Source organism: Streptomyces sp. HNM0645, from assembly GCF_030056615.1.
Taxonomy (GTDB): domain Bacteria; phylum Actinomycetota; class Actinomycetes; order Streptomycetales; family Streptomycetaceae; genus Streptomyces; species Streptomyces marianii.
This window is the reverse complement of record NZ_JASHLT010000037.1, coordinates 1-56,955: the sequence shown is the minus strand read 5'-3', so window position 1 is coordinate 56,955 and position 56,955 is coordinate 1. Positions and strand designations below refer to the sequence as shown.

The 56,955-nt window shown below is 72.3% G+C and carries 50 protein-coding genes and 1 pseudogene; 24 read left to right on the top strand and 27 right to left on the bottom strand.

Annotated features, from left to right (window positions below):
* Positions 1-265 precede the first annotated feature (265 nt).
* Entirely contained in the window at positions 266-1,093 is an 828-nt protein-coding gene (locus QMZ92_RS24185; RefSeq protein WP_283299573.1) for a bestrophin-like domain, read from the bottom strand.
* Between the two features lie 513 nt (positions 1,094-1,606).
* Between QMZ92_RS24185 and QMZ92_RS24180 the strand changes: the two genes are divergently transcribed.
* The 6 genes from QMZ92_RS24180 (at position 1,607) to QMZ92_RS24155 (ending at position 5,215) form a co-directional block, all read left to right on the top strand.
* Complete coding sequence (locus QMZ92_RS24180; protein WP_283299572.1) at positions 1,607-1,867, top strand: peptide deformylase; 261 nt, start codon at positions 1,607-1,609, stop codon at positions 1,865-1,867.
* A gap of 322 nt (positions 1,868-2,189) precedes the next feature.
* Positions 2,190-2,759 (top strand): DUF5994 family protein, encoded by a 570-nt coding sequence (locus tag QMZ92_RS24175; protein WP_283299571.1) that lies wholly within the window; start codon positions 2,190-2,192, stop codon positions 2,757-2,759.
* A gap of 4 nt (positions 2,760-2,763) precedes the next feature.
* Positions 2,764-3,003 carry a hypothetical protein gene (locus tag QMZ92_RS24170; protein WP_283299570.1) on the top strand — a complete coding sequence of 80 codons (240 nt, stop codon included), beginning with the start codon at positions 2,764-2,766 and terminating at the stop codon, positions 3,001-3,003.
* Positions 3,004-3,087: 84 nt separating this feature from the next.
* Positions 3,088-3,351 (top strand): hypothetical protein, encoded by a 264-nt coding sequence (locus QMZ92_RS24165; RefSeq protein ID WP_283299588.1) that lies wholly within the window; start codon positions 3,088-3,090, stop codon positions 3,349-3,351.
* 43 nt (positions 3,352-3,394) lie between these two features.
* The gene (locus QMZ92_RS24160; protein ID WP_283299569.1) at positions 3,395-3,676 is read left to right on the top strand and encodes a hypothetical protein; all 282 of its coding nucleotides are present in this window, start codon (positions 3,395-3,397) and stop codon (positions 3,674-3,676) included.
* A gap of 297 nt (positions 3,677-3,973) precedes the next feature.
* On the top strand, positions 3,974-5,215 hold the full coding sequence (locus tag QMZ92_RS24155) for a PP2C family protein-serine/threonine phosphatase (protein ID WP_283299568.1): 1,242 nt from the start codon (positions 3,974-3,976) through the stop codon (positions 5,213-5,215).
* 296 nt (positions 5,216-5,511) lie between these two features.
* Here the strand turns inward: QMZ92_RS24155 and glnA are convergent, their stop codons facing one another.
* A complete protein-coding gene (gene glnA / locus QMZ92_RS24150; protein ID WP_283299567.1) occupies positions 5,512-6,921 on the bottom strand; it encodes a type I glutamate--ammonia ligase in 1,410 nt (469 codons plus the stop codon).
* Positions 6,922-7,221: 300 nt separating this feature from the next.
* On the opposite strand from glnA, the gene QMZ92_RS24145 reads away from it, so the two are divergent.
* On the top strand, positions 7,222-7,689 hold the full coding sequence (locus QMZ92_RS24145) for an RDD family protein (protein WP_283299566.1): 468 nt from the start codon (positions 7,222-7,224) through the stop codon (positions 7,687-7,689).
* Between the two features lie 326 nt (positions 7,690-8,015).
* Here the strand turns inward: QMZ92_RS24145 and QMZ92_RS24140 are convergent, their stop codons facing one another.
* The 4 genes from QMZ92_RS24140 to lipB all read right to left on the bottom strand — a co-directional run bounded on the left by QMZ92_RS24140 (position 8,016) and on the right by lipB (position 11,114).
* A complete protein-coding gene (locus QMZ92_RS24140) occupies positions 8,016-8,714 on the bottom strand; it encodes a DUF4191 domain-containing protein (RefSeq protein ID WP_138055749.1) in 699 nt (232 codons plus the stop codon).
* 19 nt (positions 8,715-8,733) lie between these two features.
* Complete coding sequence (locus QMZ92_RS24135) at positions 8,734-8,937, bottom strand: SCO2195 family GlnR-regulated protein (protein ID WP_017949918.1); 204 nt, start codon at positions 8,935-8,937, stop codon at positions 8,734-8,736.
* 233 nt (positions 8,938-9,170) lie between these two features.
* Positions 9,171-10,163, bottom strand: coding sequence for a lipoyl synthase (gene lipA, locus QMZ92_RS24130; RefSeq protein ID WP_283299565.1), 993 nt, complete (start codon positions 10,161-10,163; stop codon positions 9,171-9,173).
* A 102-nt stretch (positions 10,164-10,265) separates the two neighbouring features.
* Positions 10,266-11,114 (bottom strand): lipoyl(octanoyl) transferase LipB, encoded by an 849-nt coding sequence (gene lipB / locus QMZ92_RS24125; protein WP_283299564.1) that lies wholly within the window; start codon positions 11,112-11,114, stop codon positions 10,266-10,268.
* 242 nt (positions 11,115-11,356) lie between these two features.
* On the opposite strand from lipB, the gene QMZ92_RS24120 reads away from it, so the two are divergent.
* Positions 11,357-12,808 carry an NsdA family TPR-like regulatory protein gene (locus QMZ92_RS24120; protein WP_283299563.1) on the top strand — a complete coding sequence of 484 codons (1,452 nt, stop codon included), beginning with the start codon at positions 11,357-11,359 and terminating at the stop codon, positions 12,806-12,808.
* 157 nt (positions 12,809-12,965) lie between these two features.
* Here the strand turns inward: QMZ92_RS24120 and QMZ92_RS24115 are convergent, their stop codons facing one another.
* Together QMZ92_RS24115 and QMZ92_RS24110 are read right to left on the bottom strand one after the other, a co-directional pair.
* Positions 12,966-14,300 carry an FAD-dependent oxidoreductase gene (locus tag QMZ92_RS24115; protein ID WP_283299562.1) on the bottom strand — a complete coding sequence of 445 codons (1,335 nt, stop codon included), beginning with the start codon at positions 14,298-14,300 and terminating at the stop codon, positions 12,966-12,968.
* A 364-nt stretch (positions 14,301-14,664) separates the two neighbouring features.
* Positions 14,665-15,564, bottom strand: coding sequence for a TIGR01777 family oxidoreductase (locus tag QMZ92_RS24110; RefSeq protein WP_283299561.1), 900 nt, complete (start codon positions 15,562-15,564; stop codon positions 14,665-14,667).
* A 34-nt stretch (positions 15,565-15,598) separates the two neighbouring features.
* On the opposite strand from QMZ92_RS24110, the gene QMZ92_RS24105 reads away from it, so the two are divergent.
* Positions 15,599-16,126 carry a GNAT family N-acetyltransferase gene (locus QMZ92_RS24105; protein WP_283299560.1) on the top strand — a complete coding sequence of 176 codons (528 nt, stop codon included), beginning with the start codon at positions 15,599-15,601 and terminating at the stop codon, positions 16,124-16,126.
* On the opposite strand, the gene QMZ92_RS24100 is transcribed toward QMZ92_RS24105, so the two are convergent.
* Entirely contained in the window at positions 16,116-16,793 is a 678-nt protein-coding gene (locus QMZ92_RS24100; protein WP_283299559.1) for a TetR/AcrR family transcriptional regulator, read from the bottom strand. The genes QMZ92_RS24105 and QMZ92_RS24100 overlap by 11 nt on opposite strands.
* A 144-nt stretch (positions 16,794-16,937) precedes the next feature.
* Positions 16,938-17,456 (bottom strand): DUF4240 domain-containing protein, encoded by a 519-nt coding sequence (locus QMZ92_RS24095; RefSeq protein WP_283299587.1) that lies wholly within the window; start codon positions 17,454-17,456, stop codon positions 16,938-16,940.
* A gap of 204 nt (positions 17,457-17,660) precedes the next feature.
* Between QMZ92_RS24095 and QMZ92_RS24090 the strand changes: the two genes are divergently transcribed.
* Positions 17,661-18,581, top strand: a complete 921-nt coding sequence (locus tag QMZ92_RS24090; RefSeq protein WP_283299558.1) for an SDR family oxidoreductase — start codon at positions 17,661-17,663, stop codon at positions 18,579-18,581.
* On the opposite strand, the gene QMZ92_RS24085 is transcribed toward QMZ92_RS24090, so the two are convergent.
* The 6 genes from QMZ92_RS24085 to QMZ92_RS24060 all read right to left on the bottom strand — a co-directional run bounded on the left by QMZ92_RS24085 (position 18,572) and on the right by QMZ92_RS24060 (position 28,606).
* Entirely contained in the window at positions 18,572-19,558 is a 987-nt protein-coding gene (locus QMZ92_RS24085) for a helix-turn-helix transcriptional regulator (RefSeq protein WP_283299557.1), read from the bottom strand. The two genes, QMZ92_RS24090 and QMZ92_RS24085, sit on opposite strands and share 10 nt — an antisense overlap.
* 126 nt (positions 19,559-19,684) lie before the next feature.
* Positions 19,685-22,369 carry a pyruvate dehydrogenase (acetyl-transferring), homodimeric type gene (aceE, locus tag QMZ92_RS24080; RefSeq protein WP_283299556.1) on the bottom strand — a complete coding sequence of 895 codons (2,685 nt, stop codon included), beginning with the start codon at positions 22,367-22,369 and terminating at the stop codon, positions 19,685-19,687.
* Between the two features lie 403 nt (positions 22,370-22,772).
* Positions 22,773-23,396 (bottom strand): GntR family transcriptional regulator, encoded by a 624-nt coding sequence (locus QMZ92_RS24075; protein ID WP_093660153.1) that lies wholly within the window; start codon positions 23,394-23,396, stop codon positions 22,773-22,775.
* 109 nt (positions 23,397-23,505) lie between these two features.
* Positions 23,506-25,281 (bottom strand): 2-oxoglutarate dehydrogenase, E2 component, dihydrolipoamide succinyltransferase, encoded by a 1,776-nt coding sequence (gene sucB / locus QMZ92_RS24070; RefSeq protein ID WP_283299555.1) that lies wholly within the window; start codon positions 25,279-25,281, stop codon positions 23,506-23,508.
* Positions 25,282-25,377: 96 nt separating this feature from the next.
* Complete coding sequence (gene lpdA, locus QMZ92_RS24065) at positions 25,378-26,766, bottom strand: dihydrolipoyl dehydrogenase (RefSeq protein WP_138055761.1); 1,389 nt, start codon at positions 26,764-26,766, stop codon at positions 25,378-25,380.
* Between the two features lie 331 nt (positions 26,767-27,097).
* Entirely contained in the window at positions 27,098-28,606 is a 1,509-nt protein-coding gene (locus tag QMZ92_RS24060) for a leucyl aminopeptidase (RefSeq protein ID WP_283299554.1), read from the bottom strand.
* Between the two features lie 301 nt (positions 28,607-28,907).
* Between QMZ92_RS24060 and QMZ92_RS24055 the strand changes: the two genes are divergently transcribed.
* The 4 genes from QMZ92_RS24055 to QMZ92_RS24040 all read left to right on the top strand — a co-directional run bounded on the left by QMZ92_RS24055 (position 28,908) and on the right by QMZ92_RS24040 (position 35,034).
* On the top strand, positions 28,908-31,058 hold the full coding sequence (locus tag QMZ92_RS24055; protein WP_283299553.1) for a hypothetical protein: 2,151 nt from the start codon (positions 28,908-28,910) through the stop codon (positions 31,056-31,058).
* A 178-nt stretch (positions 31,059-31,236) separates the two neighbouring features.
* Complete coding sequence (pelF, locus tag QMZ92_RS24050) at positions 31,237-32,811, top strand: GT4 family glycosyltransferase PelF (RefSeq protein WP_283299552.1); 1,575 nt, start codon at positions 31,237-31,239, stop codon at positions 32,809-32,811.
* Positions 32,808-34,217 carry a hypothetical protein gene (locus QMZ92_RS24045; protein WP_283299551.1) on the top strand — a complete coding sequence of 470 codons (1,410 nt, stop codon included), beginning with the start codon at positions 32,808-32,810 and terminating at the stop codon, positions 34,215-34,217. Before pelF ends, QMZ92_RS24045 begins: the two co-directional genes overlap by 4 nt.
* Positions 34,218-34,230: 13 nt before the next feature.
* Entirely contained in the window at positions 34,231-35,034 is an 804-nt protein-coding gene (locus QMZ92_RS24040; RefSeq protein ID WP_283299550.1) for an endo alpha-1,4 polygalactosaminidase, read from the top strand.
* A 118-nt stretch (positions 35,035-35,152) separates the two neighbouring features.
* On the opposite strand, the gene QMZ92_RS24035 is transcribed toward QMZ92_RS24040, so the two are convergent.
* Positions 35,153-35,950, bottom strand: coding sequence for an adenosylcobinamide-GDP ribazoletransferase (locus tag QMZ92_RS24035; RefSeq protein WP_283299549.1), 798 nt, complete (start codon positions 35,948-35,950; stop codon positions 35,153-35,155).
* A gap of 68 nt (positions 35,951-36,018) precedes the next feature.
* On the opposite strand from QMZ92_RS24035, the gene QMZ92_RS36090 reads away from it, so the two are divergent.
* Positions 36,019-36,807, top strand: coding sequence for a hypothetical protein (locus tag QMZ92_RS36090; RefSeq protein ID WP_349307754.1), 789 nt, complete (start codon positions 36,019-36,021; stop codon positions 36,805-36,807).
* Here the strand turns inward: QMZ92_RS36090 and QMZ92_RS24030 are convergent.
* The 3 genes and pseudogenes from QMZ92_RS24030 to QMZ92_RS24020 form a co-directional block, all read right to left on the bottom strand.
* A pseudogene (locus tag QMZ92_RS24030) lies at positions 36,729-37,445 on the bottom strand (hypothetical protein); the annotation flags it as partial. The gene QMZ92_RS36090 and the pseudogene QMZ92_RS24030 overlap by 79 nt on opposite strands.
* Before the next feature lie 456 nt (positions 37,446-37,901).
* Complete coding sequence (gene cobT, locus QMZ92_RS24025; RefSeq protein ID WP_283299547.1) at positions 37,902-39,032, bottom strand: nicotinate-nucleotide--dimethylbenzimidazole phosphoribosyltransferase; 1,131 nt, start codon at positions 39,030-39,032, stop codon at positions 37,902-37,904.
* 349 nt (positions 39,033-39,381) lie between these two features.
* Positions 39,382-40,581, bottom strand: a complete 1,200-nt coding sequence (locus QMZ92_RS24020; protein ID WP_283299546.1) for a bifunctional adenosylcobinamide kinase/adenosylcobinamide-phosphate guanylyltransferase — start codon at positions 40,579-40,581, stop codon at positions 39,382-39,384.
* 116 nt (positions 40,582-40,697) lie between these two features.
* On the opposite strand from QMZ92_RS24020, the gene QMZ92_RS24015 reads away from it, so the two are divergent.
* Entirely contained in the window at positions 40,698-40,904 is a 207-nt protein-coding gene (locus tag QMZ92_RS24015; RefSeq protein ID WP_138055769.1) for a hypothetical protein, read from the top strand.
* Between the two features lie 203 nt (positions 40,905-41,107).
* Here QMZ92_RS24015 and QMZ92_RS24010 read toward each other — a convergent pair whose 3' ends face one another.
* Together QMZ92_RS24010 and QMZ92_RS24005 are read right to left on the bottom strand one after the other, a co-directional pair.
* Positions 41,108-42,964 (bottom strand): ABC transporter ATP-binding protein, encoded by a 1,857-nt coding sequence (locus tag QMZ92_RS24010; RefSeq protein WP_283299545.1) that lies wholly within the window; start codon positions 42,962-42,964, stop codon positions 41,108-41,110.
* A 256-nt stretch (positions 42,965-43,220) separates the two neighbouring features.
* The gene (locus QMZ92_RS24005) at positions 43,221-43,931 is read right to left on the bottom strand and encodes a class I SAM-dependent methyltransferase (protein WP_283299544.1); all 711 of its coding nucleotides are present in this window, start codon (positions 43,929-43,931) and stop codon (positions 43,221-43,223) included.
* Positions 43,932-44,004: 73 nt separating this feature from the next.
* On the opposite strand from QMZ92_RS24005, the gene QMZ92_RS24000 reads away from it, so the two are divergent.
* Positions 44,005-44,148 carry a hypothetical protein gene (locus tag QMZ92_RS24000; protein ID WP_283299543.1) on the top strand — a complete coding sequence of 48 codons (144 nt, stop codon included), beginning with the start codon at positions 44,005-44,007 and terminating at the stop codon, positions 44,146-44,148.
* Here the strand turns inward: QMZ92_RS24000 and QMZ92_RS23995 are convergent.
* Entirely contained in the window at positions 44,126-44,722 is a 597-nt protein-coding gene (locus QMZ92_RS23995; protein ID WP_283299542.1) for a DUF3043 domain-containing protein, read from the bottom strand. The two genes, QMZ92_RS24000 and QMZ92_RS23995, sit on opposite strands and share 23 nt — an antisense overlap.
* A gap of 286 nt (positions 44,723-45,008) precedes the next feature.
* On the opposite strand from QMZ92_RS23995, the gene QMZ92_RS23990 reads away from it, so the two are divergent.
* The 4 genes from QMZ92_RS23990 (at position 45,009) to QMZ92_RS23975 (ending at position 48,381) form a co-directional block, all read left to right on the top strand.
* Entirely contained in the window at positions 45,009-45,803 is a 795-nt protein-coding gene (locus tag QMZ92_RS23990; RefSeq protein ID WP_283299540.1) for a PspA/IM30 family protein, read from the top strand.
* A gap of 12 nt (positions 45,804-45,815) precedes the next feature.
* Complete coding sequence (gene pspAA, locus QMZ92_RS23985; RefSeq protein ID WP_138055773.1) at positions 45,816-46,094, top strand: PspA-associated protein PspAA; 279 nt, start codon at positions 45,816-45,818, stop codon at positions 46,092-46,094.
* Between the two features lie 335 nt (positions 46,095-46,429).
* Entirely contained in the window at positions 46,430-47,698 is a 1,269-nt protein-coding gene (locus QMZ92_RS23980) for a sensor histidine kinase (protein ID WP_283299539.1), read from the top strand.
* Positions 47,695-48,381, top strand: coding sequence for a response regulator (locus tag QMZ92_RS23975; RefSeq protein ID WP_283299538.1), 687 nt, complete (start codon positions 47,695-47,697; stop codon positions 48,379-48,381). The genes QMZ92_RS23980 and QMZ92_RS23975 overlap by 4 nt, the downstream gene beginning before the upstream one ends.
* Positions 48,382-49,009: 628 nt before the next feature.
* On the opposite strand, the gene nadA is transcribed toward QMZ92_RS23975, so the two are convergent.
* Complete coding sequence (gene nadA / locus QMZ92_RS23970; RefSeq protein WP_502962124.1) at positions 49,010-50,230, bottom strand: quinolinate synthase NadA; 1,221 nt, start codon at positions 50,228-50,230, stop codon at positions 49,010-49,012.
* Between the two features lie 298 nt (positions 50,231-50,528).
* On the opposite strand from nadA, the gene erpA reads away from it, so the two are divergent.
* The gene (gene erpA / locus QMZ92_RS23965; protein WP_093660113.1) at positions 50,529-50,885 is read left to right on the top strand and encodes an iron-sulfur cluster insertion protein ErpA; all 357 of its coding nucleotides are present in this window, start codon (positions 50,529-50,531) and stop codon (positions 50,883-50,885) included.
* Between the two features lie 88 nt (positions 50,886-50,973).
* On the opposite strand, the gene QMZ92_RS23960 is transcribed toward erpA, so the two are convergent.
* Together QMZ92_RS23960 and QMZ92_RS23955 are read right to left on the bottom strand one after the other, a co-directional pair.
* Positions 50,974-52,458: a hypothetical protein gene (locus tag QMZ92_RS23960; protein WP_283299535.1), complete on the bottom strand. Its 1,485-nt coding sequence runs from the start codon at positions 52,456-52,458 to the stop codon at positions 50,974-50,976.
* 111 nt (positions 52,459-52,569) lie between these two features.
* A complete protein-coding gene (locus tag QMZ92_RS23955; RefSeq protein ID WP_283299534.1) occupies positions 52,570-52,800 on the bottom strand; it encodes a hypothetical protein in 231 nt (76 codons plus the stop codon).
* Positions 52,801-52,930: 130 nt separating this feature from the next.
* Between QMZ92_RS23955 and QMZ92_RS23950 the strand changes: the two genes are divergently transcribed.
* On the top strand, positions 52,931-53,905 hold the full coding sequence (locus tag QMZ92_RS23950; protein WP_283299533.1) for a carbohydrate kinase family protein: 975 nt from the start codon (positions 52,931-52,933) through the stop codon (positions 53,903-53,905).
* 240 nt (positions 53,906-54,145) lie between these two features.
* On the opposite strand, the gene QMZ92_RS23945 is transcribed toward QMZ92_RS23950, so the two are convergent.
* The gene (locus QMZ92_RS23945) at positions 54,146-55,513 is read right to left on the bottom strand and encodes a cysteine desulfurase/sulfurtransferase TusA family protein (RefSeq protein WP_283299532.1); all 1,368 of its coding nucleotides are present in this window, start codon (positions 55,511-55,513) and stop codon (positions 54,146-54,148) included.
* 282 nt (positions 55,514-55,795) lie between these two features.
* On the opposite strand from QMZ92_RS23945, the gene ctaC reads away from it, so the two are divergent.
* Positions 55,796-56,800: an aa3-type cytochrome oxidase subunit II gene (gene ctaC / locus QMZ92_RS23940; protein WP_502962123.1), complete on the top strand. Its 1,005-nt coding sequence runs from the start codon at positions 55,796-55,798 to the stop codon at positions 56,798-56,800.
* Positions 56,801-56,955 lie beyond the last annotated feature (155 nt).

The following is a 56,955-nucleotide window of genomic DNA, read 5'->3' as shown; positions in this document are numbered from 1 at the left end:
CGACTCCACCAACCGGCCCATCAACCTGGGGAAAGCCACCTCCACCGACCGGGGGAAGGCGGACAGGTGCGAGCCAAGATGAATTCGGGAACACACTCGCCTGATGTCGATCTACCCGATGAATGCTGCCCAAGAGTTCCTTGCACGGTCGAGAGCTGTCCGGATTCATCCGGTGAGGGCGTCATCGGCACGCCCTCGCGGCGCGACGGTCGCGTGTCCGAGATCATGGGGACATTTCAGGGCGCGTGAATCGGACGGACCTGCTTCATACAATGCCCTTGGGTCTGACGGACTGCGGTTCGGCGAGAGGCTCGAACGAAATTCGAAGATCCTCGTATTGGGTGGGTTCAATTTTGAGTTCGCCCCTGAAGGGGTCGTCCATTGCCGCGATCACGAAAATCATCAGAGCTAGAGTCGTGCTCGCCATGAGTGAAATCAGAGTATGCATTCTCATCGACTTCACGGGCAGTAGGAAAATCGACCCCAGAGTTGAGATCGCCCCAACGTAGACAATGACCCACAGCACTGCGGGAATTGTTTGGTTCACCTCTCCGAGGCGCCCGCGCCGCGCATCCAGGAAGTCTCCGTAAGCTGAAAGCGTTTCTTGGTAGATCGCGTTCTGCCTGTTTGTGGTGGGCTCGAATTTGTATAGCTTGTTGAGGAAGTCGGTGACCTCTTGGCGGCATAGGCGTGTCGGGTTGGCACCCTGACTCTGCGCCGGCCACTCCTTTTCCAGCACGCAGTCTAGGTAGGCTTTGATGTCATCTTGCATTCTTCCTCTGTCCGGCTCCGGGAAGGCCTCGATGAGCCTGTAGGAGTGGGAGATTTCGTTTGCCTCTGTCTGGGTCGACGAGGACGCTGTCGAAAAATCTTGATAGGTTGCGACGATGATCAAGGCGACCAGGAGTCCGTAGAACACGATGATGGCATTGGAGAAGACTTGACAGATATCCCCCCACTTTGGCTCCCTGTCGATGGTTTCCGTGAGGTACTTTCGCACCGCCAGCGTTCCCGCCATTGCGATTGCGCCGAAAACCAGGATGAAGATGAGCGCCGAAGGCCAAAGAGGTACATCGTAGAAGATGCTAATCATTTTTCCTCGAATGGAAACGGGGGTGCAATTTGACCTGAATATACTTGCTCGGCCCGGATCCGCCACGTGACGGTCGGGTGATGGCGGCGAAATGTGAGGAGGTGCCTTTACCGGTCCCACGAAGCAAGACACCGCTGAATCCGGCTGCGCGCGCCGGATTCCCCGACGGCCGCGGCCATATGATTCCGCAGCGTCCACACGGCAATATCCGGCTTCCGGGCGATCTCGGACACCGCCGTTCTTCCCGCGGCAAGCGCCAGGACCCGAGGTTCACCGCGGGTGAACCGCGTCTTCTCCGAACGGTGAAACGCGGCGGCAAGGGGCGGCCCCGCTGACCTGGGATGAGTTCGATCTCACGGCTACCTGCCAGGGCGAGACGACGGCGATCGCCAAGGGCATGGGCATCGCAGCCCCGCAGATCGGCATCGCCCGCGCCGCCGCCGTCGTCCAGCCACCTGGCGACGCCCCGCCATCATCCTGCTCAACCCGCGGATCACCTCCCGCTCCGACGAGGTGGACGAGCAGTATGAGGGCTGCCTGAGCTTCTTCGACGTCCGCGGCCTCGTTCCCCGCCCCCTGCAGATCAACGTCGAGACCACCGCTCTGACTGGTGAGACCGTGATCACCGTGTACGACCGCGGCCTTGCCCGCCTCATCCACCACGAAGTCGACCACCTCGACGGGTTGCTGTACACCGCCCGGATGCGGACCGAGGTTGCGCCGATTCCTGTGGAGGAGTACCGGCAGACCGGCCGTGCGTGGGAGTACGAGTAGGCCACTACGCGGCGGCCGTTCGCGAGGCTAGTTCAGGCGGTGGTTCCTCTGGCTTCCGTGCTCTCTTGCATACGGGACTATGGGGCACCGCAGACGGCCCTTGTGCGAAATCGTCGCCCCTGTCGTGGAACGTCGGCCACCGGTTACCGGACACGGCGTTTCCCTGCGCGCCGGCGGCAAATGGCTCACGCGCGGGTCACCGGACCGTGCCCGGAGTACAGTGGAGACACCGGGAATATTTCGCATACCGGCTCCCACGCCGATGTCGTTCTCGGCGAGCAACAACACCGGGACATCGAAGCCCCGGGGACAGGTCCGCGCCATGACCGCGACCATCGACCGTTTGACCTTCAGTGAGCGCGTGACCTCAACACCGGCTCGCCTGTCTCTGACCCCGATGGGGTCGGCTCCGGGGCTTCTGGACGGTGCCTGGTGGCCTCGCTCTCGCGATCTTTCCCGTGAACTGCCCGACCTCGTCGACGTGCTGGACGCGTGCTGGGGCCGGATCACGCGTGTCACGGTGAACCCGACCCACTGGTCCGTGATCCCTCGCAAGGTGGCCGTGGCCGGGCACAAGGTGCACGTGGGCTGGTTCGCCAACGAGCAGGACCCGCACAAGCTGATCCTCCTCTCCTACACCTCAGGTCGCTGGGATCTGCTGGTGATCCCGCCGGAGACCGATGCGGCTGCCGCCGCCCGACTGATGGCCGCCGCAGCCACCCCAGGCGGGCTCGCCACCGCCAGCGCCCTGATGGCGAAAGAGGACGCCTCCCGAGAGGTGCAGGAGTCGCTCGACCAGGAAGAGGCATGGGAGACCGAAGGCGGGCACACCTCAGCGGCGGCCGAGAACCCGAACCCGCCCGGTTCCGTGCGCTCCGCCCGAGGGATGTGAGGTCATGGAGATCGCCATCACCGTGTCCGTGATCATCGTCATGATCATCGCAGGAGCGCTGTGGATCCATCTGCTCAATGGCCAGCACGACGAGCGGATCGCAGCATTCCACTACGGCGACACCTTGCCGGGGATCGGCCGACGGAACCGGAAGGGCCGACGGCCGACAGAGCATGCCGGATCGCCCGTCGTCACCCCCACCAGCCACCGCGAACACCGCGACGCGGCAGCGGATGACGCATGACCTTCTCCTGACCGGGGGCGGTGGGTGTGGCGGGACAACGCCCGCCCCGCCCACCGGCACGTCATCCTGATGAACGAGGTCATCATGAAGCCACCGGAGCCACCACCCTCGGGCAGGCATGCGGAGGTGCGTATCGTCGCAGCGTCCCCCGAGGCCGCCCGTCGGGTCGCAGAGGCACCCCGTCGCTGCTTCGCCGCCACCGAACAGCGCAGCTACCCCGCCGGCAGCGACGGCGGAACCCGCCTCCACCTCACCGTGGACACCACGCACACGGCACAGCCGGCGCGGTCCTGGCCGGCAGCCAGTCGGTCCTCCGAGCAGGACCGCACACAGACGGGCGAAATCTGAGGCAAGGACCCTCGATGGTGCCCGGCACGAGTCGGCGGCAATCATGGCAACACTCCACGAGCGGAAGAACTACCGCGAAGCGATCATGAAGACCCTGTACGAGACCACGGAAGGCAATCGCCTCCTCGGCGTCACCGGGGCGAAGCTGCGCGACGATCTCCGGATGCCTGAGCAGGACCTGGCCGCAGCGTGCGCGTATCTGGCGGGCGAGGGGCTCATCACAGTCGACTGGGCACAGGGAAATACACCCGCAATGGTCACGCTGACGCATCAGGGAATCCGGCGCTTGGAGGCTGAAGAGGCTGAAGAGGAGGAGCGCGGCTGACACGACGCTGAGCCCTTCCCGATCAAGGAACGCATTGCCCAAAAAGCTTCTTATGCCGGAAAAGCGGCGCAGGCATAGCATGGTCAGTGGACCGGTGCACGCTCACGTGCAACCGGCCCGGAAGGGCGGCCCCGGTGTGTATACGCCGGGGCCGTTGTGCACGGTCGGCGCGACGGTAGTGATCGAGCGGGTCCTGGCGCGTATGGCAGTCGAGCAAGGCACCGACCCACACGTTGGAGACAGCCGGCTCGGCAGGCGAAGGCGAAAACCAGGTTGGTGACGTGAAAGGGCACGGCTATGGCGGAGGGTGATCGGCAGCCCGGCAAGGACGCTGTGGACCGGTCGGAGGGGTTCGGTGAGCGGCTGCTGGGGGTGCTGCTGGACCGGGCACACGAGATGCCGCCGCAGTTGATCGCCCCGCTGATCGCGGAAGAGGTAGCCAGGGTCGGTGGCCGGGATATCTCGATCCTCCTGCAGGACTATGCACAGCTGCTACTGGTGCCGCTGCAGGGCAGGGGTCTGAGCGTCAGTGAGCCCGAGCCGATCGGTGGCTCCCATGCCGGCACGGCTTTCCTGAACGCGACTCCTGTCGAGGTACCGCAGGCCGACGCCGTCCGGATGTATCTGCCGTTGCTGGACGGCAGCGACCAGGTGGGAGTCCTGGCCCTCACCCTGGAGACCGTCGACGACGACGACCGGCGCCTGCTGCGCAGGCTCGCGGGACTGATCGCCGACATGCTGGTCACCAAGCACAGCTACACCGACCAGTTCTTCCTGACCCGGCGCCGCGAACCCATGAGCGTGGCCGCGGAGATCCAGTGGTCTCTGCTCCCACCGCTGGCGATGTCCGTCCCCCAGGTCGCGGTGGCCGGAATCCTGGAACCCGCCTACAACGTCGCCGGCGACAGCTTCGACTACGCACTCAACGACGACATCCTGCATGTGGCCGTGGTCGATGCGATGGGCCATGGCCTCAACGCTGCCACGATGGCCACCGTCGTCATCGGGGCCTACCGGCACTCCAGACGTGCCGGCATCGGCCTGCCCGAGATCTACGCGTTCATGGACCGGGCCATCGCCGAGCAATTCGGGCCCGAACACTTCGTCACCGCGCAGATGATGCGCCTGAACATCGCAACGGGCCACCTGCAGTGGGTCAACGCGGGACACCCCGCACCACTGCTGATCCGCGACCACAAGGTCCTACGGCACCTGGAGGGCCCGACCACCTTCCCGGTCGGCTTCGGCGGTGAGGAGCCACAGGTCAGCGAGCAGGTACTCCAACGCGGCGACCGGGTGCTGTGTTTCACCGACGGCCTGATCGAGGAGCACAAAGCCGGCGAAGAGGAGTTCGGCGAGGAACAGCTCATCCACTGGGTCAACCGCATCGGGCAGACCGAGGAGGGAGTGCGGGCGGTGGTGCGCTCCCTCTCCCACGCCCTGAAGGAGGAACGGGGCGGAAGCACCAGCGACGACGCGACCCTCTTCCTGATCGAGTGGCGCGGGGGCGCCGCCGACCACCTCGCCGCCCTGGACTGAGCCGATAGCCGCCCCATCGTTGACGGAGCTGAAGCGCGCAGGCCCGCGGCTCCGAATCTGGCTGCCCAGATGGGGACAGCGCGGCTGAGTCATCGCCACGAAGGCCGCCACCTCCTCCTTGGAGATGGCGGCCTTGCTGCCGCATCTGACGGTAGATCAGGTATCCGCGTGACCGGTGCACACCCGGTGCACCAGACCCTGGAGAACAGCCGGGAACAGCGCGAAGTGCTGATCAGTGTTCCCCACAGGTCACAGCACGCCTCCGGACCTCAGGCCCAGGTGAGCCGCCCTGCACTTTAGATGTCGAAGTACAGCTCGAACTCGTGCGGGTGCGGACGCAGCTGGATCGGGGCGATCTCGTTCGTGCGCTTGTAGTCGATCCAGGTCTCGATCAGGTCGGCCGTGAAGACGCCGCCGGCCTGGAGGTACTCGTTGTCCGCTTCGAGGGCGTCGAGGACCGCCGGGAGCGAGGTCGGGACCTGCGGGACGCCCGCGTGCTCCTCGGGGGCGAGTTCGTAGAGGTCCTTGTCGATCGGCTCGGCCGGCTCGATCTTGTTCTTGATGCCGTCCAGACCCGCCAGCATCAGGGCGGAGAAGGCCAGGTACGGGTTCGAGGACGGGTCCGGGGCGCGGAACTCGACGCGCTTGGCCTTCGGGTTGGAGCCCGTGATCGGGATACGCATCGCGGCCGAACGGTTGCGCTGCGAGTACACCAGGTTGACCGGGGCCTCGAAGCCCGGGACCAGGCGGTGGTACGAGTTCACCGTCGGGTTGGTGAAGGCCAGCAGCGACGGGGCGTGCTTGAGGATGCCGCCGATGTAGTAGCGGGCGGTGTCCGAGAGGCCCGCGTAACCCTGCTCGTCGTAGAAGAGCGGCACGCCGCCCTGCCACAGGGACTGGTGGACGTGCATGCCGGAGCCGTTGTCGCCGAAGATCGGCTTGGGCATGAAGGTCGCGGTCTTGCCGTTGCGCCAGGCGACGTTCTTCACGATGTACTTGAAGAGCATCAGGTCGTCGGCCGCGGCGAGCAGCGTGTTGAACTTGTAGTTGATCTCGGCCTGGCCGGCGGTGCCGACCTCGTGGTGCTGGCGCTCGACCTGGAGGCCGACGTTCTCCAGCTCCAGGGAGATCTCGGCGCGCAGGTCGGCGAAGTGGTCGACCGGCGGGGCCGGGAAGTAGCCGCCCTTGTAGCGGACCTTGTAGCCGCGGTTGTCCTCGATCGCGCCGGTGTTCCAGGCGCCGGCCTCGGAGTCGATGTGGTAGAAGCCCTCGTTCGCCGAAGTGGCGAAGCGCACCGAGTCGAAGACGTAGAACTCGGCCTCGGGGCCGAAGTACGCGGTGTCCGCGATGCCGGTGGAGGCGAGGTACGCCTCGGCCTTCTTGGCGATGTTCCGCGGGTCACGGCTGTACTGCTCGCCCGTGATCGGGTCGTGGATGAAGAAGTTGATGTTGAGGGTCTTGTCGCGGCGGAACGGGTCCAGACGCGCCGTGGAGAGGTCCGCGCGCAGAGCCATGTCGGACTCGTGGATCGCCTGGAAGCCGCGGATCGACGAGCCGTCGAAGGCGAGCTCCTCGGACGGGTCGAACGCCGTGGCCGGAATCGTGAAGTGCTGCATCACGCCGGGAAGGTCGCAGAACCGGACGTCGATCATCTTCACGTCGTTGTCCGCGATGTACTTCTTGGCGTCGTCGGCGTTCTGGAACATCCAACTCCTCCTACTCCCGTCCCGGGGAGGGGCGGGGTTGTGACTCGGTCGTGCGGCCAGTGCGGTGGCACACGCAGGACACGACCCTAGGCAGCCGGGATTTCTCCAGCATGACTCATTTGTTTCGCGGAAGTTAACCGGGCGACCGGAGTCCAGAGCCGCGACACGCCTCGCGGGCCCCTCGGGCTGCCCTCGCCCGGCCCCGTCCGAGCCGGGGCCGCGGCCCGGGAAGGCGCTGCCCCAGGGGCTTCGGGGCACCCGGGAGGCGGTGATCGAGAGCGTGCACAGTACCGTGGACGGGTGGACAACAGGCAAGCAATCGGATCGTGGCTCTCCGGGCCCCGCGCGGCGGCCGAGGACATGGGCGCCGACTTCGGCCACCGGGGCGAACGGCTCGGGCTGCCGGCGGAGGGACCGGGTTCGGTCGCCCCGCTCGGGCGGCGCTTCGGCGCGCTGTTCATCGACTGGGGCCTGTGCGTGCTCATCGCATACGGCCTCGTCACCGGCCGCGACTGGTCCGCGACGGGCAACCCTGCGCTGGTGGTCTTCCTCGTGCTCACCGTGCTGACGGTGGGCACCGTCGGCAGCACTCCCGGCAAGCGCCTCCTCGGGCTGCGGGTCGTCGGCGAGAACGGCGGACGGCTCGGCGTCGGCAGGGTCCTGGTCCGCAGCGTGCTGCTCTGCCTGGCCGTCCCGGCGCTCATCTGGGACCGCGACGGTCGCGGCCTCCACGACCGGCTCGCCCGCTCGGTTCAGGTACGCATCTGACGCGCCTCCCGGGCGGGAACCCCGGACGCCGGGACGGTGGGTGCGGCCGTGCGCCCGAGAGCCGCGAGGCGAAGCCGCAAGCCCGTGGACCCGTGGACCGGACGGCCCCTCACCCCGGCGTGCTGCCCGCGCACCCCGCCGCCGGGCGCACGTCCCGTGCCGTGCCCGTCCGTACACCCCGGCCCCGACCGTAGGCGCGCACCGCGCTCCCGTGCCCGTCCCACCGCACAGGAAGGAAGAGGGCGCCCCGGTCGGACCGGGGCGCCCTCTTTGTCCGTGTCGAGCGGTCGTGCCCGTCCGACGGCGAGGCCGGGGACGGGACGGCGTCAGCGCATCTTTCCGCCTCGCGGCATCCGCATGCCCTTCGGCATCGGGCCCTTCGGCAAGGGCATGTTGCTCATCAGGTCGCCCATCGCGCGCAGACGGTCGTTCGTCTGCGTCACCTGCGGGCCGGTCAGTACACGGGGGAGCTTCGTCATCGTGGTGCGCAGCTTCTTCAGCGGCACCTGGCCCTCTTCGTTGCCGACGATGATGTCGTGTACCGGGGCGTCCACCGCGACCCGGGCCATCCGCTTCTTCTCGGCCGCCAGCAGGGTCTTGACCCGGTTCGGGTTGCCCTCGGCCACCAGCACGATGCCGGCGCGGCCGACGGCCCGGTGGACGACGTCCTGGTTGCGGTTCATCGCGACCGCAGGGGTCGTGGTCCAGCCTCGGCCCACGTTCTGCAGTACGGCGGCCGCCGCTCCCGGCTGTCCTTCCATCTGCCCGAAGGCGGCACGCTCGGCGCGGCGTCCGAAGACGATCGCCATCGCGAGGAAGGCCAGCAGGAAGCCCAGGATGCCGAGATAGATCGGGTGGTCGATCAGGAAACCGATCGCGAGGAAGACACCGAAGGTGACGATTCCCACACCCGCGACGACAAGACCGACCTTGGAGTCGACCCGCCGGGTCATCTTGTAGGTAAGGGCGATCTGCTTCAGTCGCCCGGGGTTCGCAGAGTTCTCTGCCTGATCCTTCCTCGCCATGTCCTGAAGTTTACGTGCCTCAGGAAGAGCGAGTCGCCACGGCCTCCAGGACGTGCTGCGCCTCGACCCGGTCCCTGGCGCGGCGTCGGTCCTCGAGGACCGCGGTCCAGGCGTTGCGGCGGGCGGTGCGCTGGCCGCCGCCCAGCAGTACGGACTCGACGGCGAGCAGGGTCTGGGTGAGCGTCGGGAAGGCGTTGGCGCGTACGGAAGTCGCGGCCTGCATGGCGGAGGTCTCCCTCGGAAGCGGGTGGTGAGCGGTGGGAGCGTGCGTGCTGTGCGTGAAGACAGCGTCACTGATTGGTGTTACCAGGGCGTGACCCACCGGTCAAACGCTGATGAAACCTTTCCGCGCACTACCGGAAGCATGACGCGGCCCGTACGAGCCCCCGACCTGCGGGGGGCGTACGGGCCGCGACGAACCGGCCATTACCGGACGGTAATTTCTTGTGCGTGAATTCACACGGCCGGGGTGGTGGCCGCGCTCGCCCCGCTCCGCTGTGCGGCTGCCGAGCGCCGCTGGTCCACGGCCTGCTGGTAGAGGCGTCCGGCCCGGTACGAGGACCGCACCAGCGGGCCCGACATCACACCGGAGAAGCCGATCTCGTCGGCCTCCTCCTTCAGCTCCACGAACTCCTGCGGCTTCACCCAGCGCTCGACGGGGTGGTGCCGCACCGACGGCCGCAGGTACTGGGTGATGGTGATCAGCTCGCAGCCCGCGTCGTGGAGGTGCTGCAGGGCCTCGCTGACCTCCTCGCGGGTCTCGCCCATGCCGAGGATCAGGTTCGACTTGGTGACCAGGCCGGCCGCACGGGCCTCCGTGATCACCTTCAGGGAGCGCTCGTACCGGAAGCCGGGGCGGATGCGCTTGAAGATGCGCGGCACCGTCTCGACGTTGTGCGCCAGCACCTCGGGGCGGGAGGAGAAGACCTCGGCCAGTTGGTCCGGCTCCGCGTTGAAGTCGGGGATCAGCAGCTCGACCTTGGTGCGGCCGGCCTCGCGGTCCGCCGTCTGCGCGTGGATCTGGCGCACGGTCTCCGCGTACAGCCAGGCGCCGCCGTCCTCCAGGTCGTCGCGGGCGACGCCGGTGATCGTGGCGTAGTTCAGGTCCATCGTGACGACGGACTCGCCGACGCGGCGCGGTTCGTCGCGGTCGAGCGCCTGCGGCTTGCCCGTGTCGATCTGGCAGAAGTCGCAGCGCCGGGTGCACTGGTCACCGCCGATGAGGAAGGTGGCCTCGCGGTCCTCCCAGCACTCGAAGATGTTGGGGCAGCCGGCTTCCTGGCAGACCGTGTGCAGGCCTTCGCTCTTGACGAGCTTCTGGAGCTGGTTGTACTCGGGACCCATTTTCGCCCGGGTCTTGATCCACTCGGGCTTGCGCTCGATGGGGGTCTGGCTGTTCCGGACCTCCAGGCGCAGCATCTTGCGTCCGTCGGGTGCTACAGCGGACACGACCGGCTCCCTACACTTCGATTCCTCGGCGGACACCAGGGTACGCCCGTTGATTGTGATGCCCTCACCGGTGGCCAACCTATGGCCAGGGGTGGGCATTCCTCAGGCTGCCGGGGCGGGCTCCGGAGCCGGGCCCGCGGGCTCCGTCACGGCCGCCGGGCCGGTCCCGCGGTCCACGGCCCGGGGCCGCAGGTCGGCGTTCTCCAGCACCTCGCGGAGGTGCTTCTCGACGACCGGCAGCACCTCGGCGATCGTCACGTCGCGGCCCAGTTCGTTGGCGAGCGAGGCCACCCCCGCGTCCCGGATGCCGCAGGGCACGATCCGGTCGAACCACGTGTTGTCCGGATTCACGTTCAGTGCGAAGCCGTGCATCGTCACGCCCTTGGCGACGCGGATGCCGATGGCGGCGAGCTTGCGGTCCTCGCGGCGCTGGCCGGCGTTGGACGGGGCGTACTCCGGGCCGCTGAGGCGGGGGTCGAACTCCTCGTCGTGCAGCCGCGGGTCGAGGTCCAGCGAGAGTCCTCCCAACGGGCGCTGCTCGACCGGGTCGCCCAGGACCCAGACGCCGCTGCGGCCCTCGATCCGGGTGGTCTCCACGCCGAAGTCCCCGCAGGTCCGGATCAGCGCCTCCTCCAGGCGCCGCACATGGGCGACCACGTCCACGGGCCGGGGCAGCTGCATGATCGGATAACCGACCAGCTGGCCGGGGCCGTGCCAGGTGATCTTCCCGCCGCGGTCGACGTCGACGACCGGGGTGCCGTCCAGCGGCCGCTCGCTGTCCTCCGTACGCCGCCCGGCCGTGTAGACCGGCGGGTGCTCCAGCAGCAGACAGGTGTCCGGGATCTCGCCGGCGAACCGGGCCGCGTGCACACGGCGCTGCTCGTCCCAGGCCGCCTGGTACTCGACGGCGTCGTCGCCGAAGCCCAGATGGACAAATCGCAGCTCGCTCACCGTTGTGCCTCCCTCAAGCGTTCACGGTGCACTCATCACGCTCCGGCCACTGTACGACTCGTGTCGCACCCGTCAGCGCTGCCCTCAATCCTCACACGATCGGATGAATGCGGGACGAAGGCGGCGGTTGCGCCGGTATGGGCCGCTAAATTCGCGCCGTTCCTCCCCCAGAGCTGAGCCCGGGGGAACCCCAGGCTGCGAGGGCCGCACCCGGGCCCGGAAGGCAGGAGACCGCACAGCTGATGACGGACCGACCCCCGCAGCGCACCCCGAACCGCCAGCTCGCCGCCCTCATCGCCGAAGCCGGCTTCTCCAACGCGGGGCTGGCCCGCCGGGTGGACCAGCTCGGCCTGGAGCACGGCCTCGACCTGCGGTACGACAAGACGTCCGTGACGCGCTGGCTGCGCGGGCAGCAGCCGCGCGGCACCACACCCGCACTGATCGCCGAGGTGTTCACCCGGCGGCTCGGGCGGCGGCTGTCGGCCCAGGACCTGGGCCTGGACGCGTGTGCGCCGGTCTACGCGGGGCTGGAGTTCGCCGCCACCCCCGAGGAGGCCGTGGACATCGTCAGCGGGCTCTGGCGCAAGGACTCGGGCAGCCACGCCGAACTGCGCAAGATCGCGTTCACTCCGGCCGGGCTCGTCGTCCCGAGCCGCGACTGGCTGATCGGCCGCGCCGACGAGCGGGTGGCCCGCGGGGAGCCCCCCCAGAGCGGAGCGCAGGCCAGGGTGCCGGGGCAGGGCGGTCGCACGTCGGTGCCCCGGCAGCGCGGCACGGACCGCGGCCCGGGCCAGCGGGTCGGCCCCGGCGACATCGCGGCCCTGCGGTCGGTCGGCGAGCTCTTCCGGACCCTCGACCACGCGTACGGCGGCGGCCACGCCCGTCAGGCGCTCGTCCGCTACCTGGAGCACGAGGCCGAGCCGATGCTGCGCGGGGCGTACGGGGAGAGCACCGGACGCCGGCTGTTCGGGGCGGTCGCGGACCTCACCCGGCTCGCGGGCTGGACGTCGTTCGACATCGCCGCCCACGGCCTCGCCCAGCGGTACTTCGTCCAGGCGCTGCGGCTGGCCCAGGCCGCGGGCGACCGTGCCTACGGGGCGTACGTGCTGGTCACCATGGCCCGGCAGGCCGTCTACCTCGGGCACGGACGAGAGGCCGTCCAACTCACCCGGGTCGCCCAGCAGGGTGTCGGCTCCTCCGCGCCGCCGGCCGTCCAGGCCCTGCTGCACGCGGTCGAGGCCCGCGGGCACGGCGTGCTCGGGGAGGTGCGCTCCTGCACGGCCTCGCTCGTCCGGGCCGAGCGCACCCTGGACACCGCCCGGCCCGGGGACGACGTGCCGCACTGGGCACGGTTCTTCGACGAGGCGCAGCTGGCCGACGAGTTCGGGCACTGCCACCGGGATCTGCAGCAGTACCGCGCGGCCGTGCAGCACGCCGAGCGCTCCCTCCAGCTGCGCGCCCCGGGCTTCGCGCGCAGTCGCCTCTTCTGCCGAGTCGTCCTCGCCACCTCCCGGCTCGGCCTGGGGGAGCTGGACCAGGCGTGCGCTCTGGGTGCGGAGGCGGCGCAGCAGGCCTCGGAGATGCGGTCGGCCAGGGCCATCGAGTACGTGCGCGACTTCGAGCGACGGCTGGAGCCCTACCGCGACGCGGCCGCGGTCCGCACCTACCGGGACCGTGTCGCGGCGATGGGCTGATCCGCCGATCGCCGGGTTCCGGGGCGGTGCCGGGCGGGATGCGCCTGCGGGTGCGACGGAGCCCACGTGTGGGGAGCCTCGGTGCCCCCGGTCCCGTCGGCCCGGTCCGGGCTGTGGCCCCGGAGCCGGACGGTCCCGTTCCCGGCAGTCCCGGTGGTCAGGCTGCGGCGGTACTGAGCAGCGCGGGTGCGAGTTCCGGCTGGATGCCGAAGTCGCGCAGTACCGCGTGTGCCGCCCGGCGCCCCGAGTACAGCGCGCCCTGGACGGTGCTCGTGTCCCGGTGGCCTCCGCAGACGTAGAGCCCGCAGAGCAGCCGCACCGGCCGGCGCAGGTCGTGGGGTGCGGGCATGGCGGGGACGGCCTCCGGGTCGTGGTGCACGTCCAGCAGCTCCCAGTCGGCGGTGGACGTTCCGTACAGCGTGGCGAGATGGGCCCGGACCCGTTCGTCGAGCGCGGCGGGCGGATCGCCCAGTACGGCGGAGGTGACCAGCACCCGGCCCTCGGGTGCACGCGACGGGTCGACCTCGCTCATCACCGCCGTGTGCGCGACCGGACCGGAGCCGTCCGCGTCCAGCACCAGGGCCGGCTCGGCCAACGGTGGTGCGGGGGCGGTGTGGTGCAGGACCGTCAGCGGGTGGAAGTCCGGCACCCGAAGCCCCGGGAGGAGGGCCGCCGCGGCCCGGGCTCCCGTCGCCACGAGCAGGGAGCGGCAGGTGAAGGTGCCGTGCTCCTCGGTGGTGACCGAGGAGATGGATGCCTCGGTCACCCGGGCACCGGTGAGTACGGTGCCCGGCGGCAGCGCGTCCGCGAGCAGTTCGGGAAGCCTGTCGGCGCCACCCGTCGGCACACAGAGCCGACCGCGCGCGAAGCCGCGCAGCACGAGGTCGGTGCAGCGGCTGGAGGAGACCAGCTCGGCGTCGTTCAACAGGGCGGCGAGCAGCGGCCGGAGGAAGCCGTGAACGGTGCGCGGGGGCAGACCGCGGCTGAACAGGGCCTCGTGTGCGGGAAGTTCACGCCGGGCCAGCAGGCGACGGGGCGGTGTCGCGGCGAGCCGTCCGAGCGCCGCCGCGAGCCGGGCCTGGTCGAAGGCGCCGCCGAGGGGTGTCCGGGGGGCGCTTGCCAGGGCGCGCGCCGCAGTCAATGCGCCCCTCGCGCGCCGCGCGCCTCCCGTCCCCCGCATGCCGAGAACCTCTCCGGCGCGGTGGTGCCGGCCCTCGCTGTGCACGAGCACGCCGGGCGAGAACCGGCTCAGCGGGAGGCCGGCCAGGGCGGGGGTGCGGCGGAGTTCCGGATACGAGGTGTTGAGCAGCCGTACCGTCCGGTCGAGCCGGAACCCGTCCAGCTCCCCGGTGGCCGTCCGGCCCCCCACCCTCGGTCCGGCCTCCAGTACGACGACCGTGACTCCCGCACTGGTCAGCCGATGAGCCGCCGCGAGCCCGGCGATCCCGGCTCCGACGATGACGACGTCCGCGTGGCGTGCGCTGCTGAGCACGTGCCCCTCCCCGAGGTCGGCGCGGCTGTGGTGGGGTGCTCATGCCCCCAACCGGCTGGCGGAATGCCGAAGTTCGGAACGAGGGTAGAAACCCGGCCGCGGGAATCCACGCGCGCGCGGCGGGCGCCCGGGAGCACGGGGTCGCACGGCCGTGCGACCTGCTTCGGGCCGGTGCGCACGCTGGGGCGTGCGGAGCGCACCACCGTCTTCGCGCGGAAGCGCCGGGCGTGAAGGGCAGCGCCCCGGCGGTGCCCGCGCCGGCCCACGGCGAGGGCCGCTCAGGCGCCCGCCCCGGCGGAGCCCCCTCGGGCCGTCGGCCCCCGGCGCCGCCGGTCCGTCGGGCCTGCCCGTGTCCGTGTCCGTGTCAGGCGAGCGCCGCGCGGATCGCCTCGTCGATGGACGGATGGGAGAACGCGAAGCCGGAGTCGAGGAGCTTCCTCGGCACGACCCGCTGGCTGCCGAGGACGTCCTCCGCGAACTCGCCGAGATACACGCGCAGGGCGACCGGCGGCACCGTGAGCAGGGTCGGACGGTGGAGCACACGGCCCATCGCCGCCGTCACCTCGCGATTGGTCAGCGGTTCCGGAGCGGTCAGATTGACCGGGCCGGACAGGGCGTCCGTGTCCACGATGTGGCGCAGCGCCGCGACCTCGTCCTGCAGGGAGATGAAGCTCCAGAACTGGCGGCCGCTGCCCAGCCGCCCGCCCAGGCCCGCCCGGAACAACGGGAAGAGCCTTCCCCACGCACCGCCCTCACGCGCCACCACCAGGCCCGTGCGGGCGAACGCCACCCGGATGCCCGCCTCCTCGGCCGGTGCCGCCGCGGCCTCCCACTCCTCGCAGACACCGGGCAGGAAGCCCGCACCGGGGGGCGCGCTCTCGTCGACCGCGCGGTCGCCCGTGTCGCCGTAGTACCCGATCGCGGAGCCGCACACCAGCACCCGCGGCGGCTCCTCCAGCGACGCCAGCGCCTCCGCGAGCGCGGCCGTGCCGAGCACCCGGCTGTCCCGGATCTCCTTCTTGTACGCCGCGCTCCAGCGCCGGTCGCCCACGCCGGCGCCCGCGAGATGGACGACCGCCTCGCAGCCGACGAGCCCCGCCGCGTCCACGTACTGCCGTGCCGGGTCCCACCGGACCTCGTCCGCGGCCCGAGGCGCCCGTCTGACGAGCCGCACCACCTCGTGCCCACCCCTGCCCTCGGCCCGCAGGGAACGCACCAGTGCCGAACCGATCAGACCGCCCGCGCCCGTCACAGCAATACGCATGCGTCACATCCTGCCCCATGACACAGTGACCGCCATGTCCGAACCCGGCACGCCCTTCGTCATACGCCCGGCACAGGGAACCGACGACACCGCCCTCGCCGAACTCGACCGCGCCACCTGGTCGACGCTGCACGCCGTCCAGCCGCGCCCGGTCCCCCCGTACCGGCCGTTCTTCGACGAGGCCCACCCGCCGGAGCAGCACCTGGTCGCCGAACCCGTGACCGAAGGAGCGGTCGGTGACGGAAGAATCGCCGGGTACATCCGTGTCTGCGCCCCCACCCCGCTCTCCTGCAACCAGCACGTACGCCAGATCCAGGGCCTCGCGGTGGCCGACTGGGCGCGCGGACGGGGCGTCGCGCGGGCGCTGCTCCGCGCCGCCGGTGACGCGGCACGCCGGGAGGGCGCGGTCCGCCTCACCCTGCGGGTGCTCGGGCACAACACCCCGGCCCGCCGGCTCTACGAGTCGGAGGGCTACACCGTCGAGGGAGTCCTGCCCGGCGAGTTCTTCCTCGCCGGGCGGTACGTCGACGACGTGCTCATGGGACGCCCGCTCACCGGATAGCCCGGCCGGCCCGGGTCACGGGGGCCAACGGGCGGAGACCGCCGGACAGTTCGCGCAGACACCGCACCGCAGGACCGGCCGGCGGCTCGGTATCGCCCGCCGTCCCGGGCGGCGCGTCCGACGCGGCCCAGACCTCCAGTCCGATCCGCAGCGCGTCCACGGCGACCGCCGCCGCGAGCCGCAGCTCCAAGGGGTTGGCGTCCGGCCCGGCCAGCCCGGCGAGCACCGGTACCAGGCGCTCCTCCGACTCCTGGTTCACCCGGTACCAGACAGCCCGCAGCGCCGGATCCCGTACCGCCGCGCGCAGCAGCGCCCGGCTACGGCGCAGCCCCTCGGCCGATCCGCCCTCCGGCACCGACAGCGCCGCGGCGAGCGTCCGCTCCAGGACCTCGGGCAGCGGGGTGCCCGGGCCGGCGGCCGCGAGGAGCGCCCGCCAGCGCTCGGCGGCCATGGCGAGCAAGGGCCCGGCGGCCTCCTGTTTGTTGCGGAAGTACCGGTAGAACGTGCGCAGGGCCACCCCGGCCCGGTCCGCGATCTCCTCGGCCGACGTGGCGTCCGGGCCGCGCTCCGTGAACAGTTCCGCGGCGGCGCGGGCGATCTCCAGCCGGGTCGCGGCCTTGCGGCGCTCGGTCAGCGGCCGGCGAGGTGACGGCGGCGTGGTGCTCACCGGACGAAGGGTACGCCCGCCGGCAGCAGACGGGACCGACCGTACGTCAGGGCCCGGAGCATCACCCGTCCGTGCGCCGTACGCACTCCGTCCGTGCACGCTCGCGGAGCGTTTCGCGCTCCGGCGCGCGCCCGCACAGAACACCTAGGACCCGAAGCGCTCCCACAGCGCCGGGAACCGCTCCGCGAGCACCCGGTCGTTCTCGAGGTCGAACGGGGTGCCCTCCGGTTCCGCGGACTGCGCGGCGATCCCCAGATCGGGTGCGGCCGTTCCGGTGAGCTGCTCGTAGGCCTCGTCGGCCGCGTACCCCAGCTCCTCACCGTCTCCGTCGATCTCCTCGTCGAAGTCGTCCAGGAGTTCGGCGAGGGAGTCCGGGTCGTGCACGGCGCCCTCGAAGACCTCCCGGCCCTGGCCGATCAGCCAGCAGCGGAAGTAGTCGAACGCGTCGTCGCTCGCCCCGTCCAGCAGCACGGTGGCCGCCCCCCACAGATCCCAGCGGTACGCACGGTTGTAGCGGGACTCGAAGTGCCGCGCGAAGTCCACGACGGAGTCGGGGTCGAGCTGCAGCAGTCGTTCGACGAGCAGGTCGGCGTGGTCCTCGGGGTCACCCTCGGCGGCCTCGCGCGTGCTGTCGATGATCTCCCAGAACTCCGTCTCGTCCATCACGGGACAAGCATCGGGGCTCGCGGGGGGCCGCGCACGTGGAGCGGCCGAAATACAGCCCCTCGGAAATCGGCCGGGACACACGGCCGGGCCACGGCCCGGGAGGCGGCCGGGCCGTGGCCGTGACACGGACCGGAGCACGGCCGGGAAACGGGTCGGGAAATGCGGACGGAGGATGTCGGAATTCCGTGCGAGCGTCGCAGCATGACGACCGAAACAGCACTGCAGGGGAAGATCGCGCTCGTCGCGGGCGCGACACGGGGCGCGGGCCGGGCCATCGCCGTACAACTGGGCGCGGCGGGCGCCACCGTCTATGTGACCGGACGCACCACGAGGGAGCGCGTCAGCGAGGTCGGCCGGCCGACCGAGACCATCGAGGAGACGGCCGAACTGGTCACGGCGGCGGGCGGCCTGGGCGTCGCGGTCCCCACCGACCACCTGGACGCGGCCGCGGTCCGCGCGCTCGTCGCCCGCGTCGACGAGGAGCACGGCCGGCTGGACGTCCTCGTCAACGACGTCTGGGGCGGCGAACACCTCGTCGTCTGGGACACCAAGATGTGGGAGACCGACCTCGACCGCGGACTGCGCATGCTGGAACTGGGCGTCCGCAGCCACATCATCACCAGCAGCTGCGCCCTGCCCCTGCTCGCGCGCCGGCCCGGCGGGCTCGTCGTCGAGGTCACCGACGGCACGGCGGAGACCAACCGCCGCTTCCGCGAGAACTTCTACTACGACCTCGCCAAGAACGCCCCGATCCGCATGGCGTTCACCCTCGGCGAGGATCTGAAGGACACCGGCTGCACCGCGGTGTGCGTGACGCCGGGCTATCTGCGCTCCGAGCAGATGCTGGAGGCCCTCGGGGTCCGCGAGGACAACTGGCGGGACGCGGTGGCCCACCAGCCCCACTTCGCCGTCGCCGAGTCGCCGGTGTACGTCGGCCGCGCCGTCGCCGCCCTCGCCGCCGACCCGGACCGGGCCCGCTGGAACGGCCGGTCGCTCTCCAGCGGACAACTGGCCCGGGAGTACGGCTTCACGGACACCGACGGGAGCCGGCCGGACGCCTGGGCGTACTTCGAGGACGTCGTGCACGGGGGCAGGGAGGGGACGGCGGAGGACTACCGCTGAGCTGTGGTCCCGGCGGTCGGGCCCCCGTAGAGGGCGTGCATGCCGGCCGCGGCCTCCGCGAACCTCTCGCGGAGACCCTGCGGGCCCAGTACCTCCGACTCCGGCCCGAGCGACAGGAGCTGGGTGAACGCCACCACTTCGGACTCCACCGGCAGCGTGATCGTGCGCCACCCCCGGTCGTCCGCCGGGCCCGCCGCCGCCAGCGCCTCCTCGGCGGCGGCCCGGTCCGTGACGTAGGGCAGCCGGCGGGCCGCCTCCGGGGACAGCCGCAGCACCACCTCGGCCCTCAGGATCGACCGGGCGAACTGTGCGGCGCGCTCCTCCCAGAAGGCGGGCAGATCGAAGGACGCGTCCCGCTCGAAGCGCTCGGCGGTCAGGGAGACGGCCGTGAACCGGTCGATGCGGTAGACGCGGAACGACGTGCCGTCGGCGAGGGCGCACAGGTACCAGACCCCGGCCTTCAGGACGAGGCCGTACGGCTCCAGCCGCCGCTCGGCGTCCCGGTAGCGGGCCGTCACCACCCGGTCGTCCCACACGGCCTCGGCGACCACCGGCAGCAGGTCCGGGGTCTCCGGCTCCTGGTACCAGCCGGGCGCGTCCAGATGGAACCGCTGCGCCGCGGAGCGCGAGGCGTCCCGCAGCGACGGGATCAGCGCGGCGGAGACCTTGAGCCGCGCGGCGGAGGCCGCGTCCTCCAGCCCCATCTCGCGCAGCGCCCCGGGCAGCCCGGACAGGAACAGCGCCTCGGCCTCGCTCCTGGCCAGCCCGGTCAGCCGGGTCCGGTACCCGCCGACGAGCCGGTACCCCCCTGCCCTTCCGCGGTCCGCGTACACCGGGACCCCCGCCTCCGACAGCGCGAGCGCGTCCCGGGTGACGGTCCGCTCGGAGACCTCCAGCTCCCGGGCGAGCTCGGCGGCGGTCATGGAGGGGCGGGACTGGAGCAGCAGGACCATCTTGATGAGCCGGGCAGCGCGCATGGTGGCCATTGTCGCGTCCCGTGCGGACGGGGACCGTCGTCCGGGCCGCCGGAGCGGCCGGGACCGGAACGCGGACGCCCCCGCGGCCCGAGGGGGCTGCGGGGGCGTCCGGGAGAGCCCGGGGGCTCAGAAGCCGTAGCGCTCGCGGGCGTCCTTCACCGCGGACGCGGGGACCTCCCCGCGCCGCGCGAGCTGCGCCAGCGCCGCGACCACGATCGACTGCGCGTCCACACCGAAGTGGCGGCGCGCCGCCTCACGGGTGTCCGACAGGCCGAAGCCGTCCGCTCCCAGCGACGACCAGTCCTGCTCCACCCACTGGGCGATCTGGTCCGGCACCTGCCGCATGTAGTCGCTCACCGCGAGCACCGGACCCTCGGCGCCCTCCAGAGCCCGGCGCACGTACGGGATCCGGGACTCGCCGCGCAGCAGCGCCTCGTCCGCCTCCAGGGCGTCGCGCCGCAGCTCGGTCCAGGACGTCGCCGACCACACGTCCGCCGTGACGCCCCACTCGGCGGCCAGCAGACGCTGCGCCTCCAGCGCCCAGTGGATCGCCGTGCCCGACGCGAGCAGCTGGATGCGCGGGTCGTCCGCCGCGCCCTCGCCCTCCTTGAAGCGGTACAGGCCGCGGACGATGCCCTCGTCGACACCCTCCGGCTTCGCGGGCTGCGGCATCGGCTCGTTGTAGACCGTCAGGTAGTAGAAGACGTCCGGGTCCTCGTCCGGGCGGGCCTCACCGAACATCCGGCGCAGACCGTCCTTGACGATGGCCGCCACCTCGTAGGCGAACGCCGGGTCGTACGTGAGCGCCGCCGGGTTCGTGGCCGCGATCACCGGCGAGTGGCCGTCCGCGTGCTGCAGGCCCTCGCCCGTCAGGGTCGTACGGCCTGCCGTGGCGCCGACGAGGAAGCCCTTGCCGAGCTGGTCGGCCAGCTGCCACATCTGGTCGGCGGTCCGCTGCCAGCCGAACATCGAGTAGAAGATGTAGAAGGGGATCATCGTCTCGCCGTGCGTCGCGTACGACGACGCGGCGGCGATGAAGTCCGCCATCGAACCGGCCTCGGTGATGCCCTCGTTGAGGATCTGGCCGTTCTTCGCCTCGCGGTAGTACATGAGCTGGTCGCGGTCGACCGGCTCGTAGGTCTGGCCCTTCGGCGAGTAGATGCCGAGCGAAGGGAACAGCGACTCCATACCGAAGGTGCGGGCCTCGTCCGGGACGATCGGAACCCAGCGCCTGCCGGTCTCCTTGTCGCGGATCAGATCCTTGACCAGGCGGACGAACGCCATGGTCGTCGCCACCGACTGGTTGCCGGAGCCCTTGTCGAAGGCGGCGAAGGCCTTCTCGGCGGGTGCGGGCAGCGGGGCGACCGGGTGGACGCGGCGGGCCGGGGCCGGTCCGCCGAGGGCCGCGCGGCGCTCCTGGAGGTAGCGGACCTCGGGGGAGTCCGCACCGGGGTGGCCGTAGGGCACCTGTCCGTCGGCGAAGTCGCCGTCCCTGATCGGCAGGTCGAGCAGGTCCCGCATGGCCTTGAACTCGTCCGCCGTCAGCTTCTTCATCTGGTGGTTGGCGTTCTTGGACGCGAAGCCCTCGCCGAGCGTGTAGCCCTTGACCGTCTGGGCCAGGATCACCGTCGGGGCGCCCTCGAACTCCAGCGCGGCCTTGTACGCGGCGTACACCTTGCGCGGCTCGTGGCCACCGCGCGAGAGGTGGAAGCACTCCAGGATCTTGTCGTCCGGGAGCAGCTTCGCCATCTCGACGAGCGCGGGGTCCTTGCCGAAGAAGTCCTCGCGGATGTAGGCGGCGTCGCGCGTCTGGTACGTCTGGACCTGTGCGTCCGGGACCTCGCGCAGCCGGCGGACCAGGGCGCCCGTGGTGTCGAGCTGGAAGAGCTCGTCCCAGGCGTTGCCCCAGAGCGTCTTCACGACGTTCCAGCCGGCGCCGCGGAACTGGGCCTCCAGCTCCTGCACGATCTTGAAGTTGGCGCGGACCGGGCCGTCGAGGCGCTGGAGATTGCAGTTGATCACGAAGGTCAGGTTGTCCAGACCCTCACGGCTGGCCAGGGCGAGCGCCGCGGTCGACTCGGGCTCGTCCATCTCGCCGTCGCCGAGGAACGCCCAGACGTGCGAAGCGGAGACGTCCTTGATGCCGCGGTTGGTCAGATAGCGGTTGAAGCGCGCCTGGTAGATCGCCGACAGCGGGCCGAGGCCCATGGAGACCGTCGGGAACTCCCACAGCCAGGGCAGCCTGCGCGGATGCGGGTAGGAGGGCAGGCCGTTGCCGCCCGCCTCCTGGCGGAAGTTGTCGAGGTGCGCCTCGGTGAGACGCCCGTCGAGGAAGGCGCGGGCGTAGATGCCGGGGGAGGCGTGGCCCTGGATGTAGAGCTGGTCGCCGGAGCCGTCCCGCTCCTTGCCGCGGAAGAAGTGGTTGAAGCCGGTCTCGTAGAGCCAGGCGGCGGAGGCGAAGGTGGCGATGTGGCCGCCGACGCCGTGCTTGGCGCCGCGGGTCACCATCGCGGCGGCGTTCCACCGGTTCCAGGCGGTGATCCGGCGCTCCATCTCCTCGTCACCGGCCGGGACGGGCTCGGCGGCGGTGGGGATGGTGTTGACGTGGTCCGTCTCCAGAAGCTTGGGCAGGTCGAGCCCCTCGACGCCCTCGGCGTGCTGGAGGGTGCGGCGCATCAGGTACGCGGCGCGATGGGGGCCGGCGGCCTTGGTGACGGCGTCCAGGGAGGCCGCCCATTCGGCGGTCTCCTCGGTGTCACGGTCCGGGAGCTGGTCGAGCTCGCTCGGAAGCATGGCTACGGGGTCGGTCATGACACCGCCTTCCGGAGAGGAGGGGAGGTGGAGATGGGGCCTGTCTGGCAGGACGGGGCCGGGCGGACTGGTGAGTCCGTGGTGAACTGTAAGCCGACGATCGATGATCGATCAAAGCGTTGAGGGAAAAACTTCTTCAGACCGAGAAAGTCGGCACAGGGTGTCGCGAAACGGGGCACGCGGTGCCGGTCGGCCGGGCCCGCTCCGGCGCGCGTGCTGCGCGGTCGGGGCGCTCCCGACCGCGGTGCGGGTCCCTCGCCGACCGGGGCGCGCACAGGGGTGGGCGCACGTCCCGGAGCGGTGTCGCACCCGTGGAGGCCGCCCCGCGTCGCCCGTGCGGGGCGGCCTCCACGACGGGCGAAGCACTCCGCACGGACGCGCGCCGTCCACCCCGGGTGCCGCGCTATGCGCGGGGGGCGCAGCCCAGGACGTGGGCCTTCACGAGGGCGCCGATCTGCGGATCACGCCGGCGGAACGCCTCCACCAGCTCCTCGTGCTCCTCCGCGTACGACTTCTGCTTCGTCCCCAGCCACCGGATGGACAGCGCGGTGAAGACCTCGATCCCCAGGCCCTCCCAGGTGTGCAGCAGCACCCCGTTGCCCGCCGCCTTCACCAGCTCCCGGTGGAACGCCACCGTGTGCCGCACCTGCGCCGTCCCGTCCGCGGCACGGTCCGCCTCGTACAGCGCCGCGACGTGCGGTTCCAGTGCCGAGCAGTCGGCGGCCAGCCGCTCCGCGGCCAGCTCTGCGGCGATCTGCTCCAGTCCGGCCCGGACCGGGTAGCTCTCCTCAAGGTCGGCCGCGGTGAGGTTGCGCACCCGCACGCCCTTGTTGGGGGCGGACTCGATCAGCCGCAGGGACTCCAGCTCCCGCAGGGCCTCCCGTACGGGCGTCTGGCTCACGGCCAGTTCCGTGGCGATACGGCGCTCGACGATCCGCTCGCCCGGCTTCCAGCGGCCGCTGACGATGCCCTCCACGATGTGCTCGCGGATCTGGTCGCGCAGCGAGTGGACGACGGGCATGGTCATGAACCGCTCCTTCAATAAGAGAAGACTCCTAGACAATACGGCGGCGGCCCCGCCCGGAAGTACTCCCGGGCGGGGCCGCCGCTGGTGAGGCTGGTTACAGCCGAGGCGCTCAGAGGCCGAGCTCGACCTCGAACTCACCGGCCTCGAGGATCGCCTTGACCGTGGTCAGGTAGCGGGCGGCGTCGGCGCCGTCCACCAGACGGTGGTCGTAGGAGAGCGTCAGGTACGTCATGTCGCGGACGCCGATGACGGTGCCCTCGGGCGTCTCGATGACGGCCGGACGCTTCACCGTGGCACCGATGCCCAGGATCGCGACCTGGTTCGGCGGCACGATGATCGTGTCGAACAGCGCACCGCGCGAACCGGTGTTGCTGATCGTGAAGGTCGCACCGGCCAGCTCGTCCGGCGTGATCTTGTTGCCGCGGACCTTGCCCGCCAGGTCGGCGGTGGCCTTGGCGATACCGGCCAGGTTGAGGTCGCCCGCACCCTTGATGACCGGGGTCATCAGGCCCTTCTCGGAGTCCACGGCGATGCCGATGTTCTCCGAGTCGAAGTAGGTGATGGTGCCCTCGTCCTCGTTGATCCGGGCGTTGACGACCGGGTGGGCCTTCAGCGCCTGGGCCGCGGCCTTGACGAAGAACGGCATCGGGGAGAGCTTGACGCCCTCCCGCGCCGCGAACCCGTCCTTGGCCTGGGCGCGCAGCTTCATCAGCCGCGTGACGTCGACCTCGACGACCGACGACAGCTGGGCCTGGCCGTGGAGCGCCTTCATCATGTTGTCGCCGATGACCTTGCGCATACGGGTCATCTTGACGGTCTGGCCGCGCAGCGGGGACGGCTCGGTCGAGACACCGGCCGGGGCCTTCCCGGCGGCCGGAGCGGCGGCGGCCGGAGCCGGCGCGGCGGCCTTCGCGGCCTCCGCGGCGGCGACCACGTCCTGCTTGCGGATGCGGCCGCCGACACCGGTGCCCCTGACCGAGGACAGGTCCACACCGCTCTCGGCCGCCAGCTTGCGGACCAGCGGGGTGACGTAGGCACCCTCGTCCGCGGCCGTCGTGGCCGTCGTGGCCGGGGCCGGGGCGGCAGCGGCGGGCGCTGGCTGAGCCGGGGCTGCGGGAGCCGGAGCCGCCGGCTGGGCCGGGGCGGCGGCGGGCGCGGGCTGCGCGGGGGCCGGAGCCGCCGACTGCGCGGGGGCCGGAGTGGCGGCGGGCTGCGCCGGAGCCGGGGCGGCGGCCGCGGGGGCGGCCGGTGCGGCACCCGGGGCGCCGATGACGGCGAGCTTCGCTCCGACCTCGGCGGTCTCGTCCTCGCCGACCACGATCTCCAGCAGCACGCCGGAGGCCGGTGCGGGGATCTCGGTGTCGACCTTGTCGGTGGAGACCTCGAGCAGGGGCTCGTCCTCCGTGACCTCCTCGCCGACCTCCTTCAGCCAGCGGGTCACGGTGCCCTCGGTGACCGACTCGCCCAGTGCGGGCAGGACGACGTCGGTGCCCTCGGCGCCGCCGTCACCGGCGTCCTCGGCGGTCGGGGCCGGAGCGGGCGCGGCCTGCTCCGCGGCCGGGGCGGCCGGGGCGGCCTGCTCCGGCTCGGGGGCGGGGGCCTGGGCCTGCTCGGCGGCGGGCTGCGGGGTGGCGGCCGCCGCACCCGAGCCGTCGTCGATGACGGCCAGCTCGGCGCCGACCTCGACGGTCTCGTCCTCAGCGACCTTGATGGACGACAGGACGCCGGAGGCCGGTGCGGGGATCTCGGTGTCGACCTTGTCGGTCGACACCTCGAGCAGCGGCTCGTCGGCCTCGACGCGCTCGCCCTCGGCCTTCAGCCAGCGGGTGACGGTGCCCTCGGTGACGCTCTCGCCGAGCGCCGGGAGGGTTACGGAAACCGGCATGGTTTCGGTTGCTCCTTACGGTGGGGTCTCCCCGGCTCGCGCGAAGCGCGGGGCCGGGGGAAGTGCGGTAGTGGTCGTCGCGCCCGTGGACTCGGCTCAGTCGTGGGAGTGGAGGGGCTTGCCGGCCAGGGCCAGGTGGGCCTCGCCGAGCGCCTCGCTCTGCGTCGGGTGCGCGTGGACGAGCTGCGCGACCTCGGCCGGCAGAGCCTCCCAGTTGTAGATCAACTGGGCCTCGCCGACCTGCTCGCCCATACGGTCACCGACCATGTGGACGCCGACCACGGCACCGTCCTTGACCTGGACGAGCTTGACCTCGCCGGCGGTCTTCAGGATCTTGCTCTTGCCGTTGCCCGCCAGGTTGTACTTCAGAGCGACGACCTTGTCCGCGCCGTAGACCTCCTTGGCCTTGGCCTCGGACAGGCCCACGGAGGCGACCTCGGGGTGGCAGTACGTCACCTTCGGCACGCCGTCGTAGTCGATCGGGACGGTCTTCAGACCGGCCAGGCGCTCCGCCACCAGGATGCCCTCGGCGAACCCGACGTGCGCGAGCTGGAGGGTCGGGACGAGGTCGCCGACGGCCGAGATGGTGGGCACGTTCGTGCGCATGTACTCGTCGACCAGGACGTAGCCGCGGTCCATCGCGACGCCCTGCTCCTCGTAGCCCAGGCCCTGGGAGACCGGGCCGCGGCCGACGGCGACCAGCAGCACCTCGGCCTCGAAGGTCTTGCCGTCGGCGAGGGTGACCCGCACGCCGTCCTCGGTGTACTCGGCCTTCTCGAAGAAGGTGCCGAGGTTGAACTTGATGCCGCGCTTGCGGAAGGCCCGCTCGAGGAGCTTCGAGCTGTTCTCGTCCTCGACCGGGACGAGGTGCTTCAGGGCCTCGATGATCGTGATGTCGGTGCCGAAGGACTTCCAGGCCGAGGCGAACTCGACACCGATGACGCCGCCGCCCAGGACGATCGCGGACTTCGGCACGCGGTCCAGGACCAGCGCGTGGTCGGAGGAGATGATCCGGTTGCCGTCGATGGTCAGGCCGGGCAGCGACTTCGGCACCGAACCGGTGGCGAGGAGGACGTGGCGGCCCTCGACCCTGCGGCCGTTGACGTCGACGGACGTCGGGGAGGACAGTCGGCCCTCGCCCTCGATGTACGTGACCTTGCGGGAGGCGACCAGACCCTGCAGGCCCTTGTACAGCCCGGAGATCACCTCGTCCTTGTACTTGTGCACGGCCGGGACGTCGATGCCCTCGAAGGTGGCCTTGACGCCGAACTGCTCGCTCTCGCGGGCCTGGTCGGCGATCTCGCCGGCGTGCAGCAGGGCCTTGGTGGGAATGCATCCGCGGTGCAGGCAGGTGCCGCCGACCTTGTCCTTCTCGATCAGGGCGACGTCCAGGCCCAGCTGAGCTCCGCGCAGGGCCGCGGCGTAACCACCGCTGCCACCGCCGAGGATCACTAGGTCGAAAACGGTGCTGGCGTCGTTCGCCACGTCACGTCCTCCATGCATGTGCGCCGGGCGCCGGTGTCTCCCAGGGCGGGGGACTACCGGGCGGCGGCTGGTGTTCGGCCGCTTGTCTTCGGCCCTGTGGTGGGGGCCCTGTCCTGCCGAGAACCCATCTTCGCACTTGTCGACGGAGGGCGGGACGCGGGGCCGGGATACGGGACGGCGGTTCGGCCGTCCCCGGCGGTTACCTGTACGTACGAACCTACGGATTTCGTCGAGGGCGAACGGAAGGCCGGCGCCCGGTATTCCTGCGGACCGGGGGCGCCGGCCCGGGGCGGCGGGTTCCGGGCGTCCCCCGGAACCCGCCGGGCCGGCGTCAGCCCAGGTCGCCGTCGGCCGTGCGCTCGGCCAGCCTGACCAGGGTGCGGACCGCGGAGCCGGTGCCGCCCTTGGGGGTGTAGCCGAACGGCGCGCCCTCGTGGAAGGCCGGCCCCGCGATGTCCAGGTGGGCCCAGGTGATGCCCTCGCCGACGAACTCCTTCAGGAACAGTCCCGCGACCAGGCCGCCGCCCATCCGCTCGCCCATGTTCGCGATGTCGGCGGTCGGGGAGTCCATGCCCTTGCGCAGGTCCGCGGGGAGCGGCATCGGCCAGGAGTCCTCGCCGGCCTCCTCCGCGATCTCGTGGACCGAGGTGCGGAACGCCTCGTCGTTGGACATGATCCCGAAGCGCCGGTGGCCCAGTGCCAGGACCATCGCGCCGGTGAGCGTCGCCACGTCCACGATCGCGTCCGGGCTCTCCTCCGAGGCCTTGGTGATCGCGTCGGCCAGCACCAGGCGGCCCTCCGCGTCGGTGTTGAGTACCTCGACCGTCTTGCCGCTGTACATGCGCAGGACGTCGCCGGGCCGGGTGGCGTTGCCCGACGGCATGTTCTCGGCCAGCGCCAGCCAGCCGGTGAGGTTCACGCGCAGCCCGAGCCGGGCCACCGCGACGACGGCGGCGAACACGGCGGCGGCGCCGCTCATGTCGCACTTCATCGTCTCGTTGTGGCCGGCCGGCTTCAGCGAGATGCCGCCGGAGTCGTAGGTGATGCCCTTGCCGACGAGCGCGAGGGACTTCTCCGCGTCCGGGTGCGTGTACGCCAGCTTCACCAGGCGCGGGCCGTGGACCGCGCCCTGGCCGACGCCGAGGATGCCGCCGAAGCCGCCCTTGACGAGCGCCTTCTCGTCCCAGACCTGCACCTTGAGGCCGTGCTCCTTGCCGGCGGCGGTGGCGACGGCGGCGAACGACTCGGGGTAGAGGTCGTTCGGCGGTGTGTTGATCAGGTCGCGGGCGCGGTTCATCTCGCCGGCCACGGCGACGGCACGCTCCGCGGCGGCCTTGAAGGCCTTGTCGCGCGGCTTGGTGCCCAGCAGCGCCACCTCGGCCAGCGGCTTCTTGGCGTTCTTCTCGTCCTGGTAGGTGGTGAAGGCGTACGCGCCCAGCAGTGCGCCCTCCGCGATCGCCTGGGCGTCCTCGGCGGCCTCGACCGGCAGCGCGAACGCGGCCTTCTTCGAGCCGGTCAGCGCGCGGGCGGCGGAACCGGCGGCGCGGCGCAGCGACTCGGCCGGATACGCGTCGTCCTTCTCCGGTGCGGCGCCGAGCCCGACCGCGATCACGACCGGGGCCTTCAGGCCCGACGGCGCGGGCAGCTTGGTCACCTCGCCCTCGGCACCGGAGGCGCCGAGGGTCTCGAGGACGGTGGCGAGCTTCCCGTCGAACGCCGCGTCCACGGCCTCGGCGCCGGCTGCGACGACCGGGCCCTTGGCGCCCTTGGCGACGCCGACGACGACCGCGTCGGCGCGCAGCGTCGCAGCGCCGGCTGTGCTGAGAGTGAGAGCAGTCACGGTGGTGAAATCTCGCTTCCGTTGAGTTTCCTGGGCCGAAGTGGTGGGTCGGCCGCCCGGCGCATCGTAAGTCGGGCGGGTCGGAGCGCCGCCACGAGCCTACGCGCGCCCGCGATGTTCGCTCGTGCCGACGGGGATTCACCCATCCGTGGTGTCTCCGCCGAGTTGCCCACCCGGTCGGCGAGCCCTGCGTCACACTCGGGCCGAATGCGCAAGGGAGCAAGTGGCTGCTTTGCATGATTTCCACATGTCCTCCCCGGTGTCTTCGCGGGGAGGATCAACAAGGGGTGGGGGAAACACCATGGCACCCGTATTCGCCACGGGGTTCGGCACGCGTGCAGTGACGAGCGGATCCGGCCGGGCGTCCGCGCCGGGCACGCTTCACGAGGGAACGGCCGGGCGGGGGCCCGGCCGAGGGGGCAGGCTCGGCGCGGCGGCGGTCGCGCTCACCACGTCGGCGCTGTTCGCGGCGGCACTGCCCGCGTCCCCGGCGGCGGCCGCCGACCCGGTGCCGCGGGTCGACCTGAAGGTCCTCGTCGTCGACGACGGAGGCTCGGCGGTCGCCGCCGTCACCTCCGAGCTGCGGAGCACCGGCGTCCCGTACAGCGTGCTCGACCTCGGGGACCCGGGCCGTCCGAAGATCGACGCGGCGTTCCTGAGCGACACCGTGAGCGGCCGGCCGCGCGCCAAGTACCAGGGAGTGGTGCTGCCGAACGAGACCCCGTTCGGGTCGGACTCCGCCGGGACGGCGGAGCAGGCCGCGCTCGTCGCGTACGAGAAGCGGTTCGGCGTCCGCCAGGTCGACGCCTACACCTGGGCCCACCCCGGAGTGGGGCTCGACTACACCAGCGAGGGCGGCTGGTCCGGCACGCTCGACGGCACGGCGGCCGCGGTGACCGCGGCGGGCCGGTCCGGTCCGTTCGGGTACCTCGACGGTGCCCTGGCCTTCGAGGACAACGCGCCGGGGATCAGCGAGAGCTACGGCTACCTGGCCCGCCCGCGCGAGGGATTCACCAGCTACGTGGATGCCCCGGTGCCGGGCGGCGAGGGCCGCGCCAGCCTCCTCGGGGAGTACGCCCACGACGGGCGCCGCGAGCTCGTCGTCACCTTCGCGTACAACCAGCACCAGCGGCAGTTCCGGCTGCTGGCGCGCGGTATCGTCGAATGGCTCACCCAGGGCGTCCACCTCGGCCGGAGCCGCAACTACTTCTCGGTCCACATCGACGACGTCTTCGCGCCCGACGCCCGCTGGGACACCGAGCGCAACTGCACACCCGGAGACATCGACTGCGCCGGGGGAGCGGGCGAGCAGACCCCGGACATCCGGATGACCGCCGCCGACGCGCAGTACGCCGCCCAGTGGCAGCGCGCCAGCGGCTTCACCCTCGACATGGTCTACAACGCCGGCGCCGGCGAGGAGTGGAAGGCCGAGAACGGCGGCACGGACGCGCTCACCGCGCAGCTGCTCGCCGACCGGGCCCAGTACCGCTGGGTCAACCACACCTACACCCACCCGTTCCTCGGCTGCGTCCAGGACGTCTCCGTCGTCCCCTGGCAGTGCTCGAAGGACTCGGCGGGCAACTTCCGCTGGATGAGCCGCGCCGAGATCTCGGCGCAGATCCGCGACAACCACAACTGGGCGGTCGACAAGGGCGTCTCCGTCGACCGCACGGAGCTCGTCACCGGAGAGCACTCGGGGCTGAAGACGCTTCCGCAGCAGCCGGTGGACAACCCCAACCTGGCGCCCGCGCTCGCCGACAACGGCGTCAGGTGGATCGCGAGCGACAACTCCCGCGAGCCCCAGCAGCGCCCCGTCGGCAGCGCCGTCACCGTGCCCCGCCACCCGATGAACGTGTACTACAACGTGGGCACGGCGGCCGAGATGGCCGACGAGTACAACTGGATCTACACCTCCCGGGCCGACGGCGGAAGCGGTATCTGCGAGACCAACCCGGCCTCCACCTGCCTGGACGAACCGCTCGACGTGGCCACCGGCTACGGCACGTACATCGTCCCGCAGGAGGCCAGGATCGCCCTCGGCCACATCGTGGCCAACGACCCCCGTCCGCACTACGTCCACCAGTCCAACCTGGCCGAGGGCCGCATCCTCTACCCCGTCCTCGACCGGATCCTGGACGACTACCGGGCGCTGTTCGCCGACAACACACCCCTCGTCAACCCGCGCCACCGCGACGCCGGCACGGAACTGGGCCGCCGCGCCGCCTGGCAGTCGGCCCTCGACGCCGGCCGGGTCACCGCGTACCGGATCGGCACCACCGTCACCGTCCAGGCTCCCACCGGCGTGGTCGTCCCGGTCACCGCACCCGAGGGCACCCGCAAGCAACTCCTGCTCGGCACGAGTGTCTTCGGCACCGCCTACGCCGGTCAGCGCTCGGCCTGGACCCAGCCGGAGCTGCTCCAGTCCGCCGTCACCCTGCGGCTGCCCTCCTGACCGGGCCGGGCCGGTAGTTCCGCGCGCACCCCGGCCCGCACGGCCGGGGTGCGTCGCCCGCACCCGCGCACGCCCACTCACCTCGCGTCGCGCCGGGGCACCTCCCGTGCCCCGGCCCTTCGCACCCTCATCACTCTCAACACCCTCAGCACCGTTATGTCCAGGGGGACACAGCACGATGAGCCAGGGACGCCGTGTCACCATGCTCACCGAAGGCACCTATCCACACGTCCACGGCGGTGTCAGCACCTGGTGCGACCAACTGGTCCGGGGCATGCCCGAGGTCGACTTCACCGTCATCTCCCTCACCGGCAGCGGCCGTGAGCCCGTCGCCTGGGAGCTGCCGCCCAACGTCCGCGCCCACACCGCCGTTCCGCTGTGGGGGCCGCGGCCGGGCCGCGGCCGCTCCCCGCGCCGCGGCGCCGACCGCAGCCGCTTCCTCGACACCCTCGAGCGCTTCCTGCTGTCCCTGCTCGACCCGGAGGCACACGCCGACTTCGCCCCCGCGCTCGACGAGCTGGCCGACGAGGCGCGCGGGGGCCGGCTCTCCGCCGCGCTCCGCACCGAGGCCGCCGTCCGCACCCTGATGTGCCTGTGGACCCGGCAGTCCCTGCCCACCGCCGCCGCCGGACCCACCGTCCACGACGCCCTCACCGCGGTCGACCTGCTCGAACACGCTCTGCGCCCGCTGGCGGTGCGCATCCCGGGGGACAGCGTCGCCCACGCCGTCAGCAGCGGCCTCGCCACCCTGCCCGCGCTCGCCGCACAGCGCCTGGACGGCGTGCCGTTCCTCCTCACCGAGCACGGCATCTATCTGCGCGAGCGCTACCTCGGATACCGCACCGAGGCACCGCGCTGGCCGGTCAAGGCGCTGATGCTCGGCTTCCACCGCGAGCTCAGCACCCTCGGCTACGAGCGCGCCGATCTGATCACCCCGTGCAACCGCTACAACCGGCGCTGGGAGGAGCGCGGCGGCGCGCTCCCCGGAAAGATCCGCACGGTCTACAACGGCGTCGACCCGCACGCCTTCCCGCACGCCGGGGCCGAACCGGCCGTGCCCACCCTCAGCTGGGCAGGCCGGATCGACCCCGTCAAGGACCTCGAGACGCTGGTCCGTGCCTTCGCCCTGGCCCGGGCGGAGGTCCCGGACCTGCGGCTGCGGCTGTTCGGCGCGGCGCCGGCCGGGTGCGAGTGGTACGCCACCGGGCTGGAGAAGCTCGCCGCCGAACTGGGCGTCGCCGACGGGGTGTTCTGGGAGGGCCGGGTCGACGACGTGGCGCGTGCGTACGCCGCGGGGCACGTCGTGATGCTCTCCAGCATCAGCGAGGGCTTCCCGTTCTCGATCATCGAGGCGATGTCCTGCGGGCGCACGACGGTGTCCACCGACGTGGGCGGGGTGCGCGAGGCCGTCGGCGACACCGGCCTGGTGGTCCCGCCGCGCGAGCCCGAGGCGCTGGCCGCCGCCGCCCTGGAACTGCTCCGGGACGACGTGCGCCGCGCCGAACTGGGCCGCCGCGCCCGGCAGCGGGTCGTCGACCTCTTCACCCTGAGGCGTTCGGTGGACGCCTTCCGGCAGATCTACCGGGAGCTCGCCGGTACGCCGGGGGCGGTGTACGAGCCGCCGGCCGCCGAGACGGTCGCCGACTGGACCCTGGAGCTGAGGGACCCCTGGTACCAGGAGCACACGGCCTGGGGGCACCACTGGTCCGAACCGGCCGCCCCCTCCGCGCCCGCCGGAGGGGGTGGCCGGTGAGCGGCTCGCCGTGGCCGAAGGGCCCGGGGACGGCCGTGCGGGACGCCCTGCCGCCGACGCCGGAGAAGCGGGGCCCCGGCCGGGCCGGGGGCGACCCGGTCGACGAACTGGCCGGGCGGCTGGCCGGTCTCGTGGGGACGGCGGTCCATCCCGACGAGGTGGCGGCGCTGCTGGAGGCCGACGGGCTGACGGACGAGCAGATACGCCGGCGGTACGGACACGACGACTCCTTCGCCCTGGCGGAGGACCTGTACGCACGCGTCGAGCGGCGCTTCCCACGGTCCGAGGAACCGCCGCCGGGCCCCGGGAGCCCGACGCTCCTCGTGTGTCTGCTGCGGGGTCTGCTGTTCACCCTCCCGGGGCTGGGCCACGTCCTGGCCGCTCCGGTCCTCGCGGCCGGCCGCCCCGCCTACGCCCCGCTGCTCGCGGCGGCGCTGGCCGGCTGGGCCTGGAACCAGGCCCTCGCCCACCGCGCGTACACCTGGCTGGGGCTGGGCGACCGCCCGGCGGCGGCTCGGGCGCTGCTGCGGGGCGCGCCCGTGGGGGTGCTGCTCGGCGCTGCTGCCGCCGCGGCCGCGGCACCCGTTCATGTTCCGGCGCTCCTGTTCGCCGCGGGTCAGTCGCTCTATCTCGCCGCGGCGACGGTGCTGCTGGTGCTCGGCCGAGAGCGTGTCCTGCTGCCGGCCCTGCTGCCGCTGGTGGGCGGGGCGCTGTTCGCGGCAGTGCACCCGGTGCCCGCCTGGGCGCACCTCGCGCTCCCCCTGGCGTCGGTCACCGCGGCCGTGGGCCTCGCGGCGGGCGCGGTCGCGGGCGTGCTGCGGTCGGCGGCCTCAGCCGGCCGTGGCCGGAACGGATGCCGGCGCACGGGGCCGGGAGGGCTGGGCGGTTCGGTGCCGTACGGCCTCTTCGGGCTCGGCTCCGGGGTGCTGGTGCTCCATGTCGCCCTGGATTCACCGCCGTTCGCGGTGGCCCTCACCCTCGGTATGGGACCCGGGGAGTGGCTGCTGCACCGGTTCCGTGCCGACAGCCTCGCCGGACTGCGGGCCTGCACCTCCCCGCGGGCCTTCCGGATGTCGGTCGCGGCGGCGCTGGTGCGGGCCCTCGCCGGGTACGCGGGCGCCCTGCTGACGCTCATGGCCGCCGCGCTGCTGCTGTGGCCCGGTGGGGGAGCCGGCCCGGACGCGGCCACCGCGGCCGGTGTGCTGCTGCTCGGGGCGGTGCTGTGGACCGGGCTGCTGCTCCAGGCGTTCGGGGCCGTGCTGAGCCCGGCCCTGGTGTGCTGTGCCGCCGCGTTCGTCCCGCCGCTCCTGCCCGGCTCGGAGCTGCTTCTCGTCCCGGCCGCCGCGTCGGCGGTGCTCGTCCTGCTGGTCTGTGCTCAGCTGGGCCGGATCACCGCACATCGCTGAGGGAGCCCCGGACATGCGCCTTCCCGCCCGGACGAGAAGCCTGCTGCTGCCGCTCGTGGCGCTGCTGCTGCTCGTCGGCTGCACCTCCGTCCCGGACGACCCCGCGCCGCCGCGCACCACCCGCTGGCTGCCGGGGCCCGGTACGCCGTGGCAGTGGCAGCTCAGCGGCCGGCTGGACCCGGACGTGGACGTCCCGGTGTACGACATCGACGGCTTCGAGCACCCGAGGTCCACGGTCGCCGACCTCCAGCGGCGCGGCCGGAAGGTGATCTGCTACCTGTCCACCGGCGCCTGGGAGGAGTTCCGTCCCGATGCCGCGCGGTTCCCCCGGGAACTGCTCGGCAAGGGGAACGGCTGGCCGGGGGAGCGCTGGCTCGACATCCGCCGCGCGGACGTGCTGGAGCCGCTGATGGCCGAGCGCTTCGACATGTGCCGGGACAAGGGCTTCGACGCGGTCGAGCCCGACAACATGGACGGCTATGCCAACGACACCGGCTTCCCCCTCACCGCCGGCGACCAGCTCCGCTACAACCGACTGATCGCCCGGATGGCCCACGAGCGAGGGATGTCGGTCGGGCTGAAGAACGACCTGGACCAGATCCCCGAGCTCGTCGGCGACTTCGACTTCGCCGTCAACGAGCAGTGCGCGCAGTACGCGGAGTGTGCGGCGCTGACGCCGTTCGTCGAGGCGGGCAAGGCCGTCTTCCACGTCGAGTACGAGGTGCCGGCCGGCCGCTTCTGCCCCCAGGCGCGGCGGCTCGGACTGAGTTCGATGCTGAAGCGCTACGAACTGGACGCCTGGCGCCGACCCTGCTGACCCGGCTCCACAGGGGACTCGCCGCCCGTGCGGGTGGGCAGGCCACGGGACCGGGCGGCCGTCGGGGTCCCGTGCGGGCGCCCGCCGCTCGTCCGTGCCCGGCGCGCGGCGCGGCCGGCTACCAGGGCGACCCGACGACGAGTGCGAGCAGCGCCGCGGTGGCCGCGGTCTCCGCGATCCCCCCGAACACATCGCCCGTGACCCCGCCGAAGCGCCGTACGCAGTGCCGCAGCAGCAGTTCGGCGGCGGCGGTCCCGGCGAGTACGGTCAGCGCGAGCCGCAGCGGTCCGTACCCGCCCGGCAGCGTTCCCCAGGCGGCGCAGACGGCGGCGACCACGAGGGTGACCGCCAGCGCCTGCCGCACCGGGACGGTGGCGGCGACCATCGCGCCCAGCCCCTCCGGGCGGGCGGCGGGGACACCGGTGCGGGAGGCGAGCGTCAGCGCCAGCCGGGCCACGACTCCGGCGGCGGCCGCCGCCGTCGCCCCGTACGCCCAGCCGCGCCCGTAGAGTTCGTGCAGCGCCGCGACCTGGGCCAGCAGCACGAACAGCAGGGTGATCACCCCGAACGGCCCGACGTCCGACCGTTTCATGATCCTCAGTGCGTCCTCGGCGGGCTTGCCGCTGCCCAGGCCGTCGGCGGTGTCAGCGAGTCCGTCCAGGTGCAGACCGCGGGTGAGGACGGCGGGCACGGCGGCGGACGCGACCGCGGCGAGCAGCGGACCCGCGCCGAGCAGTAGGAGCAGCCCGCCGGCGGCCGCCGCGCAGAGGCCGACGACGAGTCCGGCGAGCGGGGCCCAGCGCATTCCGGCACGTGCCGCGTCGCGGTCCCAGCGGGTCACGCGCACCGGCAGCACCGTGAGGGTGCCGAAGGCGAACCGCAGGCCCACGGGTCCGTCTGTGTTGAGGGAGCTCACCGCGCGCAGGGTAGCCGGTGCGCCACGACGGTAAATTGCGCATAACGAACAAAACGGGAGCGGGTGGCATGGGTCACTGGTTTTACCGCAACATCGTGGAGCCCGGGAAGCTCCCGCTGCTCCTCGCGCTGGCCTCGTTCGTCCTGACCTTCCTGGTCACCCGGACCGTCACCCGGATGATCCGGGCGGGCAAGGGGCCCTTCGGGAACGTCAAGGCGGGCGGGCTCCACATCCACCACGTGGTGCCGGGCGTCGTGCTCACCGTGGTCGGCGGCTTCGGCTCGGTCGCCAGCAGCCAGCACACCGGCGCCGGGACCGTGGTGTTCGCCGTGGTCTTCGGCGTGGGCGCCGGGCTCGTCCTGGACGAGTTCGCGCTGATCCTCCACCTGGACGACGTCTACTGGACCGAGGACGGCCGCAAGAGCGTCGAAGTCGTCGTCCTCACCGCGTCCGTGCTGCTGCTCATCCTCGGCGGCTTCGCGCCGCTCGGCGTCAACGACCTCACCGCGGACGAACGCGACGACCGGCGGGCCTTCCTGCTCACCCTCGCCGTCAACTTCATGTTCGTCCTGATCACACTCTTCAAGGGCAAGCTGCGCATGGCGGTCATCGGCACCCTGGTGCCGTTCGTCGCGATCGTCGGGGCGCTGCGGCTGGCCAGACCCACCTCGCTCTGGGCCAGGCACTTCTACCGGCACCGCCCGCGTTCCCGGGCCAGGTCGATGCTGCGGACCTTCCGCCACGACCGGCGCTGGAGCGGGCCGCGCCGGAAGTTCCAGGACCTGATCGGCGGCGCCCCGGACCGGCTGCCGGTGACCGGAGCCCCCGGATCCGGCCGGGACCGCGAGCCGCGCTGAGAGCACGCCGTCACGGCCAGCGCCACGAACACCCCGGCGATCGCCGCCAGGTGCTCCTTGCCGGCCAGATTGGGCTTCACCACCACTTCCACCACCATGGCGACGACCACCAGACCCATCGTCAGCCAGGCGGCGTAGCGGGCGCACACGTACACGGCGAGGCCGACCACCGCGGCCGAAGGCCCGGTGTCCACGACGTGGGCGTCCGAGGCGGGCAGCCCGAGCGGATGGTCCGGCCCGAGCGCGACTCCTGCCCGGGCGTACAGGGTCCCGGCGAGCGTCGCCGCGTACGCGACCGCCAGAGTGCGCGGCCGGCCCAGGCAGATCTCGGCGATGCCGAACACGAGGAGGATCTGCGCCAGCGCGCCCCAGACCGGAAGGTCGAGCGCCGGGACGAACAGGGAGAGCGGAGTGCGCAGCAGAGCGAGCCAGAGCGGGTCCTCGGCGCGCACCGAGCCGATGCTCTGCACCGGCCCGTATCCCCAGGGCCGGTTCTGTACGAGCTGGCAGAGGGCGGTGAGGCAGACCGCGGTGAGCGTGAGGGGGATCGCGCGCCACGTCCTCGTCGTGAGGGCCGTACGCACGGTCCGGTACAGCGGCCCCCACTCACGGCGCGCGAACGCGCGCGCCCGGTTCACCGGCCGTCCGCCGAGGGCGCGCGGCGGGCCGGCGCGGGCGGGCGGCGGACGGTGCCGGTCCGCAGGGGATCGGCTGCCTCGTGGGCGAGCATGGAACGTGGCTCCCGGACGGGTCGGTACTCGGCGTGGGCGCGGTACGACGACTCGTTCCACCACCGGCGGGGCGGTTCCCGGGACCGGATGGCGAGCACCACCCCCCGGCTCCGTTCCGCCCGAGCGTCGCGCCGTGTTCCAAGACCCGGCGGAACGCCCGGAAGTTGACTCGGGCCGGAGTGATCCCGGTCTCTCGCCGACGGCCGGGGGAACGGGCGTGCCGGTGGCCGTCGGCGGGTGCGCCGGTGGCGCGTGGCGGGTGCCCGGTGACTGGCTGGTGGTCCGTGGCGGGTGCCCGGTGACCGGCCGGGCGGACCCGGTCGGCGGCCCGCCGTGCCCGCTCGTGCCGGCGGGCCCCGCAGTTCAGCGGGACTCGCCGTCGCCGGCGGCCACGCTCCCGCTCCCCGCCTCGGCCGGGCTCGCCTCCCCGGCGTCGCTTCCGCCGCCGGCCGGGCGCTCGGGCAGCTCCGCGGCGAGCGCGGCGGCCGCCTGGACGAGGGGGAGGGCGAGCAGGGCGCCGGTGCCCTCCCCGACCGTGACCCCGTGCTCCAGGAGCGGCTCCAGGGCCATCCGGTCGAGCGCCTTCGCCTGGGCCGGCTCCCCGCTGACCTGCCCCGCGAGCCACCAGTCCGGCGCCCGGAACGCCGCCCGCTGGGCGACGAGGGCGCACGCGGCCGACACGACCCCGTCCAGGATCACCGGCATCCGGCGGACCGCCGCCTGCAGCAGGAAGCCGGTCGTCGCGGCCAGATCCGCGCCGCCCACGGCCGTCAGCAGGGCCAACTGGTCGCCCAGCACGGGCCGGGCCCGGCGCAGTGAGTCGCGGATCGCCGCACACTTGCGCATCCACGCCAGGTCGTCGATGCCTGCGCCGCCGCGGCCGGTGACGACGGAAGCGTCGGTACCGCACAGCGCGGCCACCAGAGCGGAGGCGGGCGTCGTACCGCCGACGCTGAGATCACCGAGCACGACCAGGTCGGTGCCGGCGTCGGCCTCCTCGTCGGCGATCGCCACACCGAGGCGTACGGCCCGCTCGGCCTCCTCGGGGGTGAGCGCGTCCTCGACGTCGATCCGGCCGCTTCCGCGCCGCACCCGGTGCCGGACGACCTCCTCCGGAAGCAGGTCGGGGTCGCAGTCCAGACCGGCGTCCACGACCCGCACCGGCACGCCCATCCGCCGGGCCAGCACCGCGACCGGGCTCGCACCGTCCAGCACCGACCGCACGAGTTCGTGCGCCGAGCCCACCGCACGGCCGGACACACCCAGCTCCGCCACCCCGTGGTCCCCGGCGAACAGCACCACCCGGGGGCTCTCGACGGCCCGGACCGGTACGGCACCCTGCGCCGCCGACAGCCACTCACCCAGCTCGTCCAGCCGCCCCAGGGCACCCGGGGGTACGGCCAGCCGCTCCCGGCGTTCCTCGGCGTCGCGCCGCACACGGCTGTCGGGGCGCTCGATCAGATCGGAGAAGTCGTCGAGATTCAGCGAGCTCATTCGCCGAACAGTACCGGCCCGAGCCCGGTGCACCGCCGCCGGGCCGCGTCGGCACCCCGGCGTCGGGAGCATCGCCGCGGCCCTGCTCCCGCGCCCGTGGTACGGGGCCGGGAGGGTCGGCTGCGCCGGTCGCGCGCGGTTGACCGGTGGTGCGGCCCGGCCCGCGGGGCGTCCGGGCGGGGGACGTACGGGAAGCGCGGTACCGGTCTCGTCCCGCGCCCCGGCGACGGGGCGGGCCGGCTCGTGCGGGGCCGCCACGGGACTTCCCCGGGCCCGGAGTCGGCGCCGGGCCCGGAACCGGCGTCGGGGCCGGGGTGGGCCGCGCTGGGACCGTCGCCCCCGCCCGTGGTCACCGGAGCGGTAGCGCCTGCCCCGCCACCACCAGCAGCACGTGCTCGCACTCGGAGGCGAACGCGGCGTTCAGACGGCCCAGTTCGTCCCGGAAGCGGCGGCCCGAGGCGGTCGCGGGGACGACGCCCGAACCGACCTCGTTGGTGACGGCGACGACCGTGCGGCGCGTGGCGCGCAGAGCCTCGACGAGCGCGGACGTGCGATGGCGCAGGGCCGCACGGCCGACCGTCTCCCAGCGCTCGTCGTCCCAGGCGCCCACCTGGTCCATCGCGTCCGTCAGCCACAGCGCCAGGCAGTCGATGAGCAGCGGAGGACCGTTCTCGGCCAGCAGCGGGACGAGGTCGCAGGTCTCCACGGTCCGCCAACTCCCCGGCCGGCGTTCGCGGTGGGCCGCGACCCGCTCCGCCCACTCCGTGTCGCTGCCGCGCGTCCCGCCCGTCGCCACGTACACGACGTCGGGGAAGGACTCCAGCCGCCGCTCCGCCTCCAGCGACTTCCCGGACCGCGCCCCTCCGGTGACGAGGGTGCGCCGGGGCACGTCCGGTACGTCCTGGTACTCGCCCACGTACAGCGTCGTCCCGTCCGCTACGGTACGGGCGCCCGCCGCCGCCAGCCGCCGGTCCAGCTCGGGGCCGGGCGGGACGACGTGGTCGATGTGGACGGCGATGACATCGGTCGCCGGCCCGACCGCGCCCCTCGCCCGCAGCTTCGCCAGTCCGTCCGGCCGCCCCAGGACATCGGCGACGACCATGTCGTAGGGGAGGGGATCGCCGTCCGTTGCACCGGCCGGTGCCCCGCCGGGCGGCAGGTACAGCAGCCGCTCCCCGTCCGGCGAGGTGACCTCGTAGCCCGTGCCCGGAGAGTCCAGCGCCACCGCCCGCACCCGGTGCCCGCTGATCAGCGTCAGTTCCTGGCCGTCCGGCACCCGCCCTGCCGACGGCAGCCCCGCGGGCAGTTCCACGGCCGGCCCGCTGTGCGGGTGCGACAGGAGCACCTGACGTACGCCCACGAGCGAATGGCCCGCGCGCGCCGCCGCCAGCGCGGCACCGGGCGTCAGGTCGAGCAGCAGTGCGCTGTCCACCAGCAGGGCCGTAGCGGCGCGCGCCCGGTCGCCGCGGGCGGCGGCGCAGACGGCACAGGTGCAGTCGGGGCGGGGGAGTCCGGTGGGGGCTCCGGTGCCGAGCAGAGTCAGTTCCACGGTCACGATCTTCCCGCGTCCCCGCGGCGGGTGCGCGCCCGGCTACGCTGCGGGCAGCAAGGTGATCGGCAAGGACGATCGGCAGAGCGATCACGTGGTGGGACCGGGAGGCGCACATGGCATGGACGTGGCGGTTCGAGAAGTCCGACGGGACGGAGGTCCAGCCGGCCGTCGAGCCGGAGGAGTTCAGCACGCAGGGGGACGCCGAGTCCTGGATCGGTGAGGTCTGGCGCGATCTCCAGGAGGGCGGCGCCGACCAGGTCTTCCTCTACGAGGACGGCAGTCGCGTCTACGGCCCCATGAGCCTGCACGCCGAGAGCTGACCCCTCGCAGCCGTGGGGCCCGGGGCGCCGCCGACGCGGCGTCGCGGGCCCCGCGGTCTCCCGTTCCGGCCGGGCTTGCCGTGGGTCTGCCTTCGACGGTCCTGCCTCCGGCGGGCATGCCGGCGACGGGTCCGCAGCCCACGGCCGCGTTGGACGGGCCCGCGCCCCAGGGGCCCGACCCTCGTCTCCTCGTCGCAGCCCCCTCACCGCGCCGCGGACAGGAACTGCGTCGCCGCGAGCTCCCCGTAGAGCGGGTCCTCCGCCACCAGTTCCGAGTGGGTGCCGATCGCACGGACCCGCCCCGCGTCCATCACCACGATCCGGTCGGCCAGCGTCACGGTGGAGAGCCGATGGGCGACCACCAGGACGGTCACCTCTCGGGCGACCTCGGCGACGACGTCCCGGAGCGCCAGTTCGTTGACCGCGTCGAGCTGCGAGGTCGCCTCGTCGAGGAGCAGCAGCCGGGGCCGGCGCAGCAGGGCGCGGGCTATCGCGACCCGCTGGCGCTCGCCGCCCGAGAGCTTCGAGCCGCGGTGCCCGACCACCGTTTCCAGCCCGTCCGGCAAGCGGTCCACGAGCGCGTCCAGCCTCGCCCGGACGAGGACGTCCCGGATCTCGTCCTCCGTCGCGCCGGGCGCCGCGAAGACCAGGTTCTCCCTCAGGGTTCCGGCCAGCACCGGAGCGTCCTGCTCGACGTAGCCGATGGCGGCGCGCAGTGCGGGCAGGGACCAGTCCCGTACGTCCCTGCCGTCGACCAGCACCCGTCCGCCGGCCGGCTCGTAGAACCGCTCGACGAGGCCGAAGACCGTCGTCTTGCCCGCGCCCGAGGGGCCGACGAAGGCCGTCATCCCGGGGCCGGGTACGTCGAAGGTGACCCCGTGGTGGACGTACGGCAGATCGTCCCGGTACCGGAAGCTCACGTCCTCGAACCGCACGGACGCCGCCCCGCCGGGGGCGCCCGGCCCCGCCTCCGGTAGCCGCACCCCCGCCGGCCCGGCCGCCACCTCCGGCCTCCGCACCCCCGGCGGGCCCGCCGGGCGTTCCGTTCCGGCCGGGTGCAGCTCCTCCGTCTCCAGCCGCTCCGCCTCCGCGATCCGGGCGACGGCCGCCGACCCCACCTGGTACTGGGAAGCAGCCTCGACCAGCTCGGTCACCGGCTCGATCAGATAGAAGAGGTAGAGCAGGAACGCCATCAGGGTGGACACGGATATCGCCCCCGAGGCGACCCGAGCCCCACCGATCCCCAGCACCGCCAGGAACGACACCTGCACGGCGAGCCCCACCGACGACGCCGCCACCGACTGCCACTTCGCCGTCCGCACGCCGTACCGCCACGCGCGCCGCGCCGCCGTCTCCACGACCGCGGTCTCGCGCTCCTCGGCGCCAGACGCCTTGACCGTGCGGAACGCGCCGAACACCCGCTCCAGCACGGTGGAGATCTCCCCGACCGCCTCCTGCGACCGCTGGGTGGCCTGCGCGATCCTCGGCATCACCAGTGCGACGGCCCCGCCGATCAGGACGATCACCCCCACGGTGACGCCGAGCAGCACGGCGTCCAGGACCGCCATCAGCACGAGCGTCGCGACGCACGAGAGGGATCCGGTGACGGCCGAGACGATCGACTGGGTGGTGACGGCCCGCAGGAGGGTGGTGTCCGAGGTGACCCGGGACATCAGATCGCCCGGTTGGGTGCGCTCCACTTCCGGCACCCGCAGCCTCAGCAGGCGGCCGATGAGCGTTCGGCGAGCGGCGAGCACGACCGATTCGGCGGTGCGTTCCAGTACGTAGGCGCCGAAAGCGTGGATCACGGTGCCCAGGACCACCAGAGCGGTCAGCACCAGCAGGATCCCGTTGATCGACTCGCCGGCGCCGAGCCGGTCCACCAGGGCCTTCGCGGCGAGCGGCTGGAGCAGTCCGCTCACGGCCCCGAGCAGGGCGAGGGCCGCCCCGAACGCGACCGTCCAGCGGTGCGGCCGGAAATGGCGGTAGAGCGCCCGGAACGTCTCTCGGGCGGGCAGACGGGGGGTGTCCGTCGTGGTCAGGTCCGATGCAGTGGTCACAAGGAGACGGACGCACCGACGGCACCGCCGCCTGAGCGGGTGCCACCTTTCGTGCGATCGGGTGCCGCGGGCGCCACCCCGCGCGAGCCGGCCCGGCGTCCGCCGGAGTCCGTCAACGCCCCGGTGCGCGGGCACCCGCCCGGACGGCGGACCGCGCGGCCTGCGATCCGCACGGGCGCGGGCCCGCAGCAGGCCAACACCGACAAGGGCGTCCGGGCAGGCTGCGATCCGCGCCCGCGCGGGCCCGCACGCGCCGCTACTGGCCGCGCACTCCGCAGAGATGCAGCAGCGCCGCCACCGAGCGGTACGGGTCCGTCCGGCCCGCGCGGTCCTCGGCCGCCAGCAGCCGGGTCAGCTCGTCCCCGGAGGGCGGTTCGGCGTCGTCCGCCGCGGTGTCGGTGAAGACCCGCACCCCGTACCAGGCGTGCAGCGGCGCAGCGATCCCCGCCAGGGTCGCCGTCAGCGACGCCAGCCGGTCGCCGCGCACCTGGAGGCCGAGACGGTTGGTGTACGTGTCCGTGTCGAAGGCGGTCAGCGCCCTGTCCCAGTCCCCGGCCAGTCCGGCCCGCATCGCCAGCGCGTCCGCGTTCCGCACGAGCAGTGACAGCAGACCGCCCGGTGCCAGCATCCGCGCCAGACCCGCCAGCATCGCGTCCCGTTCCTCGACGTACATCAGCACGCCGTGGCACAGCACCACGTCGAAGGAACCGGGCAGGAAGTGCACGCCCGTGTCCCGGCCGTCGCCCTCGATCATCCGGAAGCGCTCCCGGATGCCCTCGGGTTCGTGGGCCAGGGCCTCACGCGCGACCTGCAGCATCCCGGAGTCGGACTCCAGACCGGTGACCTTGTGCCCGGCCCGCGCCAGACGCAGCGCCTGGGTGCCCTGACCCATCCCGACGTCGAGGACGCGCAGCCGCTGCCCGACGGGGAAGCGGGCGGCCAGCTGCTCGTCGAGCTGCCGGGCCACCAGCTCCTGCCGGACCGTGTTGCGCAGCCCGCCCAGGCCCTGCAGCCAGGCGGCGGCCCCGCTCGCGAAACCGGTGACGTCGCCTCTGCCGGAGACGTCGGACTTCGGGGAGACGTCGGACTTCGAGGAGATGCCGGACTTCGAGGAGATGCCGGACTTCGAGGAGATGCCGGACTTCGGGGAGACGTCCGTGCTCAGGGCCGCTCTCCGCGCTTGACCTGGGGCTTGGGCAGACGCAGTCGGCGGATCTGGAGCGTGCGCATCAGGCCGTAGGCCACCGCGCCGCGCTTCGGCTCGTCCGGGAAGCGCTCGTTCAGCTGCTTCTTGAGCCGGATCCAGATGCCGATCGAGTCGATCACGATCATCACGATCACGCCGAGCCACAGCAGCATCGCGATGTTCTGCAGCTGGGGGATGCGGATCATGGAGAGCACCAGGATCACCACCGCCAGCGGCAGGAAGAACTCGGCGATGCAGAACCGGGAGTCCACGAAGTCGCGGACGAAGCGACGCACCGGACCCTTGTCGCGCGGCGGCAGGTAGCGCTCGTCGCCACCGGCCAGCGCCTCGCGCTGCTTCGCCAGGTCGGCACGGCGCGCCTCACGCTGGCGGCGCATGGCCTCCTTGCGGTCGAGGGGGGCCGACTGCGCCCGGCGGCGCTGCGTCTGGGCCTCACTCCGCTTCGGGGTCGGGCGGCCCTTGGGGGCCTCGGGGTCGCGGGGCTGCTTGGAGAGGTCCGCCGTCACCTTGCCGGTGGGGGCCTTCTCTTCCTTGGAACGGCTACGGAACACAAAACACAAGGGTACGGGGTGGCGGGCGACTGCCCCAGCCCCCTGGGGAACGATCCGGCAACGGCGCGCGTCCTCACGGGGCAGAAGCAGCAGGAACGTGCCCGGGGCGACACGACCGCCTCCCCCGAAGACCACCTACTCCTTGCGCGGGAGCGGAACGGCCCGCAGGTCGTCCTTGGGGATGAGCGCATCGGCGCTCGAACAGTGCGGTAATGGATGTAGGGCCCGTACTGTGGGTTCTGGAGAAGCCGGAGCTGAGTCCGTCAGAAGGGGGCGCGCGAAGCCCATGAGCGGTGTCATGAAGCGTATGGGGATGCTCTTCCGCGCGAAGGCAAACAAGGCCCTTGACCGGGCCGAGGATCCGCGCGAGACCCTCGATTACTCGTACCAGAAGCAGCTGGAACTGCTGCAGAAGGTCCGCCGCGGCGTCGCCGACGTGGCGACCTCCCGCAAGCGCCTGGAACTGCAGCTGAACCAGCTCCAGAGCCAGTCCTCCAAGCTGGAGGACCAGGGCCGCAAGGCGCTTGCCCTCGGCCGCGAGGACCTGGCGCGTGAGGCGCTGTCCCGCCGCGCCGCGCTCCAGCAGCAGGTCACCGACCTGGAGACCCAGCACCAGACGCTGCAGGGCGAGGAGGAGAAGCTCACCCTCGCCGCCCAGCGGCTGCAGGCCAAGGTCGACGCCTTCCGCACGAAGAAGGAGACCATCAAGGCCACGTACACGGCCGCCCAGGCCCAGACCCGGATCGGCGAGGCGTTCTCCGGCATCTCCGAGGAGATGGGCGACGTCGGTCTGGCGATCCAGCGCGCCGAGGACAAGACCGCCCAGCTGCAGGCGCGGGCCGGTGCCATCGACGAGTTGCTGGCGTCCGGGGCACTGGACGACCCGACCGGGATGGCGAAGGACGACATCGCGGCGGAGCTGGACCGCATCTCCGGAGGCACGGACGTCGAACTGGAGCTGCAGCGCATGAAGGCCGAGCTGGCCGGAGGCGGCACGCAGCAGCAGGCCATCGAGGGGGGCGACGGCTCGGCGCAGGACCAGGCCCAGGGCCGTACCCAGCACAAGTTCGACAAGCAGTAGGGACGGCGCGTCATGATCGTACGGATCATGGGGGAGGGCCAGTGGACCGTGGCGGACAGCCACTTCGCCGAGCTGAACAAGCTCGACGACGAGTTGCTGGCCGAGATGGAGACGGGTGACCGGGACGGCTTCCGCCGCACCCTGTGCGCACTGCTCGACGAGGTACGCCGCTGCGGGGCACCGCTCGCGGACGACGCACTGGAGCCTTCCGAGCTGATCCTGCCCTCCCCGGACGCGACGCTCGACGAGGTCCGCGCCATGCTGAGCGACAACGGCCTCATCCCGGGCTGATCCCGGCCCCGGCTCCCGCTTCGACCACGGCCCGTGCCCGGACTCCATGTCCGGCCGGGGGCCGCGTCGTCGTCGCCCCCCGGTCCGGCCCGGGGGGCACGTCGTCGGGCCCGGCCGGGGCCCCGCCTCCGCTCGGCTCCCGCCGTCCGGCCCGTCCGCGCGCTCGGACACTTCCCGCAGGCCCGCGGCCCGTCCGGCCGTTCGCGCGCCACGGGCCCACGGCGCCCGGCTCCCGTGCGCTCGGATGCTTCCCGCAGGCCGCGGCCCGCGCCTCCCGCCGTCCGGTCCCCGGGGCCGCGCCTCCGCCCGGACCCGACCCCGTACCGTTGCCTGACGTGACCGCACCTCTGACCGGATTCAGCCGGCTCGCGCCGACCCGCTCCTGGCTGCGCGCGCATCCGACGGCGTTCGACGCGGGCCTCGCGGCCGCGGTGCTCGTCTGCATGGTCGTCGCGTCGTTCGCCGACCCCCACGGGCCGCACGGGCCGACGTTCGGCACCCGCACGCCCGAGCTCCGGAGCCTGCTGCTGATGACCGCGGCCGCCGGCGCCCTCGTGTTCCGGCGCGGCCGCCCCGTCACCGTGCTCGCGGTCACCGGTGCCGTGTCCGTCGCCGAGCTCGTCGCCGGCGACCCGCCCGCTCCCGTCGCCATGTCCGCGGTGATCGCCCTCTACACGGTCGCCTCCCGCACCGACCGGCCGACGACCTGGCGGGTCGGCCTGCTGACCATGACCGTGCTGACCGGGTCGGCCATGCTGTTCGGCTCGGCGCCCTGGTACAGCCAGGAGAACCTCGGCATCTTCGCCTGGACCGGCATGGCGGCCGCCGCGGGCGACGCCGTACGGAGCCGGCGTGCCTTCGTCGACGCCATACGGGAGCGGGCCGAACGGGCCGAGCGCACCCGCGACGAGGAGGCCCGCCGCCGTGTCGCCGAGGAGCGGCTGCGGATCGCCCGCGACCTCCATGACGTCGTCGCCCACCACATCGCCCTGGTCAACGTCCAGGCCGGAGTGGCCGCGCACGTCATGGACAAGCGCCCCGACCAGGCCAAGGAGGCCCTGTCGCACGTGCGGGAGGCGAGCCGTTCGGCGCTGAACGAGCTGCGGGCCACCGTCGGTCTGCTCAGGCAGTCGGGGGACCCCGAGGCGCCCACCGAACCGGCCCCCGGACTCGCCGTCCTCGCCCCGCTGCTGGACGGCTTCCGGCGGGCCGGGCTCCCGGTCGAGCTGGCCCGCACCGACCAGGACACCGCACTGCCCGCCGCCGTCGACCTCGCCGCGTACCGGATCGTCCAGGAGGCGCTCACCAATGTGCGCAAGCACGCCGGGGCAGCGGCCAAGGCTGAGGTGAGCGTCGTACGGGTGGGCCGGACCGTGGAGGTCACCGTCCTCGACGACGGCTGTCCCGCCGGCACCGTGCGGGAGGGCGCCGGCGGCGACCCGGCTGCCGGGGGCGGCAGCGGCGGGCACGGCCTGATCGGCATGCGTGAGCGCGTCACGGCACTCGGCGGCACGCTGACCGCGGGCCCCCGCTTCGGGGGCGGCTTCCGGGTGCAGGCGATACTGCCGGTCAAGGCCGGCGCGGAGGGGGACGAGGACGCATGACGATCAGGGTGCTGCTCGCCGACGACCAGGCTCTGCTGCGCAGCGCGTTCAAGGTGCTGGTGGACTCCGAGCCCGACATGGAGGTCGTGGGGGAGGCGGCGGACGGCGCCGAGGCCGTGGAACTCGCCCGCTCGGCCCGCGCCGACATCGTCCTCATGGACATCCGGATGCCGGGCACGGACGGCCTCGCGGCCACCCGCATGATCAGTGCCGACCCCGGACTCGCCGAGGTGCGGGTGGTGATGCTGACGACGTTCGAGGTGGACGAGTACGTCGTCCAGTCGCTGCGGGCCGGGGCCTCGGGGTTCCTCGGCAAGGGCGCGGAACCCGATGAACTGCTGAACGCGATCCGGATCGCAGCCGCCGGCGACGCGCTGCTCTCGCCCGCGGCCACGAAGGGGCTCATCGCCAAGTTCCTCGCACAGGGCGGCAGTTCGGAGGACGGACAGGGCCCCGGGGCGTACTCGGAACGGCTGGCCGCGCTGACGGGCCGCGAGCGCGAGGTCCTCGTCCTCGTCGCAGGCGGCCACACCAACGACGAGATCGCGGACCGGCTGGAGGTCAGCCCGCTCACCGTCAAGACGCATGTGAACCGGGCGATGGCGAAGCTCGGTGCCCGCGACCGGGCGCAATTGGTGTTCATCGCGTACGAATCGGGCCTGGTGCGCCCACGGGTGGACTGAGTCTCCACCCGACAGTAATGCATGCGGAGTACGCCGCGGACCGGGATTCGGACCTGGGGCCGGCGGATCCGCCCTCGCGGCTGCCGGATCGTATGGACGGGCACCGGACCCGCCCCGGTCGCGAAGCGGGGTGCGGAAGTCCGGCGATGTGCCGCCGCGGCGGGCGGAGGAGGAGTCCCCGGAACCGGTCAACGCGTAGCCGTACGCGCGGGCACGGACGTTCCCGCACCCCTGCCGCCCCTGGTGGCCCGGGCCTTCGCCCGGCCGCCGGGGGCGGCGGCCGTCTCCGCCCCGGGCGGGTGCGGGCTCTCGCGACGCGGCCGGCGTGTCCGTCCGGCGCCGGACGGGTTGGCGGACCCCTGCCGGCCCCTCGGCCGGCGCGATGTCGAGCCCGCTGCGGGGCTCGCCCGCGGGGGGAGGCACGGGGCGGCGGCAGGGAGCGTTCGGCAGCCACCCGTTCCGCCTTCGGGGACGGCGGCCGTTCCCGCTCCGCGCGGCTGCTCCCGGACCTTTGAGGGGAGGCCCCCCGGCCCCGCCTCGCCGGAGAACGCCGTCGTCCCGGCACTCGGGCGGGCCGTGTGCCGGGACGACGCGAGGTCGGCGGACGCGGAGGGCGCGCCCGTCAGCGTCAGGGAAGCGCCAGCATGCGCTCCAGGGCGAGCTTGGCGAAGCTCTCCGTCTCGGCGTCGACCTGGATCCGGTTGACCAGGTTGCCCTCCGCCAGGGACTCCAGCGCCCACACCAGGTGCGGCAGGTCGATCCGGTTCATCGTCGAGCAGAAGCAGACCGTCCTGTCGAGGAAGACGATCTCCTTGCCCTCGGGGGCGAAACGGTTCGCCAGACGGCGCACCAGGTTCAGCTCCGTGCCGATCGCCCACTTGGAGCCCGCCGGCGCGGCCTCCAGCGCCTTGATGATGTACTCCGTGGAGCCCACGTAGTCCGCCGCCGCGACGACCTCGTGCTTGCACTCGGGGTGGACCAGGACGTTCACCCCCGGGATGCGCTCGCGGACGTCGTTCACGGAGTCCAGCGAGAAGCGGCCGTGCACGGAGCAGTGGCCGCGCCAGAGGATCATCTTCGCGCCGCGGAGCTGCTCGGCGGTGAGACCGCCGTTCGGCCGGTGGGGGTTGTAGACGACGCAGTCGTCCAGGGACATCCCCATGTCCCGGACGGCGGTGTTCCGGCCGAGGTGCTGGTCGGGCAGGAAAAGGACCTTCTCGCCCTGCTCGAAGGCCCAGTCCAGCGCGCGCTTCGCGTTCGAGGAGGTACAGATCGTGCCGCCGTGCTTGCCGGTGAACGCCTTGATGTCCGCCGAGGAGTTCATGTACGAGACGGGAACGGTCCGCTCCGCGACGCCGGCCTCGGTGAGGACGTCCCAGCACTCCGCGACCTGCTCGGCCGTGGCCATGTCGGCCATGGAGCAGCCGGCGGCGAGGTCGGGGAGGACGACCTTCTGGTCGTCGCGGGTCAGGATGTCCGCCGACTCGGCCATGAAGTGCACACCGCAGAACACGATGTACTCGGCCTCCGGCCGGGCCGCCGCGTCCCTCGCGAGCTTGAAGGAGTCGCCGGTGACGTCCGCGAACTGGATGACCTCGTCGCGCTGGTAGTGGTGACCGAGCACGAACACCTTGTCGCCGAGCTTCTCCTTCGCCGCGCGGGCGCGCTCCACCAGGTCCGGGTCGGACGGGGAGGGGAGGTCGCCGGGGCATTCGACGCCCCGCTCGCTCCTGGGGTCGGCTTCGCGTCCGAGCAGCAGCAGGGCGAGCGGCGTCGGCTGGACATCCTGGGAGCCCCCTGCCGCGCCGGGCGCGGTGAGGGAGGGCTGGGCGGTGGTCACGTCACGCACCCTTTCTACTCTTCGGTCGGGGCGGCGGAGCCGCCACCGGTGGATCCCCGGGGTGCACCGGAGAACCTTTTCGTCTATTTGACGCTATCTATCATAACCGCTTCACGTCACTTTGACGATGTCAATAGCGTCGATGTGACGCAATTCCCGGTGCCGAGCCGTCCACAGGTCGATGACCCGAGGGGAGGGCATGTGCGAGCATGAAAGGGAAAGACCGGGGCCGGTCCGGAATGAATCCGGAGCCCCGCCGGTTGCCAACGTCGGCAAGCAGTCTCCGTACAACCCGGGAGAGAAGCAGATGTCCGTATCGGACGAGACCACCACCGTGAGCGACGGCATCCTCCTGTCCGACGCCGCCGCGGCCAAGGTGAAGTCCCTGCTGGAGCAGGAGGGCCGGGACGACCTGGCGCTGCGTGTCGCGGTTCAGCCCGGCGGCTGCTCCGGCCTGCGCTACCAGCTCTTCTTCGACGAGCGTTCGCTCGACGGCGACGTCGTCAAGGAGTTCGACGGGGTCAGGGTCGTGACCGACCGTATGAGCGCGCCGTACCTCGGTGGCGCCTCCATCGACTTCGTCGACACGATCGAGAAGCAGGGCTTCACGATCGACAACCCGAACGCGACGGGCTCCTGCGCCTGCGGCGACTCCTTCAGCTGAGCCGGCCGTCCGGACGCCGGAGGGCGGTGACCCTGTTGCGGGTCACCGCCCTCCGGCGTCCGGACGCTCTCATCTGCGGAACGCCCGCTCACTTGCGGGGAACGGCGTCGCCGCTCTCCACGTCGACGACCGTGCGGTCACCGAGCGGCTCGTCCAGCGTGACCTTCTCCGTCAGCTCCTTGGCGATCAGGATGCAGACCCGCCCCGGATCCGGCCGGGACTCGATGATCCTCACCTTCACCTCGGTGGCGGTCTCCTGCGCCTCGGCCGAGTAGCTGCTGCACACCCCGCCCCAGAAGCGCAGGGTCAGGGTGCGCCCGTCCTTCGCCACGGCGTACGACTCCACGCCCCGGACCGTCGTCTCCGGCAGCTGCGAGGCGTCGGGTGGCGACGGCACCGCGGTGCCGGACGGTACGGGCGCCTGCCGGGCGGCCGGTTTCAGGTACTCCGGCGCCACGGCGGGCTGGACGATCGTGGACCCCTTCGGACCGCTCTTCGGCTCGGTCGTGAACAGCCACGAGGGCACCAGCGCGGGCCGCCCCTCGACCGAGTGCACGGCCAGCCCGAACTCGGCCCGTGTGATCGTCACCACCTCGGCCGGGGCCGGCGTACCGCTCTCCGGCTCGCACGGAGCGGCCGGCTCCTTCTCCGCGAGCGGCCCCGGCGTCGCGCAGCCCCCGATGCCGACCCGGCCACCGCCCCCGCGCTCCGCGTTCAGCCGCTTCAGCGCCTCCTCGGCGCCGACCACCGGGTACTCGGGGCCCCCGGCCGGCTTAACCAGTTGCCCGCTGCCGTTCCCCACCGTGCCGTCGGCGCCCACATGGACGCTGGTGGACCAGCCGTACGTGGGCAGACCGCCGACCAGCGGATCCGCGCGCACGACCCGGTACGCGCCCAGGACCTGCTTCGCGTCCAGCCGGGCGTCGCCCAGGCCCAGTGCGGCCAGCACGGGAGCGGCGGCCTGCTTCGCCGCCTCCTCGCCCACCGTCCCGGCGTCCGGCAGCCGCTGCGTGGAGGGGACGGTCCCGCCGGGCCTGCAGACGTTCTTGTCCTTTACGCAGTCGTCGCCCTTGGGCGGACCGAAGGAGCTGAACGTCCATGTGCCCGGGGCCTGCCGGTTCACCTGGAGGAGGGGGCCGCCGCCGTCGCCGTCCGTGCCGGACTTCCACACCCCGCCCTCCAGCCGCGGTGTGCCCGGTACACCGAGTGCCTCGGCCAGCGCCTCGACCTGCGCCCTGCCGACCGTCCCGTTCGCCTCGTACACGCGGGCGGAGTCGGGGCCGTCCGGCAACTCGCCCCGGGCCCGGTACTCCACGCCGTGGGGGCCGGGCTCGCCGACCGCGATGCCCGTGCCGCCGTCCAGTGCCAGCGGCGGGGGCTTGGGGTCGGAACCCGGTGTGCCGCCCCCGTCGCCGGCGGTCGTGGCCAACCAGGCGCCGCCCCCGCCCGCGACCAGCACCGCGGCGGCCACGGACGCGACGGCCAGCGGAGACCTCCGAGGATGCCGGACCGCGGTGCCCTCGGGACCACCGGCGCCGTCGGCGCTGTTCTGGGGGCGCTCTGTGCTGCTCACCGCATCGCTCCTTCGGGGGACCCTTTCCGGGGGACACCCATGGGACGGAGTGGGGGAGCGCGCGGTTCCCGGGATGCGCCGTGTGCCGTAACGGAGCGCAGGGGGAGCGCGTCAGTCGCCGTACACGGGCATCGAGCCGACCAGCCGCGCGGAGGCGGGGGAGACGACCACCCCGTGGATCAGCGACGGAGGGACCGGGGCGGCCGCGGCCATCGGCGGCACCACCCAGTGCGGCGCCATCCGCGCGCTGTCGCCGCGCAGCTCCGCCAGGCTGATCTCGATCTGCCCGGGCCCGGCCGTCCGGCGCTCCCGGAAGGCGATGTACGACGTGGGGTTCGGCATACGGGCACCGTACGCAGGGTTACGCTGAGGCAAAAGACCTACTATCGGGTAGTTTCCGTACTACAGGGGAACCTGTGTTAACCGGTAGCGTTAACCGTCAACTCCGCCTCCCCTCCAGGAGCACTCAGCCGTGCGAATCGCAGTCACCGGCTCCATCGCCACCGACCATCTGATGACCTTTCCCGGCCGCTTCGCCGACCAACTGGTCGCGGACCAGCTCCACACGGTCTCCCTCTCCTTCCTCGTCGACAACCTCGACGTGCGCAGAGGAGGGGTCGGCGCCAACATCTGCTTCGGGATGGGCCAGCTCGGCACCAACCCGGTCCTGGTCGGAGCGGCGGGCTCCGACTTCGACGAGTACCGCGCCTGGCTCGACCGGCACGGCGTCGACACCGCGTCCGTACGGATCTCCGAAGTGCTGCACACCGCGCGCTTCGTCTGCACGACCGACGCCGACCACAACCAGATCGGCTCCTTCTACACGGGCGCGATGAGCGAGGCGCGCCTGATCGAGCTGAAGTCGGTCGCGGACCGGGTCGGCGGACTGGACCTGGTGCTGATCGGCGCCGACGACCCCGAGGCGATGCTGCGCCACACGGAGGAGTGCCGCTCCCGCGGCATCCCGTTCGCCGCGGACTTCTCGCAGCAGATCGCGCGAATGAACGGCGAAGAGATCCGGATACTGCTGGACGGGGCGACCTACCTCTTCTCCAACGAGTACGAGAAGGGGCTCATCGAGTCGAAGACGGGCTGGACGGACGAGGAGATCCTGGACCGCGTCGGCCACCGCGTCACCACACTCGGCTCGCGCGGGGTGCGCATCGAGGGCAAGGGCGAGCCGGCGATCGAGGTCGGCTGCCCCGAGGAGGACTCCAAGGTCGATCCGACGGGCGTCGGCGACGCGTTCCGCGCGGGTTTCCTGTCGGCGCTGTCGTGGGACGTCGGCCTGGAGCGCGCCGCGCAGGTCGGTTGCATGCTCGCGACGCTGGTCATCGAGACTCTGGGCACCCAGGAGTACACGCTCCGCCGCGCCCACTTCATGGACCGCTTCACCAAGGCGTACGGCCACGACGCGGCGTCGGACGTCCGGGCGCACCTCTCCTGACGCCCGGGCCGCGCCCCGAACGCCCCGCCCGCAGGGCCCCGTGCTCCGCGGGCGCGGCGTTCCACGCAGCGCTCCGTTCCTTCCACCGCGCGTCCTGGTGCCGCCGGCGATGACATCGCCGCTACGGCGACGCGCCTGCAAGGGGCGCGGCATTCCGTTCGACGCCCCGCCCGGATCCCGGCGCTTCGGTGTCCGTGACGGCAGCGCGCCCGCGGCTGACGCCCCGCCGCGGGCGCGGCGTCAGCCGCGGCGGCGCACCACGTACGCCGTTCCTCCCGGCGCCGGGGACTCGCCCACGTACTCCTGGTCGCGCATCTCGCACCAGGCCGGGATGTCGAGCCGGGCCGCCTCATCGTCGGCCAGGACCGTGACGGTGCCGCCGACCGGGACGTCCCCGATGACCTTGGCGAGTTCGATGACGGGGACGGGGCAGCGCTTGCCGAGGGCGTCCACCACGAGCGACCCGGACGTGGCGGACGAGGGCGCCGCGTCCGCCGGTGCCCCCAGCCTGCCGCGGACCCCGGCGACGACCCCGGGCAGGACCTGCAGGAACCGGTCGACGTCCTCCTCCGCCGTGCCCGACGGCAGGGACACCCGTACGTTGCCCTCGCTCAGCACGCCCATCGCCCGCAGTACATGGCTCGGGGTGAGCGTCGAGCTCGTGCAGGACGAGCCCGAGGACACGGAGAAGCCCTCGCGGTCGAGCTCGTGCAGCACCGTCTCCCCGTCGACGTAGAGACAGGAGAAGGTGACGAGATGGGGGAGCCGGCGCACCGGGTCGCCGACCACCTCGACATCCGGCACCAGCTCCGGGACCCGGGTGCGGATCCGGTCCACCAGCTCCCGCAGCCGCCGGGCCTCCGACTCCGCCTCGTCCCGCACCGCCCGCAGCGACGCCGCGGCCGCCACGATCGCCGGGATGTTCTCGAAGCCGGGGGCGCGCCCCGACTCCCGTTCGTCCGCCGGGTCCTGGGAGGCGAAGCGGACCCCCTTGCGGACCACGAGGAGTCCCACACCCGCCGGACCGCCCCATTTGTGTGCGCTCGCGGTGAGCAGCGACCAGTCCCCGGCCACCGGGCCCCAGCCGAGCGACTGCGCGGCGTCGACGAGCAGCGGCACCCCCGCCGTCCGGCAGAGGCCGGCCACCTCGGCGACCGGCTGCTCGGTGCCCACCTCGTGGTTCGCCGACTGCAGGCACGCCAGTGCGGTGTCCTCGCGCAGTGCCTCCGCGAACACTCCCGGTGACACCGCGCCCCAGCGGTCCACGGGCACCTCGGTGACGGGCCGGCCCTCCGCCGCGTGCAGCACGGCCGAGTGCTCGACAGCGGACACCACCAGGTGGCTCCCGACGCGACGGCGGCCCGCGAGTGCGCCCGAGATGCCCGTATGGAGGGCACGTGTCCCCGAAGAGGTGAAAACGAGCTCGTCCGGTCGGCAGCCCACGGCGTCCGCCGCCGCCTCCCGTGCCGCGTCCAGCAGCAGCCGCGCACGCCGGCCCTCGCGGTACAGCCGGGCGGGGTCCGCCCATCCCTCGTCCAGGGACGCCTGGAGCGCCTGCCGGGCGACGGGGTGCAGGGGAGCGGAGGACGCGGCGTCGAAGTAGGGCACGGGCCCACGCTAACGCGCAGGTCGTAAGAAGGAGTCAGAAGGCGGCCGCGAGCGCGCAGTCGGGGCCTGTGACCAGGCGCGGCACGGCCTCCGGAACCTTGCAGTCCACCCCTTCGGGTCGTCGGACGGCGCGTTGGGCACCCTCCATGCGCGACCCCAAATAGCGTCCAGTAGGGTTTGGTCCGCATAAACATCCAAACCCCTGCCCGCGTCAGGGCCGGCGACCGACCAGCGAGACGGCCGCGGGCGGTCGCGCGGGCGAGACTCTCGGGAAGGCGCTACGTGAGTCCCAACGGCTCCGACCTCCCCCACCGCCCGAACGGCGGGGGCGGTACCCCCATGTCGCGGCGCCCGATGCGGCGGAAGCTGCCGCAGGTGCTGACGGCGGGCTTGATCGTGGCATCCGCCACGGGTTGCTCCCCCACTTGGGAGGACTTCCCCCGCCTGGGTATGCCCACCCCCGTCACGGAGGAGGCTCCCCGGATCCTCTCCCTCTGGCAGGGCTCGTGGGCGGCTGCCCTCGCCGTGGGCGTGCTGGTGTGGGGTCTGATCCTGTGGAGCGTCATCTTCCACCGGCGCAGCCGGACCAAGGTCGAGGTTCCCCCGCAGACCCGGTACAACATGCCCATCGAGGCGCTGTACACCGTGGTCCCGCTCATCATCGTCTCGGTGCTGTTCTACTTCACCGCGCGTGACGAGTCGAAGCTCCTCGCCCTCTCCGACAAGCCCGCCCACACCATCAACGTGGTCGGCTACCAGTGGAGCTGGGGCTTCAACTACCTCGAGGACGTGGACGGGAACCCGGCCACCGGCGATGCCGCGGCCCAGAAGACCCTGAACGCGATTCCGGACAAGTACACCGACGACTTCCCCAAGGGTGCCGAGGGCGTGTACGACGCCGGCGTCCCGGGCGACCGGAACCCGCAGACCGGCAACCCCGGCCCCACGCTGTGGCTGCCGAAGGGGGAGAAGGTCCGCTTCATCCTGACGTCGCGGGACGTCATCCACTCCTTCTGGGTGGTCCCCTTCCTGTTCAAGCAGGACGTCATCCCGGGTCACACCAACGTCTTCGAGGTCACTCCGAACCAGGAGGGCACCTTCCTGGGCAAGTGCGCCGAGCTCTGCGGTGTCGACCACTCCCGGATGCTCTTCAACGTCAAGGTCGTCTCCCCGGAGCGCTACCAGCAGCACCTGAAGGAGCTGGCCGAGAAGGGGCAGACCGGCTTCATCCCGTCGGGCATCGCGCAGTCTGACCCGGCCCGGAATGCGGAGAAGAACCAACTGTGAGCATCCTCAACGAACCCCAGGGTGCCGCGACGGCAGGCGCCTCGGGTACTGACGCGTACGAGAACGAGCTCCCCGTCCGGCGCCGGCAGCCCGGCAACGTGGTCGTGAAGTGGCTCACCACCACCGACCACAAGACGATCGGCACGCTCTACCTG

Excerpts from the sequence above, each read along its gene's own strand:
- QMZ92_RS24185 (WP_283299573.1), bottom strand. The coding sequence starts at position 1,093 with ATGATTAGCATCTTCTACGATGTACCTCTTTGGCCTTCGGCGCTCATC.
- QMZ92_RS24175 (WP_283299571.1), top strand. The coding sequence starts at position 2,190 with ATGACCGCGACCATCGACCGTTTGACCTTCAGTGAGCGCGTGACCTCA.
- QMZ92_RS24170 (WP_283299570.1), top strand. The coding sequence starts at position 2,764 with ATGGAGATCGCCATCACCGTGTCCGTGATCATCGTCATGATCATCGCA.
- QMZ92_RS24165 (WP_283299588.1), top strand. The coding sequence starts at position 3,088 with ATGAAGCCACCGGAGCCACCACCCTCGGGCAGGCATGCGGAGGTGCGT.
- QMZ92_RS24160 (WP_283299569.1), top strand. The coding sequence starts at position 3,395 with ATGGCAACACTCCACGAGCGGAAGAACTACCGCGAAGCGATCATGAAG.
- QMZ92_RS24155 (WP_283299568.1), top strand. The coding sequence starts at position 3,974 with ATGGCGGAGGGTGATCGGCAGCCCGGCAAGGACGCTGTGGACCGGTCG.
- glnA (WP_283299567.1), bottom strand. The coding sequence starts at position 6,921 with ATGTTCCAGAACGCCGACGACGCCAAGAAGTACATCGCGGACAACGAC.
- QMZ92_RS24140 (WP_138055749.1), bottom strand. The coding sequence starts at position 8,714 with ATGGCGAGGAAGGATCAGGCAGAGAACTCTGCGAACCCCGGGCGACTG.
- QMZ92_RS24135 (WP_017949918.1), bottom strand. The coding sequence starts at position 8,937 with ATGCAGGCCGCGACTTCCGTACGCGCCAACGCCTTCCCGACGCTCACC.
- QMZ92_RS24120 (WP_283299563.1), top strand. The coding sequence starts at position 11,357 with ATGACGGACCGACCCCCGCAGCGCACCCCGAACCGCCAGCTCGCCGCC.
- QMZ92_RS24110 (WP_283299561.1), bottom strand. The coding sequence starts at position 15,564 with ATGCGTATTGCTGTGACGGGCGCGGGCGGTCTGATCGGTTCGGCACTG.
- QMZ92_RS24105 (WP_283299560.1), top strand. The coding sequence starts at position 15,599 with ATGTCCGAACCCGGCACGCCCTTCGTCATACGCCCGGCACAGGGAACC.
- QMZ92_RS24095 (WP_283299587.1), bottom strand. The coding sequence starts at position 17,456 with ATGGACGAGACGGAGTTCTGGGAGATCATCGACAGCACGCGCGAGGCC.
- QMZ92_RS24090 (WP_283299558.1), top strand. The coding sequence starts at position 17,661 with ATGACGACCGAAACAGCACTGCAGGGGAAGATCGCGCTCGTCGCGGGC.
- QMZ92_RS24085 (WP_283299557.1), bottom strand. The coding sequence starts at position 19,558 with ATGCGCGCTGCCCGGCTCATCAAGATGGTCCTGCTGCTCCAGTCCCGC.
- aceE (WP_283299556.1), bottom strand. The coding sequence starts at position 22,369 with ATGACCGACCCCGTAGCCATGCTTCCGAGCGAGCTCGACCAGCTCCCG.
- QMZ92_RS24075 (WP_093660153.1), bottom strand. The coding sequence starts at position 23,396 with ATGACCATGCCCGTCGTCCACTCGCTGCGCGACCAGATCCGCGAGCAC.
- sucB (WP_283299555.1), bottom strand. The coding sequence starts at position 25,281 with ATGCCGGTTTCCGTAACCCTCCCGGCGCTCGGCGAGAGCGTCACCGAG.
- QMZ92_RS24055 (WP_283299553.1), top strand. The coding sequence starts at position 28,908 with ATGGCACCCGTATTCGCCACGGGGTTCGGCACGCGTGCAGTGACGAGC.
- pelF (WP_283299552.1), top strand. The coding sequence starts at position 31,237 with ATGAGCCAGGGACGCCGTGTCACCATGCTCACCGAAGGCACCTATCCA.
- QMZ92_RS24040 (WP_283299550.1), top strand. The coding sequence starts at position 34,231 with ATGCGCCTTCCCGCCCGGACGAGAAGCCTGCTGCTGCCGCTCGTGGCG.
- QMZ92_RS36090 (WP_349307754.1), top strand. The coding sequence starts at position 36,019 with ATGGGTCACTGGTTTTACCGCAACATCGTGGAGCCCGGGAAGCTCCCG.
- cobT (WP_283299547.1), bottom strand. The coding sequence starts at position 39,032 with ATGAGCTCGCTGAATCTCGACGACTTCTCCGATCTGATCGAGCGCCCC.
- QMZ92_RS24015 (WP_138055769.1), top strand. The coding sequence starts at position 40,698 with ATGGCATGGACGTGGCGGTTCGAGAAGTCCGACGGGACGGAGGTCCAG.
- QMZ92_RS23990 (WP_283299540.1), top strand. The coding sequence starts at position 45,009 with ATGAGCGGTGTCATGAAGCGTATGGGGATGCTCTTCCGCGCGAAGGCA.
- pspAA (WP_138055773.1), top strand. The coding sequence starts at position 45,816 with ATGATCGTACGGATCATGGGGGAGGGCCAGTGGACCGTGGCGGACAGC.
- QMZ92_RS23975 (WP_283299538.1), top strand. The coding sequence starts at position 47,695 with ATGACGATCAGGGTGCTGCTCGCCGACGACCAGGCTCTGCTGCGCAGC.
- erpA (WP_093660113.1), top strand. The coding sequence starts at position 50,529 with ATGTCCGTATCGGACGAGACCACCACCGTGAGCGACGGCATCCTCCTG.
- QMZ92_RS23955 (WP_283299534.1), bottom strand. The coding sequence starts at position 52,800 with ATGCCGAACCCCACGTCGTACATCGCCTTCCGGGAGCGCCGGACGGCC.